This is a genomic window from Xylanibacter ruminicola 23, from assembly GCF_000025925.1.
Classification (GTDB): Bacteria; Bacteroidota; Bacteroidia; order Bacteroidales; family Bacteroidaceae; genus Prevotella; species Prevotella ruminicola.
Genome location: NC_014033.1, coordinates 920,391 through 978,061 on the forward strand (window position 1 = coordinate 920,391; position 57,671 = coordinate 978,061).

At 49.9% G+C, this 57,671-nt stretch carries 50 protein-coding genes and 1 pseudogene (2 of these 51 cut by a window edge); 34 read left to right on the plus strand and 17 right to left on the minus strand.

The genetic code is table 11. The annotated features are described in order from the left end of the window. The 3 genes in view from PRU_RS04020 to PRU_RS04030 are tightly spaced (at most 12 nt apart) and all read right to left on the minus strand, a layout consistent with a single transcriptional unit that may run on beyond the window. A protein-coding gene (locus PRU_RS04020; RefSeq protein ID WP_013063662.1) for a golvesin C-terminal-like domain-containing protein crosses the window boundary here: on the minus strand, positions 1–2,944 show its 5' portion. 5 nt of this gene lie to the left of the window's left edge; the window shows 2,944 of its 2,949 coding nt (coding positions 1–2,944); it begins with the start codon at positions 2,942–2,944; the stop codon falls past the left edge of the window. Further along, positions 2,941–3,513, minus strand: coding sequence for a 1-acyl-sn-glycerol-3-phosphate acyltransferase (locus tag PRU_RS04025; protein WP_013065719.1), 573 nt, complete (start codon positions 3,511–3,513; stop codon positions 2,941–2,943). Before PRU_RS04025 ends, PRU_RS04020 begins: the two co-directional genes overlap by 4 nt. Before the next feature lie 12 nt (positions 3,514–3,525). Then, positions 3,526–3,792, minus strand: coding sequence for a hypothetical protein (locus tag PRU_RS04030; RefSeq protein WP_013064756.1), 267 nt, complete (start codon positions 3,790–3,792; stop codon positions 3,526–3,528). A 208-nt stretch (positions 3,793–4,000) separates the two neighbouring features. On the opposite strand from PRU_RS04030, the gene PRU_RS04035 reads away from it, so the two are divergent. Further along, positions 4,001–5,638 (plus strand): diphosphate--fructose-6-phosphate 1-phosphotransferase, encoded by a 1,638-nt coding sequence (locus PRU_RS04035; RefSeq protein ID WP_013064630.1) that lies wholly within the window; start codon positions 4,001–4,003, stop codon positions 5,636–5,638. A gap of 92 nt (positions 5,639–5,730) precedes the next feature. Continuing rightward, positions 5,731–6,627 carry a glycoside hydrolase family 25 protein gene (locus tag PRU_RS04040; protein ID WP_033149316.1) on the plus strand — a complete coding sequence of 299 codons (897 nt, stop codon included), beginning with the start codon at positions 5,731–5,733 and terminating at the stop codon, positions 6,625–6,627. A gap of 12 nt (positions 6,628–6,639) precedes the next feature. Here the strand turns inward: PRU_RS04040 and PRU_RS04045 are convergent, their stop codons facing one another. Continuing rightward, positions 6,640–7,380: an RNA methyltransferase gene (locus tag PRU_RS04045; protein ID WP_013063295.1), complete on the minus strand. Its 741-nt coding sequence runs from the start codon at positions 7,378–7,380 to the stop codon at positions 6,640–6,642. A 132-nt stretch (positions 7,381–7,512) separates the two neighbouring features. On the opposite strand from PRU_RS04045, the gene tamL reads away from it, so the two are divergent. From tamL to PRU_RS04080, 7 genes are all read left to right on the plus strand, one after another. Next, positions 7,513–9,702 (plus strand): translocation and assembly module lipoprotein TamL, encoded by a 2,190-nt coding sequence (tamL, locus tag PRU_RS04050; protein WP_049769073.1) that lies wholly within the window; start codon positions 7,513–7,515, stop codon positions 9,700–9,702. Between the two features lie 96 nt (positions 9,703–9,798). Continuing rightward, positions 9,799–10,611 carry an MBL fold metallo-hydrolase gene (locus tag PRU_RS04055; RefSeq protein ID WP_013064885.1) on the plus strand — a complete coding sequence of 271 codons (813 nt, stop codon included), beginning with the start codon at positions 9,799–9,801 and terminating at the stop codon, positions 10,609–10,611. A gap of 12 nt (positions 10,612–10,623) precedes the next feature. Further along, a complete protein-coding gene (locus PRU_RS04060) occupies positions 10,624–11,127 on the plus strand; it encodes a DMP19 family protein (protein WP_013065468.1) in 504 nt (167 codons plus the stop codon). A 9-nt stretch (positions 11,128–11,136) separates the two neighbouring features. Beyond that, entirely contained in the window at positions 11,137–11,619 is a 483-nt protein-coding gene (gene smpB / locus PRU_RS04065) for an SsrA-binding protein SmpB (protein WP_013063647.1), read from the plus strand. An 81-nt stretch (positions 11,620–11,700) separates the two neighbouring features. Beyond that, positions 11,701–14,355, plus strand: a complete 2,655-nt coding sequence (gene metH, locus PRU_RS04070) for a methionine synthase (protein ID WP_233427366.1) — start codon at positions 11,701–11,703, stop codon at positions 14,353–14,355. Continuing rightward, positions 14,345–15,829, plus strand: a complete 1,485-nt coding sequence (locus PRU_RS04075) for a glycoside hydrolase family 10 protein (RefSeq protein ID WP_041385657.1) — start codon at positions 14,345–14,347, stop codon at positions 15,827–15,829. Before metH ends, PRU_RS04075 begins: the two co-directional genes overlap by 11 nt. Before the next feature lie 5 nt (positions 15,830–15,834). Next, a complete protein-coding gene (locus tag PRU_RS04080) occupies positions 15,835–16,470 on the plus strand; it encodes a hypothetical protein (protein WP_143010851.1) in 636 nt (211 codons plus the stop codon). Here PRU_RS04080 and PRU_RS04085 read toward each other — a convergent pair. Further along, positions 16,467–16,907 carry a hypothetical protein gene (locus tag PRU_RS04085; protein ID WP_013064705.1) on the minus strand — a complete coding sequence of 147 codons (441 nt, stop codon included), beginning with the start codon at positions 16,905–16,907 and terminating at the stop codon, positions 16,467–16,469. The genes PRU_RS04080 and PRU_RS04085 overlap by 4 nt on opposite strands. A 154-nt stretch (positions 16,908–17,061) precedes the next feature. Here PRU_RS04085 and PRU_RS04090 point away from each other — a divergent pair, with 154 nt between their 5' ends. From PRU_RS04090 to PRU_RS04130, 9 genes are all read left to right on the plus strand, one after another. Further along, positions 17,062–17,475 carry a SoxR reducing system RseC family protein gene (locus PRU_RS04090; protein ID WP_013064821.1) on the plus strand — a complete coding sequence of 138 codons (414 nt, stop codon included), beginning with the start codon at positions 17,062–17,064 and terminating at the stop codon, positions 17,473–17,475. Positions 17,476–17,500: 25 nt separating this feature from the next. Next, positions 17,501–18,382 carry a Fe-S cluster domain-containing protein gene (locus PRU_RS04095; protein ID WP_013063846.1) on the plus strand — a complete coding sequence of 294 codons (882 nt, stop codon included), beginning with the start codon at positions 17,501–17,503 and terminating at the stop codon, positions 18,380–18,382. Further along, complete coding sequence (rsxC, locus tag PRU_RS04100) at positions 18,379–19,749, plus strand: electron transport complex subunit RsxC (RefSeq protein WP_013065736.1); 1,371 nt, start codon at positions 18,379–18,381, stop codon at positions 19,747–19,749. The genes PRU_RS04095 and rsxC overlap by 4 nt, the downstream gene beginning before the upstream one ends. 29 nt (positions 19,750–19,778) lie before the next feature. Further along, complete coding sequence (locus tag PRU_RS04105; protein WP_013064459.1) at positions 19,779–20,771, plus strand: RnfABCDGE type electron transport complex subunit D; 993 nt, start codon at positions 19,779–19,781, stop codon at positions 20,769–20,771. A 26-nt stretch (positions 20,772–20,797) separates the two neighbouring features. Next, complete coding sequence (locus PRU_RS04110; RefSeq protein ID WP_033149326.1) at positions 20,798–21,418, plus strand: RnfABCDGE type electron transport complex subunit G; 621 nt, start codon at positions 20,798–20,800, stop codon at positions 21,416–21,418. Between the two features lie 3 nt (positions 21,419–21,421). Continuing rightward, complete coding sequence (rsxE, locus tag PRU_RS04115; RefSeq protein ID WP_013063517.1) at positions 21,422–22,009, plus strand: electron transport complex subunit RsxE; 588 nt, start codon at positions 21,422–21,424, stop codon at positions 22,007–22,009. Between the two features lie 115 nt (positions 22,010–22,124). Next, positions 22,125–22,727, plus strand: a complete 603-nt coding sequence (gene rsxA / locus PRU_RS04120; RefSeq protein ID WP_013065610.1) for an electron transport complex subunit RsxA — start codon at positions 22,125–22,127, stop codon at positions 22,725–22,727. 89 nt (positions 22,728–22,816) lie between these two features. Beyond that, complete coding sequence (locus PRU_RS04125; RefSeq protein WP_013065031.1) at positions 22,817–23,515, plus strand: DUF2027 domain-containing protein; 699 nt, start codon at positions 22,817–22,819, stop codon at positions 23,513–23,515. After that, entirely contained in the window at positions 23,512–25,452 is a 1,941-nt protein-coding gene (locus tag PRU_RS04130) for an NAD(+) synthase (protein WP_013062995.1), read from the plus strand. Before PRU_RS04125 ends, PRU_RS04130 begins: the two co-directional genes overlap by 4 nt. Positions 25,453–25,483: 31 nt before the next feature. On the opposite strand, the gene PRU_RS04135 is transcribed toward PRU_RS04130, so the two are convergent. Then, a complete protein-coding gene (locus PRU_RS04135) occupies positions 25,484–28,018 on the minus strand; it encodes an ATP-dependent Clp protease ATP-binding subunit (protein WP_013063754.1) in 2,535 nt (844 codons plus the stop codon). 243 nt (positions 28,019–28,261) lie between these two features. Between PRU_RS04135 and gyrA the strand changes: the two genes are divergently transcribed. The 3 genes from gyrA to PRU_RS04150 all read left to right on the plus strand — a co-directional run bounded on the left by gyrA (position 28,262) and on the right by PRU_RS04150 (position 32,701). Then, a complete protein-coding gene (gene gyrA, locus PRU_RS04140; RefSeq protein WP_013064631.1) occupies positions 28,262–30,793 on the plus strand; it encodes a DNA gyrase subunit A in 2,532 nt (843 codons plus the stop codon). Between the two features lie 70 nt (positions 30,794–30,863). Beyond that, positions 30,864–32,078 (plus strand): tetratricopeptide repeat protein, encoded by a 1,215-nt coding sequence (locus PRU_RS04145; protein WP_013065111.1) that lies wholly within the window; start codon positions 30,864–30,866, stop codon positions 32,076–32,078. Between the two features lie 152 nt (positions 32,079–32,230). Beyond that, a complete protein-coding gene (locus PRU_RS04150; RefSeq protein WP_013063452.1) occupies positions 32,231–32,701 on the plus strand; it encodes a hypothetical protein in 471 nt (156 codons plus the stop codon). A gap of 133 nt (positions 32,702–32,834) precedes the next feature. Here the strand turns inward: PRU_RS04150 and PRU_RS16015 are convergent, their stop codons facing one another. Beyond that, positions 32,835–32,936, minus strand: coding sequence for a smalltalk protein (locus PRU_RS16015; protein WP_013065470.1), 102 nt, complete (start codon positions 32,934–32,936; stop codon positions 32,835–32,837). 96 nt (positions 32,937–33,032) lie between these two features. Beyond that, complete coding sequence (locus PRU_RS04155; protein WP_013063910.1) at positions 33,033–33,632, minus strand: HU family DNA-binding protein; 600 nt, start codon at positions 33,630–33,632, stop codon at positions 33,033–33,035. Positions 33,633–34,429: 797 nt separating this feature from the next. Between PRU_RS04155 and PRU_RS16415 the strand changes: the two are divergent. Together PRU_RS16415 and PRU_RS16420 are read left to right on the plus strand one after the other, a co-directional pair. Beyond that, a pseudogene (locus PRU_RS16415) lies at positions 34,430–34,714 on the plus strand (YcbK family protein); the annotation flags it as partial. Further along, positions 34,715–34,882, plus strand: coding sequence for a hypothetical protein (locus tag PRU_RS16420; protein ID WP_233427368.1), 168 nt, complete (start codon positions 34,715–34,717; stop codon positions 34,880–34,882). A 13-nt stretch (positions 34,883–34,895) separates the two neighbouring features. Here the strand turns inward: PRU_RS16420 and PRU_RS04165 are convergent, their stop codons facing one another. Next, positions 34,896–36,086, minus strand: a complete 1,191-nt coding sequence (locus PRU_RS04165) for a phosphotransferase (protein WP_013065716.1) — start codon at positions 36,084–36,086, stop codon at positions 34,896–34,898. 106 nt (positions 36,087–36,192) lie between these two features. Here PRU_RS04165 and PRU_RS04170 point away from each other — a divergent pair, with 106 nt between their 5' ends. The 5 genes from PRU_RS04170 to PRU_RS04190 all read left to right on the plus strand — a co-directional run bounded on the left by PRU_RS04170 (position 36,193) and on the right by PRU_RS04190 (position 42,311). Then, a complete protein-coding gene (locus tag PRU_RS04170; protein ID WP_013063226.1) occupies positions 36,193–37,812 on the plus strand; it encodes an NAD(P)/FAD-dependent oxidoreductase in 1,620 nt (539 codons plus the stop codon). A 148-nt stretch (positions 37,813–37,960) separates the two neighbouring features. Beyond that, a complete protein-coding gene (locus tag PRU_RS04175) occupies positions 37,961–38,581 on the plus strand; it encodes a cytidylate kinase-like family protein (RefSeq protein WP_041385660.1) in 621 nt (206 codons plus the stop codon). Between the two features lie 91 nt (positions 38,582–38,672). After that, positions 38,673–41,135, plus strand: a complete 2,463-nt coding sequence (gene pheT / locus PRU_RS04180) for a phenylalanine--tRNA ligase subunit beta (protein WP_013064139.1) — start codon at positions 38,673–38,675, stop codon at positions 41,133–41,135. A gap of 36 nt (positions 41,136–41,171) precedes the next feature. Continuing rightward, positions 41,172–41,537 carry a four helix bundle protein gene (locus PRU_RS04185; RefSeq protein WP_013063777.1) on the plus strand — a complete coding sequence of 122 codons (366 nt, stop codon included), beginning with the start codon at positions 41,172–41,174 and terminating at the stop codon, positions 41,535–41,537. A gap of 36 nt (positions 41,538–41,573) precedes the next feature. Further along, positions 41,574–42,311, plus strand: a complete 738-nt coding sequence (locus PRU_RS04190) for a YebC/PmpR family DNA-binding transcriptional regulator (protein ID WP_013065643.1) — start codon at positions 41,574–41,576, stop codon at positions 42,309–42,311. A 40-nt stretch (positions 42,312–42,351) separates the two neighbouring features. Here the strand turns inward: PRU_RS04190 and PRU_RS04195 are convergent, their stop codons facing one another. Next, positions 42,352–42,738, minus strand: a complete 387-nt coding sequence (locus tag PRU_RS04195; RefSeq protein WP_033150832.1) for a hypothetical protein — start codon at positions 42,736–42,738, stop codon at positions 42,352–42,354. A gap of 102 nt (positions 42,739–42,840) precedes the next feature. Here PRU_RS04195 and lepA point away from each other — a divergent pair, with 102 nt between their 5' ends. After that, entirely contained in the window at positions 42,841–44,622 is a 1,782-nt protein-coding gene (gene lepA / locus PRU_RS04200) for a translation elongation factor 4 (RefSeq protein ID WP_013064625.1), read from the plus strand. 16 nt (positions 44,623–44,638) lie between these two features. After that, positions 44,639–45,238, plus strand: a complete 600-nt coding sequence (locus PRU_RS04205; protein ID WP_033150833.1) for a Crp/Fnr family transcriptional regulator — start codon at positions 44,639–44,641, stop codon at positions 45,236–45,238. 12 nt (positions 45,239–45,250) lie between these two features. Here the strand turns inward: PRU_RS04205 and PRU_RS04210 are convergent, their stop codons facing one another. Both PRU_RS04210 and ruvC read right to left on the minus strand, forming a co-directional pair. Then, entirely contained in the window at positions 45,251–46,687 is a 1,437-nt protein-coding gene (locus PRU_RS04210) for an ATP-binding cassette domain-containing protein (protein ID WP_041385661.1), read from the minus strand. After that, positions 46,684–47,253: a crossover junction endodeoxyribonuclease RuvC gene (gene ruvC / locus PRU_RS04215; protein ID WP_013064900.1), complete on the minus strand. Its 570-nt coding sequence runs from the start codon at positions 47,251–47,253 to the stop codon at positions 46,684–46,686. The genes PRU_RS04210 and ruvC overlap by 4 nt, the downstream gene beginning before the upstream one ends. Positions 47,254–47,356: 103 nt before the next feature. Between ruvC and PRU_RS04220 the strand changes: the two genes are divergently transcribed. Further along, complete coding sequence (locus tag PRU_RS04220; RefSeq protein WP_049769075.1) at positions 47,357–48,301, plus strand: D-alanyl-D-alanine carboxypeptidase family protein; 945 nt, start codon at positions 47,357–47,359, stop codon at positions 48,299–48,301. On the opposite strand, the gene PRU_RS04225 is transcribed toward PRU_RS04220, so the two are convergent. Genes PRU_RS04225 through PRU_RS04235 form a run of 3 tightly spaced genes read right to left on the minus strand, consistent with a single transcriptional unit; the run spans position 48,288 to position 52,004 of the window. Next, positions 48,288–48,935, minus strand: coding sequence for a M15 family metallopeptidase (locus tag PRU_RS04225; RefSeq protein WP_013065384.1), 648 nt, complete (start codon positions 48,933–48,935; stop codon positions 48,288–48,290). The two genes, PRU_RS04220 and PRU_RS04225, sit on opposite strands and share 14 nt — an antisense overlap. Positions 48,936–48,944: 9 nt before the next feature. Next, positions 48,945–51,134: a sodium-translocating pyrophosphatase gene (locus PRU_RS04230; RefSeq protein ID WP_091858200.1), complete on the minus strand. Its 2,190-nt coding sequence runs from the start codon at positions 51,132–51,134 to the stop codon at positions 48,945–48,947. Between the two features lie 45 nt (positions 51,135–51,179). Beyond that, positions 51,180–52,004, minus strand: a complete 825-nt coding sequence (locus PRU_RS04235; protein WP_049769076.1) for a hypothetical protein — start codon at positions 52,002–52,004, stop codon at positions 51,180–51,182. A 109-nt stretch (positions 52,005–52,113) separates the two neighbouring features. Here PRU_RS04235 and PRU_RS04240 point away from each other — a divergent pair, with 109 nt between their 5' ends. Genes PRU_RS04240 through dnaB form a run of 3 tightly spaced genes read left to right on the plus strand, consistent with a single transcriptional unit; the run spans position 52,114 to position 55,555 of the window. Continuing rightward, a complete protein-coding gene (locus tag PRU_RS04240; RefSeq protein ID WP_013064723.1) occupies positions 52,114–53,388 on the plus strand; it encodes a replication-associated recombination protein A in 1,275 nt (424 codons plus the stop codon). Between the two features lie 7 nt (positions 53,389–53,395). After that, positions 53,396–54,010, plus strand: coding sequence for a trimeric intracellular cation channel family protein (locus PRU_RS04245; protein ID WP_013063344.1), 615 nt, complete (start codon positions 53,396–53,398; stop codon positions 54,008–54,010). A 36-nt stretch (positions 54,011–54,046) separates the two neighbouring features. Continuing rightward, positions 54,047–55,555, plus strand: a complete 1,509-nt coding sequence (dnaB, locus tag PRU_RS04250) for a replicative DNA helicase (protein WP_013065678.1) — start codon at positions 54,047–54,049, stop codon at positions 55,553–55,555. Positions 55,556–55,558: 3 nt separating this feature from the next. Here dnaB and PRU_RS04255 read toward each other — a convergent pair whose 3' ends face one another. Continuing rightward, the gene (locus PRU_RS04255; protein WP_013064960.1) at positions 55,559–57,220 is read right to left on the minus strand and encodes a serine protease; all 1,662 of its coding nucleotides are present in this window, start codon (positions 57,218–57,220) and stop codon (positions 55,559–55,561) included. A 58-nt stretch (positions 57,221–57,278) separates the two neighbouring features. After that, a protein-coding gene (gene recN / locus PRU_RS04260; RefSeq protein WP_013064507.1) for a DNA repair protein RecN crosses the window boundary here: on the minus strand, positions 57,279–57,671 show its end. It continues 1,266 nt past the right edge of the window; only the last 393 of its 1,659 coding nucleotides appear in the window; its start codon lies off the right edge, out of view; the stop codon is at positions 57,279–57,281.

Below are 57,671 nucleotides of genomic sequence, written 5' to 3' on the forward strand. Positions count from 1 at the left end.
GGTTATTTGATTGTAATAGGAATTGCAAAATGCCCCGCATAATGCTGTTGCGCTTGGGCTCGTCCTTGATGCACTCGAAGGGGAATCCCATGGCGAACGACTTGTAATCGGTGCCGTTATAGGCTACCGAAGCGCTGTAATCGTCGGCATACTTCATGGCCGAGAATGCGGGATAAACAGGCTCGATGATTTCGGGATGCTGATCGGCATAGTGCTGCTCGTTCAGCTGGCGATGGAAGGTGAACTGCAGACCGAGACCGTTGATAGAGTCGCGCTGCAGCGAGTCGGCATTCTGGCCCTGATAGGTTAGCTTGAGTATGTCGGCCAGATATGTGCGATCCACGGGATCCTGCATGTCGCTGCCCAGGTAGGCGCCGCTAACCAGGAGCGAACCGCCGCGCTTGGCAAACAGGCGGATATGTTCGCGCAGCATGGGCGACATGAGCTGATAAGGTACCAGCGAGTAGCCATCCTTGCGTTGCAAACCAAGGATCACATCCATCATTTCATAATTCTGAGGGTGTACCTCGTTATTGTCGAGTGCAGCCACCGAGCAGCTGGCCACGCGGTATTTGTGGGCGGTGGCGATGGCTGCAGCATGGGTGCGGATATAATCAAAATCGTTGCCGGCGATAAACTGGCCTTGCAGCGAGTCGTTGGTGTAGCCAAGGCCATCGCGGCGCTCGCTACCTATCTTGCTCTTGTCCCAACCTATCTGATAGCCTAGCCATCCTGCTGTGCGACCATAGGTAACGCCGGCATCGGTGTCAAGGTCGAAGCCTTGCGAGGCGGTGTTATCTACCACCTGTGGGGCTGCCAAACGGGTAAAGCCGTTGACGATGAGTACCGACTTCTGGGCCTCGGGTACATCGAATACCGATACCACCTCGCTGGGGAAACTCTCGCCGCCATCGTTAACAGCTGTGACGCGGAACGAGTACAACTTTTCGGGATCTACGGGGATGGTAACAGATGTTTCGGTGCCACCTTTGATATAGGTACCGTTATCGAATCCGCTGCGACCTGTGGCTGTGTAAACCACATAGCCGGTAGGTTTGGCGGTGGGCTCATATTCGTCGTAAACGGGGTGCCAGCTGATTTTGGCCTCGCCACGACCGGTAAGTTCGGCCGAGAGACGGTTAGGTGCCAAGGGCTGAACCACGTATTTCTTGTTGTGCATGGCGCTGATGTAGCGCAGCAGGGTTTTATAGATGCTGCGTGCCAGGTCGAAACGGAAGTTAGGATCCTGACCCATGCGCATGTCGGCAAAGTTCTGGTGCGACATGGTTTCGAGAATGGCGCTGGGCACCATGGGGCAACGGGTTTCGCTGTAGTTGCGATCGTAGAGTTCGCGTGTGGGCCAGTTGCCGTATTTCTTTTTGATATCTGCGGGGATTGAGTAGAGCAACTCGTCGGCCAAGTCGCGTGATACCAGGCGGGTAAGACCTGAGTTGAGAATGCTGTCGTTAAGATAGGTGGTGCACACGCTCAGGGTGCCTGTGTGGCTCTTGCCATCGCGGGTGTAACCGGCATCGCTGTGAATGGCTAACGAGAGTTCGATGGGCACATTCAAACCGGTGGTGTCGGGTACAAACACAGAACCGCCAGCCAGGTGGTTGGTCATATAGCTGCGCACGTTGATGTCGTCGCCGTAATCGTCCTCGCCATCCTTGGTGCTATACACCTCGTAAGGCATGCCTGCCCACTGGGCGTAGTAGCGTGCGGCTTCGAGGCAGCGGGGCAGTCCGCTCACACCGCGACCACGATCGATGTTGCCCATACCGCCGCCAAAACGTACGGCATCGGCTGTTACCACACCGTGGTGGTGGCGACTAAGGTTGCTGAGCGTTACGCAGTTGCGTGTGCTCTGTCTTTGGTCGAAATAAAAAGTGCCCAGGTAAACCCATGTTTTCTCGCCCATCGTCTGATTCACACGGAACTCGGTGGGGATGCCTTGGTGCCATACGGTATAGTGGGCATCGTCGATGCTCTTATCGGTGGTGTGATAGCTCACATATACGGCGTAATTACCACTCTCGGTAATGGCGGGTTTCCAGATAATTTCGCTCTGGCGCTTGACGTTGTCGGTAGTGGCTGACTGGCGACAAGTACCAGCGGTGAACGGATTTTCGAAGTCTTCATAACTACCTGAATGCCAGGCGAAACCATTAGTATTGCTCTTGCTCCACTGATGGGCGCCGTTGTGCTCGGTGTAGCCTGTTTCGGGGGTATCGTTATCCACTATAAACTCATTGCGCTGCCAGTCGCGTTCGCGTGGTGAGAACACAATGGCGCCTGCATTCTGCAGCATGGGTATGAGGTAGGGGGTAACGATGGTTTGTGTAAACAGGTCCTCGCGTGTACCAAACAGTGCGGGGCGCTGCCATTTCCATGTGCTATCCTTGACGTTGAAATAGCGACCATGACTGGCCCAGAGCGAGATATGACGGTTTTGCAAACCCTCGGTGATGGTGTAGGGGAGTGAGGCGTTGCGAACCCATGGACGACCGTGGTAATCGATGTCGCCCCAGGTGCGGCTTTTGTCCTTGTGCTGGCGCAAACGGTTTGGCACCAGCTGGCGCAGATCCCAGCCACCGGTAGTGATAGTGAGATTGTAATCCTGAACCGAATCGGGCAGCAGCAGCTGCACTTCCTGATAGATGGTTTCGGCCAGGTCGTCGGTAAACAGCTGTTCGCCAAGATTATTGTTGGCGCTGATATCGACAGTGCGCAACGAGTCGTTAACCACCAGAGTCTTCAGGTGGAAAGTAGAGCGTATGCGTTGCTCATCGCTCTTAAAGTTCACAAAGTATCGGTCTATTTTATCCTTAAGCGATTTATAGGGGTCGGGCGGTGTTTTAACCTTAGCTTTCCGAGCCGCATCGGCGGGCATGGCAGTAAGCAAGGCAAACACAGCCGCGAGTATGATACTTGTACGTTTCATTGTTTGGTAATATCTCCTATCTCTCCTATCGAGAAGTTCTCGGGCTTCTTGCCCTTGAAATCCTTAAAATATAATTTTATTTCCCGCATGTCGGCCTCCAGGTCGCCTGTGGGAATGATGGTTTTTGTACACTGAATCAGTTTGCGTTCATAATCCACCCCATATAATAAAATAGGTATGCCGGCCTTGAGTGCGATGAAGTAGAAACCTTTTTTCCACTCGTCAACGCGGCTGCGGGTGCCCTCGGGGGTGATACAAAGTTTGAACTGAGAAACCGACTTGGCTGTATCGGCCATCGCGTCGGTCATGCTCATCTTTTTCTGTCGGAATACGGGTATGCCGCCCATACTACGGAAGATAGGGCCAAGCGGCCAGAAGAACCATTCCTTCTTCATCAGGAAGTTAATCTTCATACCCTCGGCTCTACTGTAAAGCTGCCCAAGCAAAAAGTCCCAGTTACTGGTGTGGGGCGCTAAACAGATAATGAACTTTTCGGGGTGGTTTTCGGAAATCTCCTTCTGCCACCCCATGCGTTTGTACAGAATCCATCTGCAAAGTGATTTTAGCATTGCAGCAAGGGATTACGCGTTAAGCTGATCAACAATCTGCTGTGCTTCAGCGGTAAACTTATCGCGCAGGTCCTTATAATATGCCTGTACATCCATTCCTGGCTCTGGGTGTGAAATACGACTGATGTAGTTAGCACGGAGCATGATTACAGAGCGAATCAAGGCATCGTCGTTTTCCATGTTTCTGTCGTTATCATACAAAGAGAGCGCTACAGCCTCAGCAAAAATCTCATCACAGATTGCATTAATGCTTTTCTTAAGTGTTCTTTTGTTCATCATAATTATTTCGTTTAAATCCCCTCCTTTTGGGGTGTTTTGTTATATTCATAAAGCAAAGTTAGAAAAAAAATCTGAGATTACAAGTGTTTTACACCAAAAAAATATTAAAATGCCAAAAATACATCGATTTCTTTCGTATTTCTTACAAAAATTCACTAATTTTGCGGCTCAGAAAACAATTACTCATTAATTTATAAGGAATAATAATATGGAAAAAAGTGCATTGCAGATGGCGAGAGCCGCTTATCAGCCTAAGTTGCCTAAGGCACTTCAGGGTGCAGTAAAAGTTAAGGAGGGTGCCGCTACACAGAGTGTAGGCGACCAGGAGGAGATCAAGAAGCTCTTCCCTAACACTTACGGTATGCCTATCGTAGAGTTTGAGCCCGCTACCGAGGCTAACAACACTAAGATGAACGTAGGTATCATCCTCTCAGGCGGTCAGGCTCCTGGCGGTCACAATGTGATTACTGGTCTCTTCGATCAGATTAAGAAGCTGAACCCTGAGAACCGTCTGTTCGGTTTCATCCTGGGTCCTGGCGGTCTGGTAGATCATAACTACATGGAGCTCACAGCTGATATCATCGACGAGTATCGTAACACTGGTGGTTTCGATATGATCGGTTCTGGTCGTACAAAGCTGGAGAAGGTTGACCAGTTCGAGAAGGGTCTCGAGATTATCCGCGAGCTGAACATCAAGGCTATCGTTATCATCGGTGGTGACGACTCTAACACTAACGCTTGTGTACTGGCTGAGTACTATGCTGCCAAGAACTACGGCGTGCAGGTAATCGGTTGTCCTAAGACTATCGACGGTGACCTGAAGAACGATCAGATTGAGACTTCGTTCGGTTTCGATACAGCTTGTAAGACATACTCTGAGCTGATTGGTAACATCGAGCGTGACTGTAACTCAGCACGTAAGTACTGGCACTTCATTAAGGTAATGGGTCGCTCAGCATCTCACATCGCCCTGGAGTGCGCTCTGCAGACTCAGCCAAACATCTGCCTCGTATCTGAGGAGATCGAGCAGAAGGGTATGAGCCTCGACGATATCGTTACATACATCGCTAACGCTGTTTGCCAGCGTGCTGCTGATGGTAACAACTTCGGTACTGTTATCATCCCTGAGGGTGTTATCGAGTTCATTCCTGCTATCAAGAAGCTGATTGCTCAGCTGAACGACGTTCTGGCTATGCCAGAGGCTAAGGAGCTGGATCGTCACGAGTCGATCGACTTCGTTAAGGCTCACCTGACCGACGAGAACCTCGCTGTATTCAACAGCCTGCCTACAGGTGTTGCTCGTCAGCTGGCTCTCGACCGCGACCCACACGGAAACGTACAGGTATCACTGATCGAGACCGAGAAGCTGCTCTCTACTATGGTAGCTCAGAAGCTCGAGAAGATGAAGAAGGAAGGTAAGTACTCTGGTAAGTTCTCAGCTCAGCACCACTTCTTCGGTTACGAGGGACGTTGCGCTGCTCCTTCTAACTTTGATGCTGACTACTGCTACGCTCTTGGTACATCAGCTGCCCAGCTGATTGCTAACGGCAAGACCGGTTACATGGCTATCGTTAAGAACACAACAGCTCCTGCTGAGCAGTGGATTGCTGGTGGTGTGCCCATCACAATGATGATGAACATGGAGAAGCGTGCTGGTGAGATGAAGCCAGTTATCCGTAAGGCTCTCGTTGAGCTCGACGGTGCTCCTTTCAAGACCTTCGCTGCACAGCGTGATCGTTGGGCTCGCGAAACCGCTTATGTATATCCTGGTCCAATCCAGTACTGGGGTCCAACAGAGGTTTGCGATCAGCCAACCCGTACACTTGCTCTTGAGCAGGGTAAGTAATTAATTTATTAGGCGCGAATTACGCGAATTATCACGAATTATTTTATTTATTCGCGCAAATTCGTGTAATTCGTGCCTTTTCTTTTTCGTTGATGCCAAAGCGCCGAGTTGTTCGTAGAAAAGGGGTAGGTACTACCCGCACTTACCATGGTCCACGTGGCCATCGTAAGCCCGGATTCTTTGTCCGTATTCTACAACATATGCCCGGGTGGGCGTATTGGGTAGGCGGCGGTGCTGTTGTGGCGGTATACGTTTACTTTTTCTATTATTTCTTTGTAGGTCCGTTCGGATTCCGCTGGCGTGCCCTTTATGGCGACGTGAGCTATCCCGAGGGCTACGAGATTCATGGTATCGACATCAGTCATCATCAGGGACGCATCAACTGGGATGAGCTCAAGGACAACGGACAGATAGACCACTGTCCTATCCGCTTTGTGATGATTAAAGCTACTGAAGGGGCTACACGTACTGACGAGAACTTCCGTGAGAATTTCTATCAGGCACGTGAGAATGGTTTTACCCGCGGGGCTTATCACTTCTATAGTGTGCATACGCCCGCTGAAGAGCAGGCTTATCATTTTATCAATACCGTTAAGCTGGAGAATGGCGACTTGCCTCCTGTGCTTGACGTGGAGCATAAACCTAAGAACCAGAGTGATGAAGACTTCAAATACTCTGTGCTACGCTGGTTGCACTTGGTGGAGAATCACTACCAGGTGAAACCTATTATCTATACCTATTTTAAATTCAAGACACGCTATCTCTCTGATCCTGTGTTCGATCAGTATCCTTATTGGATAGCGCATTATTATGTTGACTCGCTGGAATACCAAGGACCTTGGAAATTCTGGCAGCATACCGATGTGGGTCGATTGCCGGGTATTAAAGGTAATGTTGACTTTAATATCTACAACGGTTCGTATTACGACCTGCGCCAAATGACTCTTGGTTCGCAAGAGACGATTGGCGAAAAAGCATACCGCGAATAAGTTTTTGGGTTGTTATCCCCTGCGGCGGAATTCGGAGCAGGTGATAGCGGTGGCGATGGCTACATTCAGGCTATCGGCAGTTGGACCTTTATGGAAATCAGGAATCAGCAGCTTGTGGGTAACACGTGCGCGCACGGCATCGCTGATACCATTACCCTCGTTGCCCATTACAATCAGGCCCTGTTGCGATAGCTCCTGTGTGTAGATATTCTCGCCGTCCAGGAAGGTGCCGTAAACGGGGAAATCCTTGGGCAGTGAATCAAGCAGTTGCATGGTGTCTATATATATAAGGTGTACGCGGGCAATCGAACCCATCGTAGCCTGAACCACTTTGGGGTTCCAGGCATCTACCGTGCCTTCGCTACAGAAAATGGTGTCGATACCAAACCAATCGGCAATGCGGATGATGGTTCCCAGGTTGCCGGGATCCTGGACGTTGTCGAGCAGGATAGAGAGTTGTTGGGTGCTTGGTGTTTGGTGTTGGGGGGTAGGTATGGGGAAGAGGGCGAGCACCTGCTGGGGGTGTTGCTGCAGAGAGAGTTTGGTAAGCTCGTCGTTGGTAACCTCGATGGCACCGGCAACAGGGTTGGCAGCTATCCATTCGGCAGTAGCAAACAGCTGCTTGGGGGTATAGCCGGCTTTCAGTAAATCGCCCACAACCTTATGACCTTCGGCAATGAAAAGGCCCTCTTGTTTGCGAAACTTCTTCAACTCAAGTTGGTGTACGAATTTAATCTGATTCTTGCTTATCATACTCTGTCTGTCTGATTTTTGTGCAAAGTTACAGGTTTTTAGGCATGAATTACGCGAATTAGCCGAATTTTTTTAATATTTCGTGTTAATTCGTGCCATTCGTGCCGTTTTTTTTATTAATTTTGCGCCAAAATGGATCCGAAGGCAACTCATAATAGGTTTTTACCCCCCATATGTCTGGCTGCAGCACTCGTTCTGAGTAGCTGTTCGGTGAGTCGTGATATTCCGGAAGACAGCTACCTGCTGAACAAAGTAAAGGTGGTCGCCGATGGTAAGTATCACGATATTAATCCGGGTAGTTTGAAGGGCTATGTGCGACAGAAACCTAACTCGCGCTGGTTCTCGGCTGTAAAATTGCCTTTGGGTGTTTATGCGATGGCGGGCAAGGACAGCTCGTGGGTGAACCGTATGCTGCGACAGATGGGCGAGGCGCCTGTTATCTACGATACGCTTCAGGCACAGCTTACTTGTAAGGATCTGCAGCAGGCCCTGCAGAACAAAGGTTATCTGGATGCTCAGGTTGAACTGTTTATCGATAAGAACAAGCATAAACTTGATGCCGTGTATGTGCTGCATCCAGGCAAGCCTTATTTTGTACGCGAACTGGATTTTGTGATCGAGGATACCACGGTGGCGCGCTTGCTGCGTGGACGTTCGTCGTTGTTGCATCAGGATATGCAGTTCAGCGTTGAGACATTGTCGGCCGAGCGTAATGCCATCACCCAGTATCTGCAGAATCGCGGTTACTTCCGTTTCCATAAGGAGTATATTACCTATGGTGCCCGTAAAGACGAGGAGCGGCAGGGTGTTAACCTGAGGTTGTTGTTGCAACAGCAGCACAAGGCCTATACCATCGATAGTATCAAGTACGAGGGTGGTGCCGACGATCATCTGCATCTGCGCCCTAAAGTGCTGAGCGAGAATACGTTCCTGGAATCAGGAAAGCCTTATTCGGCAGAAAAGCTGCAGAATACCTATAACCACTTCGGACGATTGGGTGCTGTAAAATATACCAATATTGCCTTTGAGCAGCAGCCCGATACCACGTTGCTGGATGCTACGATTCAGGTGCAGACCAACAAGCCATCTACCATCAGTTTCCAGCCCGAAGGTACTAATACCGCTGGCGACTTTGGTGCGGCTGCCTCGCTCACTTATCAGAACCGTAACCTGTTCCGTGGGTCGGAAACATTCAGTTTGCAGTTGCGTGGCGCCTACGAGGCCATCAAAGGTTTGGAGGGTTACAGCAATCAGGACTTTACCGAGTATAGTGCCGAAACCAAACTCTCGTTCCCACGATTCATCATGCCGTTCCTGAGTAGCAGTTTCCGTCGCCGTACGATTGCCACCAGCGAATTGTCGCTGTTGTACGATGTGCAGGACCGTCCTGAGTTCCATCGTCGAGTCTTGTCAGCTGGTTGGTCGTATCTCTGGAAACCCCAGAATCATCATGATAGTTATCGTTTCGACCTGGTGAATCTGAACTATGTGTTCATGCCTTGGATTAGTGAAACTTTTAAGACAGAATATCTTGATAACACCTCGAACCAGAATGTGATTCTGCGCTACAATTACGAAGACCTGTTTATTATGAAAATGGGTTTTGGTTACGTATATAACAACGGTGTAGTAGCGCTGAAAACCAATGTTGAAACAGCTGGTAATCTGTTAGGCGCCTGCTCTAAGATTTTTGGTGGTTCGAAGAACGATTTAGGTCAGTATAAACTCTTTAATATCGCCTATGCACAGTACGTAAAGGGCGATTTCGACTATACCCAGCAAATCTTCAAGGGTACTAACGATCAGTTGGTGTTCCACATCGGTCTGGGAGTAGCTTATCCGTATGGTAACTCTAAGGTGTTGCCATTCGAGAAACGTTACTTCTCGGGTGGAGCCAACAGCGTTCGTGGATGGTCGGTTCGTAGTCTCGGTCCCGGTCGTTACAAGGACAAGGATGGACGTATAAACTTTATTACAATGACGGGCGATCTGAAGCTGGATTTGAACGTGGAATATCGCATGAAGTTGTTCTGGAAATTCAACGGCGCTATTTTTGCCGATGCCGGTAACATCTGGACGCTGCGCGATTATCCCGATCAGCCTGGCGGACAGTTTAAGTTTAATACCTTCCTGAGCGACTTGGCTGTGAGCTATGGTGCCGGTTTGCGACTGAACTTCGACTATTTTATTCTGCGCTTCGATTTGGGTATGAAAGCCATCAATCCTGCTTTCGAGATTGAGTCGGAAGCTCACTACCCAATTCTCCATCCCAAGTTGAGTCGCGACCTTGCCTTCCACTTTGCAGTAGGTATGCCATTCTAATTACTGTTAAAAAAGTAAAATAGTACGGCATCTCTAAATTTTAAATTCTCATTTCTCGATTATTTGTGCTACCTTTGCACGAAAATTATATTTGAGATGTTGAAGTTTATATCCTTTGGAAGCGGTAGCAGCGGTAATTGCTATTATCTGGGCACAGCGACCGACGGGCTGATTATAGATATTGGTATAGGAATACGCACACTGAAGAAGTATTGTAGAGAGTATGGTATTCAGCTTAATTCCGTGAAGCGTATCTTGATAACGCACGATCATGCCGACCACATTAAAAGTGTGGGTGCCCTGAGTCACGACTGCAACCTGCCTGTTTATGCCACACATAAAGTACACCAGGGCATAGACCAGAATTATTGTGTAACGAAGAAAGTATCGCAAGATCATAAACACGAGTTGGTAATTGGCGAGCAAGTACAGCTTGGCGACTTTAAGGTGCGCCCTTTTGCTGTGCCTCACGATGCCAGCGAGAATGTGGGCTACGAGCTGGAGGTTGAAGGTATTGTGTTTGTGGTGCTTACCGATGTGGGTAGCATTACCGACGATATCAAGCAGGCCATTAATCGTGCCAACTACCTGGTGATCGAGGCCAACCACGATGTGGAGATGCTGAAGAATGGTCCTTATCCCGCTTATCTGCAGCAGCGCATTCTGAGTGGTAGCGGACACCTGTCGAACGTATCGTGTGGTGAGGCGCTGGTTGAGAATATGAGCGAGGGCCTGAAGCACGTTTGGCTGTGCCACCTGAGCGAGGAGAACAATCATCCTGAGTTGGCACGTAAGACGGTAGAGACCATCCTGCGCAGTCATGGTGTGATTCCTGGCAAGGATGTGGAGCTGGAAGTGCTGAAGCGCAAGACACCAACAGGAGTCTACGAGATTAAAGATAAACATTAAACATTAACGTTTATGGTGGAGGTAATTGTAAAAGACGAGGATTTGCAGCAGGCTGCACTCGAGGGAATGGATGAGTTCCTGGATGTGTTTGTAAAGGCTATCTACGATGCTATCGGTGGCGAACTGACTGCCGAGAGCATGGCCAAGTTGAATGCCGACCAGCTGACATTGCTGGCCTGGAACATTCTGCACGAAGAGGTGATGGATGGCGGATTTGTACAGCTGATTTACAACGGCTACGGTCCCTTCATCTTTAAGAATCCCCTGGCCAAAGCACTGCGCCAGTGGGATATGCGTGCCCCCTCAAAGTTGATTTACGATGCCCACACCCTGTGGCTGAAATATCGCGAAGAGATTGAAACCGAGAAGAGCGACGAGGATTTCATGGCTATGTTCGAGCAGTATCCGGAGTTCGAGAATCTGGATGATATCTTTATCGAGAACGAGGAAGAGTGGACCGAGGATATCGCCCATTATGTGGACGATCACCTGGACAACTTCGCGAAGATCATTTAATAGTAAGAGATGAACAAGACAGAAGAACAGTTACGCAAAAAGAGTCCTGTACAGATTCGCAACAAGAAGGCCTCGTTCGAGTACTTCTTTGTTGAAACCTATACTGCAGGCATCGTGCTTACCGGTACGGAGATTAAGAGCATCCGACTGGGTAAGGCGAGCTTGGTGGATACCTATTGCGTGGTGCTTAACGGCGAACTGTGGGTGAAGGGCATGAACGTAAGTCCTTACTTCTACGGTTCGTACAACAACCACGAAGCCAAACGCGACAGAAAGCTGTTGCTAACCAAGAAAGAAATACGCGCCCTTGAGAGTGCCACCAAACAAACGGGGTTTACCATCGTGCCCACCTTGGTGTTTATCGATGACAAAGGCCGGGCCAAGGTAGATGTGGCGCTGTGTAAGGGTAAGAAGGAATTCGACAAGCGCCAGACGCTGAAGGAAAAGGAGGATCGCCGTGAGATGGACCGTGCGATGAAAGTCTGGAAATGATCGAAGATTAAACATTAAACATTAAGGGTGAAGAAACTAAACGAGATCATAAAACAGCGTATTCTCATACTCGATGGCGGTATGGGAACCATGATAGGTGCCGTGATGGGTAAGGTGGGTAACAGCGACGAGCTGAACCTGACACACCCCGAGATAGTTTCGGATATTTATCGCAAATACCTCGAAGCCGGTGCCGATATCATCACCACCAACACGTTCAGCAGTCAGCGCATTTCGCAGGCTGAATATCATCTTGAAGACCGTGCGCATGAGATGGCCTGCGAGTCGGCACGCTTAGCCCGACAGTTGGCCAATGAGTATAGTACCGACGACAAACCCCGCTTTGTGGCAGGCTCGATCGGTCCTACCAACAAAACCCTTTCGATGTCGCCCGATGTAAGCAATCCAGCTTTCCGCGATGTGACTTACGACGAGATGCTGGAGGCTTATCAGGAACAGGCCGACGGACTGATTGAGGGTGGGGTAGATACGCTGCTGATAGAGACCATTTTCGACTCGCTGAATGCCAAATGTGCCATCGATGCCTGTATGCGCGCGATGGAAGCACGCGGGGTAGAATTGCCCATTATGGTGTCGGTAACGGTGAGCGATCTGGCTGGTCGTACGTTATCGGGTCAGACGCTTGAGGCGTTCCTGGCCAGCGTCAGCACTTATCCTATTTTCTCTATCGGACTGAACTGCTCGTTTGGTGCCACGCAGATGAAACCTTTTATCCGCGAGTTGGCCCAGAAAGCACCTTATTATATCAGCTGTCACCCCAATGCCGGATTGCCCAACGCCCTTGGACTTTACGATGAGACCGCAGAGAGTATGGCTCCCAAGATGGGCGAGTTGGTGGATGAGGGCATCGTAAATATCATCGGTGGCTGCTGCGGTACTACCGATGAGTTTATCCGTTTATACGGTCCGCTGGTGGTTGGCAAGAAACCCCATGTGCCCGCTCCTAAGCCACACTCAATGTGGCTTTCTGGACTAGAACTACTAGAAGTTCTAGAAAATCTAGAAGCTAGATTTACCAATGTGGGTGAGCGATGCAATGTGGCGGGTTCGCGAAAGTTCCTGCGACTGATTAAGGAAAAGAAATACAACGAGGCTATCTCTATCGCCCGCAAACAGGTGGCCGATGGAGCCTTGGTAATTGATATCAATATGGACGATGGCTTGCTGGATGCCAAGCAGGAGATGACAACCTTCCTGAATATGATTGCAGCCGAGCCTGATATCGCTAAAGTGCCCGTGATGATCGACTCGTCGAACTGGGAGGTGATCAAAGCCGGACTGAAGTGCGTGCAGGGCAAGAGCATCGTCAACTCAATCTCGCTCAAAGAGGGCGAGCAGAAGTTTATCGAGCACGCTCAGGATGTGATGCGTTATGGTGCTGCTGTGGTGGTGATGTGTTTCGACGAAGAGGGACAGGCCACTACCTACGAGCGTCGTATCGAGATAGCCTCACGTGCCTATAAGATTCTTACCGAGCAGGTGGGTATGAACCCGCTCGACATCATCTTCGACCCCAATATCCTGGCCATTGCTACGGGTATGGAGGAGCATGATGCCTATGCTATCGACTTTATCCGCGCTACCGAATGGATTAAGCAGAATCTGCCCGGTGCACACGTCAGCGGTGGTGTGAGTAACCTGAGTTTTTCGTTCCGCGGTAACAACTATATCCGCGAGGCCATGCATGCCGTATTCCTGTATCACGCCATTCAAGTAGGAATGGATTTTGGTATCGTAAATCCTTCAACCAAAGTTACTTATGCTGATATTCCTCAGGATCAGCTTGAAGTAATCGAGGATGTGGTGCTGAACCGCAAGAAGGGTGCATCGGAGGTTCTGATTGAGTTGGCCGGTAAGATACTCGAGGAAGAATTAGCCAAGAAAGAAGCGGGTGGCGCCACGAGCGAAAACACCCCTTTTCAGGACCGCGCCCAGACGCCAGTTGAAGAGCGATTAGCCCAGGCGTTGATTAAGGGCGACGGCACATTCTTGGAGGAAGATTTGAAAGAGGCCCTGCCTAAGTTTACCCATGCGGTACAGATTATCGAGGGGCCGCTGATGGCAGGTATGAATACCGTAGGTACGCTGTTTGGTGAAGGAAAAATGTTCCTGCCGCAGGTGGTGAAAACAGCCCGCACCATGAAGCAGGCCGTTGATATCCTGCAGCCCTACATCGAAGCTGAGAAAAACGAGAGCACCACTTCGGCAGGTAAAGTGCTGTTGGCTACCGTTAAGGGCGACGTGCACGATATCGGTAAGAACATTGTGAATGTGGTGATGGCCTGCAACGGCTACGAGGTATTGGATATGGGTGTGATGGTGCCTGCCGAGCAGATTGTGAAAAAGGCTCAGGAGGAGCACGTGGATATGATTGGTTTGAGCGGCTTGATAACCCCCAGCTTAGAGGAGATGGTGAACGTGGCCGAAGAGCTGAAGAAAGCTGGTTTGGATATCCCCATTATGATTGGTGGCGCTACCACCAGCGAGCTGCATGTCGCTTTAAAAATTGCCCCCGTTTATGGCGGTCCGGTAGTATGGATGAAGGATGCCTCGCAGAATGCACTGGTTGCCCAGAAGCTGTTGACCGACAAGCAGGCGGTGGAGCATGAACTCGACCAGAAGTACGAAACCCTGCGCGAGGAATATCACCAGGAGCAGGCTCAGATTGTGTCACTCGAAGAAGCAAGAAAGAACAAATACAAATATGAAGAATAAATACCTATTGATGGCTCTCGCCCTGATGCTGGCGATGACAACTTGGGCTCAGAAGCGCGAAATGCGCGGAGCCTGGATACAGTGTGTAAACGGACAGTTCCAGAATCTTGGTACCAAGAAGATGCAGCAAACGCTTACCTATCAGCTGGACGAGTTGAAGAAGGATGGCGTAAACGTGATTATCTTCCAGGTGCGCCCCGAGTGCGATGCGCTCTACGAGAGTAAGATTGAGCCTTGGAGCCGATTCCTGACCGGCACACAGGGTAAGGCCCCCAATCCTTATTGGGACCCCCTGCAGTGGATGATCGACGAGTGCCACAAGCGCGGTATGGAGTTGCACGCATGGATTAACCCCTTCCGTGCAAAGACCAAGACCACCCATCAGTTGGCCAATAACCATATTGCCGTTCGCAAGCCCTATAGCTGTTTTGCTTACGACGATTTGTTTATCCTGAATCCTGGTATGCAGGAAAACCGCGATTATATCTGTATGGTTGCCAAGGATATCGTAGCCCGTTACGATGTGGATGGTATCCATATGGACGATTATTTCTATCCTTACCCCGTGAAGGGACTGAGCATTCCCGACGATGAGCTGTTCCACGATCACTCTAATGGTATCAAGGACCAGAACGACTGGCGCCGTTATAACGTAAACCTGTTTATCGAGCAGTTCTATCAGGCCATCCACGAGGTTAAGCCATGGGTAAAGGTGGGCATCTCGCCATTCGGTATCTATCGTAACAAAAAGAGCTCGCCTGTTGGCAGTAACACCAACGGCACCCAGAATTACGATGATTTGTATGCCGACATTCTGTTGTGGGTAAACAATGGTTGGTTGGATTATTGCGTGCCCCAGTTGTACTGGGAGATTGGCAATAAGGCTGCCGATTATGCAACCCTGATTAAGTGGTGGAATCAGCATGCCGCCAACCGACCGCTGGTGATTGGTGAGGATGTTGAGCGCACCGTGAAATATCCCGATTTGCAGAACCCCAACAAGCACCAGATGGATGCCAAGATGAATCTGCACCGTGCTAACCCAGCTGTGAAGGGTACCGTACTGTGGTATGCCAAGGCTGCTGTTGATAATGTAGGTAATTACGGCACCTTGCTGCGCACCAAGTACTGGCAGAATCCTGCCTTGCAGCCCGAGATGCCTTTCCTTAGCGATAAGGCTCCTAAGAAGGTAAAGAAGCTGGCACCCGTTTGGACCGAGGATGGTTACATCCTGTTCTGGACGCCCACCCACAGCAAGCACTGGGATCAGCACCCCAACAAGTTTGTGGTGTATCGTTTTGCCAAGGGCGAGAAGGTGAATGTAAATGATGCCTCGAAGATTGTGGCCATCACCGATAATCCCTTCTACAAGCTGCCTTACGATGAGGGTAAGGAGAAGTTTACTTACGTGGTAACTGCTCTGAACCGTATTCAGAACGAGAGCAAACCTGCTTCGAAGAAGATAAAATTATAAGAACAATGAAAGGGTTGATAGGAGGAATTTTTGCTGTGATGCTGATGGCTGCCTGTGGCGGCAGGAGCATGAGTGCTGAGGAGATGCAGCACAAGTTAGACAGTATTCAGAAGATAGAAGCTGCCGAGCGATTGGCGGCTCAGGGTATCAACTTGGCTGATGCCGATAACCCGCTGAAGCAGTTCTACGACAGCTTGAACCTCCTGCCATTACCCATTACCTATAGCGATGAGCTGGTGCGTTACCTGCCCGATTTCAAACCCGTGCCTCAGGATATTGCCAAGGCATTGGAGCTGGAGGGTAACAACAAGCAGAAAGCCATCTCGCTATCCGAGTCATTAGGTGCACGCCTGATGATTCTGGCTGCCGATGAGGAAGACGACAGATACTCTTTGTGGCTGTATTCTTTAGACAACGATTATATGCCTGTAGATAAACTCTGTTTGTACGCGATTGATGAGGAGGCCGATCTCGACGATTTCGGTGCCGAAGACATCCTGCAGTACTTCACCATCACGAGTGATTACGAAATTCATTTGATGGACTACTCGAAGGATGCCCACAAAACACGCACAGAGGAAGTGTTTACGCTAGATGCCCAGCGTAATTTCCAGTTGCAAAAAAGTGAGGAGTTAGATTAGTCGGCCAGCAGCTGCTTCAGGAACGCATCCAGATCTTCGTCCAAACCCTTCATCAGTTCGGGATCGAAAATCACGGTCTCGTCGTCAACCAGATACAACTCGGCTACCGACTCCTTGTCTTCATTCTCCAGTACAAACGAGAATGGTTTCAGAATCGACATATTCTCGATGGTATCCTTCATCTTATCCAGACACTTGCGGAACACGGCAGGTATCTCTTCAAAGAAATTGTCGGATGTATCGCCAATCCAGTCTTCGATGATGCAACGGTTAATCTCTTCGTCGTTATCGTCGAACGCCATCAGCTCGCCGGTATCCTGCGTTACGCGGAAGTGGATATCGGTCATTACATTAGCCTCCTGTGTAGGAGGAAACTTGTCGGCTATCTTACGGATAGCACGCTCAATCTGCTGCTGAGCTAGTTCGGTTGCTTTCATCTTTCTTTTTGTATTAATTCTGCGACAAAAGTATAAAAAAACTTTTGTAATTGCAAACGATTACGATTATTTTTGCTAAAAAACCGCATTTTCGCTTGTTTTATTCAGCAGATTGTCGTACCTTTGCAAAATGTAATGTCTACTTAGCAAATTAATGAGTAATAAGATAACACATTCGGGAACCGTTAAAAGTATTATGGATGGATGCATCAAGGTGCAGATTGTCCAGACCTCGGCGTGTGCTGCCTGTAAGGTAGCTTCGCACTGTAACGCTGCCGAATCGAAAATAAAGATTGTGGATGTGTTTACCACCGATACCGCAAGCTACCAAGTAGGGCAGGAGGTTACCGTGTGGGCATCGAATGATGTGGCCAACCGCGCCCTGCTGTTGGGCTTTGGCGCACCTTTCTTATTATTAATATGTGTACTGATGATAGCCCTGAAGCTTACAAGCGATGAGGGGCTTGCTGCGTTGGTGGCTTTAGCGTCGTTGGTACCTTACTATCTGGCGCTGTGGGCGATGAAGAACCGCATCCAGCAGCAGATAGCCTTCAATATCGAGAAATAATTATAGTAACTAAAACAAATAGATTATGAATTTCATCTTGATTGCAGTAATTGTACTTGGAGCTATCGCCTTGATAGCTGCTATTGTGCTTTTTGCAGCCTCCAAGAAGTTCGCTGTCTATGAGGATCCCCGTATTGCGCAGGTGGGCGAGTTGTTGCCCGGAGCCAATTGCGGTGGATGCGGATTCCCTGGTTGTAGCGGTATGGCCGATGCCCTTGTGAAGGGTGCCGATGCCGGAAGCCTCGACGGACTGATGTGTCCTGTTGGTGGCGCTGAGACCATGGGAAAGGTAGCCGACTTGTTGGGGATGGCCATCGCCAATTCCGAGCCGATGGTTGCCGTAGTGCGTTGTAACGGTACTTGCGAGCATCGTGCCAAGATTGCCGAGTATTCGGGTTTGCGTACCTGTGCCGCTATGCATGCTTGTGGTGCAGGCGAAACAGCTTGCGGTTTTGGCTGTCTGGGTTGTGGCGATTGTGTGGCTGCCTGCCAGTTTGGCGCTATCAGTCTGAATCCTGAGACAGGAATCCCCGAGGTCGACGACGAGAAGTGTACCTCGTGTGGTGCTTGTGTAAAGGCTTGTCCGCGTAACATCATCGAGCTGCGCAAAAAAGGTCCAAAGAACCGTCGCGTGTTCGTTTCGTGTGTGAACAAGGACAAGGGCCCTGTTGCCATGAAGGCTTGTGCCGTTAGCTGTATTGGTTGCGGCAAGTGCGAGAAGGAGTGTAACTTTGGTGCTATCACCGTCGAGAACAATCTGGCTTACATCGACCACACCAAGTGCCGTTTGTGCCGCAAGTGTGTCACCGTTTGTCCTAAGCATGCTATCGTGGATGTTAACTTCCCAACGCCTGCACCTGCACCAAAGCCCAAAGAACCTAAAAAAGAAGAGGAGGCAAAAGCATGAAGATAAAAACATTTAGTATGGGTGGTATCCACCCTGCAGAGAATAAGCTTACCCACGAGGTGGCCACCAAGGTAGCAGCACTGCCTAAGCAGGCCATTTTCCCATTGGGGCAGCATATCGGTGCGCCTGCCAAACCCGTGGTCCAGAAGGGCGACAAGGTAAAGGTAGGAACCATGATTGCCGAAGCTGGCGGTTTTGTGTCGGCACCTATTTTCTCGTCGGTCAGCGGTACCGTATTCAAGATTGATACGGCTATCGATGCTACCGGTTATCGCAAGCCCGTGATTATCATCAATGTCGAGGGCGATGAGTGGGAAGAGAGTATCGACCGTTCAGATAAACTTGAACTGGTGGCTGCTCATCCCGAGCTCACTCCCGAGGAGATTGTAAAGCGTGTACAGAACGCCGGTGTAGTAGGTATGGGTGGTGCTTGTTTCCCCACCTTTATCAAGTTGACACCTCCACCAACAGCTAAGGCCGAGTGCGTGATTATCAACGCTGTAGAGTGCGAGCCTTACATCACAGCCGACTATCGCCTGATGATGGAGCATGCCGATGAGATCTTGGTTGGACTTGAGCTCCTGATGATGGGCGCCAAGGTAACCAAGGGTTATATCGGTATCGAGACCAACAAGCCTGCTGCTATCGAACTGCTCACTGCAAAGTGCAATGAAAAGTTCAATGGCACCCAGTATCAGGTTGAGGTTGTGCCTTTGAAGCTGCGCTACCCACAGGGTGGTGAGAAGCAGTTGGTTGATGCCGTGATTAATCGTCAGGTACCCGCACCTCCTGCCATCCCTGTAAATGTGGGTGCTATCGTGCAGAATGTGGGTACAGCCTTTGCCGTTTACGAGGCTGTGATGAAGAACAAACCCCTGTTTGAGCGTTATACTACTGTTACCGGTAAGAAACTGCAGAACCCAGGCAACTTCCTGGTGCGTATGGGTACACCGATGAAGGATTTGATCGACGCTTGTGGCGGTATGCCCGAGGGCGATAACAAACTGCTGGCTGGCGGACCTATGATGGGTAAGGCCCTTACTTCGGTAGAGGTGCCCATCTGCAAGGGAACCAACTCGGTAACCATTATCTCTGATGATGAGGCTCGCCGTAAGGATGCCCAGCCTTGTATCCGTTGCGCCAAGTGCGTAGGTGTTTGTCCGATGGGCTTGGAGCCTTACCTGCTGGCAAAACTCTCAGAGGTAAAGAACTGGGAGCGTGCCGAGAGCGAGGATATCACCAGTTGTATCGAGTGCGGCTCGTGTCAGTACACTTGTCCGGCTTATCGTCCGCTGTTGGATAACATCCGCTTGGGTAAGAGCACGGTGATGGGTATTATCCGTGCCCGTGCTGCTGCAAAAAAATAAAATGTTTAATCTTTAATGTTTAACGTTTAATGTCTAAGTTAATAGTTTCATTATCGCCACACGCTCACAGCCGCGATTCGATCGAGCGCAACATGTACGGTGTTATCATCGCCATGATGCCTGCGCTGCTCGCTTCATTCTATTTCTTTGGCTTGGGTGCGGTTATCGTTACCGCCACCAGTGTGGCTGCCTGCTGCTTCTTTGAGTGGGCTATCTGCAAATATATTCTGAAGAGACAACAGAACACCTTGGTCGACGGATCGGCTGTGATCACCGGTCTGCTGCTGGCGTTCAACGTGCCTTCGAACCTGCCCATCTGGATTATCCTGATTGGTGCGCTGTTTGCCATCGGCGTAGCTAAGTTTACGTTCGGTGGTTTAGGTAACAATATCTTTAACCCTGCGTTGGTGGGTCGTGCTGCCTTGCTGGTAGCTTTCCCTGCCCAGATGACCACTTGGCCTAAGATTGGACAGTGGGATACCTATCTCGATGCCGAGACAGGTGCCACACCGCTGTCGATTATCAATTCGGCCATCCGTACTGGCGATGCCTCGTTGCTCGAGCAGTTACCCTCATCATTCGACCTGTTCTTAGGTTCAAGTTCGGGTGGTGCTGGTGCCATGGGCGAGATTTGTGCCTTGGCCCTGCTGCTGGGTCTGGCCTTTATGCTCTATAACCGCATTATCACTTGGCACATTCCTGTATCCATCCTTGGTACTGCGTTTGTGTTCTCAGGTTTGTTGCATCTGGCTAATCCTGTTTATCCTGATCCATTTACCGTGCTGCTTACCGGTGGTATGATGCTGGGTGCCATCTTTATGGCAACCGATTATGTTACCAGTCCTATGACACCAAAGGGTCAGTTGATTTATGGTGTTGCCATCGGATTCCTTACTGTGGTTATCCGTAACTGGGGTGCTTATCCCGAGGGTATGTCGTTCGCCATTCTTATTATGAATGCGTTCACACCGCTCATCAACAATTATGTTAAACCAAAACGTTTCGGGGAAGTTTCGAAATAATGTAAAAATTTAAAAATGAAAAGATTATGAAGAAACTCGAATCGTCATTATTAAATATGGTGCTGGTGCTCACCGGAGTAGCAGTTATCATGGGTGGTATCCTGGCTTTTGTGAACCACCTTACCGAGGGTCCTATTGCCGATCAGAAAGCCAAGGCGCTGGCCGATGGTATCAAGTCGGTGATGTGTGTCGACGACCTGCAGGTAGCTAACACCGATACCGTAAAGCAGACCGATGCCAAGGGCAAGGAGCTGGTTTATGTGATTTACGAAACTAAGGATGCCCAGGGCAAAGATTTGGGTGCTGCTGTTGAATCTACCACTGGTGGATTTGGTGGCAACCTGAAGGTGCTGGTAGGTTTTAATACCGAGGGCCAGATTCTGGGTTACACGCTGTTGGAACATGCCGAAACACCAGGTCTTGGTGCTAAGGCCGATAAGTGGTTCCAGAAGGGCGAGAAGGGCGATATTATCGGTCTTACTCCCGCTCAGCCTCTCACCGTATCGAAGGATGGCGGTAAGGTAGATGCCATTACTGCATCAACTATTACCAGTCGTGCTTTCCTGTTGGCTGTAAACAATGCTTATAACGCTTATAAGGCTGCCCCCATGGATGCAGCTACAGGCGCAACTAAAAAAAGTGAATAGTTTATGAATGCAATACAGATTATAAAAAACGGCATTGTTAAGGAGAACCCCACGTTCGTCCTCATGCTGGGTATGTGTCCTACACTGGCCACTACCACCTCTGCTGCCAACGGTATGTCGATGGGTCTCGCCACAATGGCGGTACTCATCTGTACCAATGTGGTTATCTCGTGCTTAAAATCGGTTACTCCCGATAAGGTACGTATTCCTGTGTTCATTGTAGTGATTGCTGCGTTTGTTACGCTGCTGCAGATGGTTATCAAGGCTTATCTGCCCGATGTCGATGCCTCGTTAGGTTTGTTTATCCCACTGATTGTGGTTAACTGTATCATCCTGGGTCGTGCTGAGGCTTTTGCCGCAAAGAACTCACCCGTAGCTTCGCTGTTCGATGGTATCGGTATTGGTCTTGGTTTTACACTCGGTCTTACCCTGCTGGGTATGTGTCGCGAGCTGTTAGGCTCAGGTTCAATCTTCGGATTCACCCTGATTCCCGAGACTTATAACATCCTGCTCTTTGTGTTGCCTCCAGGTGCATTTATCACCCTCGGCTTCCTCATCGCGATTGTTAACAAACTCAGAAGCAATGATTAATTATTAGGCACGGATTAACACGGCTTTATAAATAAAGACACGGCCTGCTTCATACAAAAGCTGTGTTTCTCTAAAAGAGAGCCGTGTAATCCGTGCCAAGAAAAAAAATAAGATTATGGAGTATTTGTTGATTTTCATTAGCGCCATCTTTGTCAACAACATCGTGTTGTCGCAGTTCCTGGGCATCTGTCCGTTCCTTGGCGTTTCAAAAAAGATTGATACCTCGCTGGGTATGTCAGCAGCTGTAGCCTTTGTGCTTACGCTGGCCACCATCGTTACCTGGTTGGTTCAGAAATATGTGCTCGATGCCTTTGGCCTGCAGTATCTGCAGACGATTGCCTTTATCCTGGTGATTGCCTCGCTGGTGCAGATGGTAGAGATTGTGCTCAAAAAGGTGTCGCCAGCCCTATATCAGGCATTAGGTATTTTCCTGCCCCTGATTACCACCAACTGTGCTGTGCTGGGTGTGGCCATTCTGGTTATCCAGAAGGATTACAACCTGCTGCAGTCGGTAGTCTACGCCTTCTCAACAGCCATCGGCTTTGGTGTAGCTCTTACCGTGTTTGCTGGTATGCGCGAGCAGCTTGAGTTGGTAAAGATTCCTAAGGGCATGCAGGGTATGGCCATCGTCATGCTCTCGGCAGGTTTGCTTAGCCTGGCCTTTATGGGCTTCTCGGGTGTGGATGGCGGACTGAAGATTCTCTTTGGTCTCGACTAAATAGCCGCCTATTGGTAAAAAGAGTCCGAACTATTTTGTAGTTCGGGCTTTTTTTTTTAACTTTGCCCCAAATTTACAGTATTTTAAAGATGAAGATTGGAGATAAAGTAAGATTCCTGAGCGAAGTTGGCGGCGGAAAGGTGGCTGGCTTCCAGGGCAAGAATATAGTGCTTGTTGAGGATGAGGACGGCTTCCAGATGCCGATGCTCATCAACGAGGTGGTAGTGGTAGGCGAGGAGAGCTACGAAACTACCCGTATGGTTGAACAGAAGGCCAAGGCCCGTATGGCTGCCGACGATGACGAGGAGCCCGAGATTGAGCCTGCCGACCGTCCCATTACCTTTAAGCCAAAACCCGAGGAGCGCAAGGGTGGCGACAAGCTGAGTGCATTCCTGGCCTTTGTGCCTATGGATGTAAAGGAACTCTCGCAAACCCGTTTTGAGAGCTATCTGGTTAACGACTCGAACTATTATCTGCGCTATGTGCTGATGACTGCCGAGGGTACAGCCTGGAAGCTGAGAGCCGAGGGCGAGATTGAACCTAACTGCAAGGAGTTTATCGAGGAGTTCGGTCGTGAGGACCTGAACGATCTTGAGCATCTGTGTGTACAGCTGGTGGCTTACAAGCGCGAAAAACATTTCCTGCTTAAGTCGCCCGTTAATGCCCAGGTGCGTGTAGATACCGTTAAGTTCTACAAGCTGCATGCCTTCCGCGAGAACGACTTCTTCGAGCAGCCCGCACTTATTTACACACTCATTGAGAACGACGTACAAAAAGTAAAACTATGAAATACGGATTTGTAAACGTAGCAGCTGCTGTGCCCACCGTAAAAGTGGCCGATGTAGAGTATAACGTGCAGCAGATTGAGAGCCTGATAGCTCAGGCCGAGGATCGTGGTGTCGAGGTGATGGTGTTCCCCGAGCTTTGCATCACGGGCTATTCGTGTCAGGATCTGTTTAAAGAGCAACTCCTGTTGGATCATGCCGAGGATGGTGTGGTAAAACTGCTTGATTTCACCCGCAAGCTCAACGTCATCGTGATTGTTGGTTTGCCAGTGGTAGTCAACGGTTTGCTGTACAACTGTGCAGCAGTGCTGCAGGGTGGACAGCTGTTGGGCATTGTGCCAAAGGTTTACCTGCCCAACTACGGCGAGTTTTACGAGAAGCGCTGGTTTGCATCGGCTCAGGACCTGAATGCTACCGATATTTATTTTGCAGGCAGTCCTGTTCATGTTTCAGCCGAGCCGCAGGTGTTTGTTACTGCCGATGGCGTGAAGTTCGGTGTCGAGATCTGCGAGGACGTATGGGCACCCACACCACCCAGCAACAACTTGGCTTTGGCTGGTGCCGATGTGATCTTCAACCTCTCGGCCAGCGACGAACTGATTGGTAAGCATGCTTATCTTAAGTCGCTGCTTGCCCAGCAGAGTGCCCGTATGATTAGCGGTTACGTTTATGCCAGCTGCGGTTTTGGCGAGTCTACCCAGGATGTGGTTTATGGCGGTAATGCTATTATTTTTGAGAATGGCCGACTGCTCGAAGAGGGCGACCGATTCTCGTTGCTGCCACAAATCAAGATGTGTCAGATTGATGTGCAGGCGCTGCATGTTGAGCGTCGCACCAATACCACTTTCATTAATGCACAGCGTAATGCCCACGCTCGCGAAATCGCTTGCAAGGCTACCTGCCAGCGTCCGTTCGAGCTCTTCCGCAATATCGATCCGTATCCCTTCATCCCCAAGAGTGAGGATATGCAGGCATCGTGCGAGGAGATTCTCAATATCCAGGTGATGGGTTTGGTAAAGCGTCTGCACCATATCAATGGTAAAAAGGCTGTTATCGGTATCAGCGGTGGTCTGGATTCTACCTTGGCACTGCTCGTAACCGTCAAGGCTTTCGATAAGTTAGGTCTCGACCGTCAGGGCATCGTGGGTATCACCATGCCTGGTTTCGGTACCACCGACCGTACCTATAACAATGCCCTGAAGCTGATGGAAACCTTGGGTGTTACCATTCGCGAAATCAGTATTGCCGCAGCTGTAACCCAGCACTTCAGTGATATCAATCACGATGCTTCGGTTCACGATATCACCTACGAGAACTCGCAGGCCCGCGAGCGCACACAGATTCTGATGGATGTGGCCAACAAGGAGAACGCCATCGTGGTAGGTACAGGCGACCTGTCGGAGCTGGCACTTGGTTGGGCTACCTATAATGGCGACCACATGTCGATGTATGGTGTGAATGCCGGTGTGCCCAAGACTTTGATTCGTTACTTGGTAGGCTACGTAGCAGGAGAGATGGCTACGGATACATTAATGGATATCATCGATACCCCCATTTCGCCCGAGCTGATTCCAGCCGACGAAAACGGCAATATCAAGCAGAAGACCGAGGATCTGGTTGGTCCTTACGAGCTGCACGATTTCTTTATCTATTACTTCCTGCGTTACGGCTTCAGTCCTAAGAAGATTTTCCTGTTGGCCAAGCGTGCCTTCTGCACCGCTACCAGCGAGAAACCAGCCCTTTACGACGAGGAGACCATCAAGAAATGGCTTACCACCTTCTGCCGCCGATTCTTTAATCAGCAGTTCAAGCGTTCGTGCTTGCCCGATGGTCCAAAGGTGGGTAGTGTCAGCTTGTCGCCTCGAGGCGATTGGCGTATGCCAAGCGATGCATCATCCGCCCTTTGGTTGAAAGAATGCGAGGCACTGGCGTGCAATTGATAATTGACAATTGATAATTAAGAAAAATGAGTTAGCTAAACGCTAACTCATTTTCTTTAAGTGTGATATGGATGGTGGCTCCCGGTTCAAGGTCGCCATTCACTATCAGGTCGCTAATGCCATCCTCCAGATAGTTCTGTATAGCGCGCTTTAGCGGACGGGCACCAAACTGCACATCGTAACCTTTGGTGGCCACAAACTCCTTGGCCTCGTCGCTCAGGTCGATGTGATAGCCTATCTGCTCAATACGGTTGTACAGGCTCTTCAGCTCTACATCGATAATGCGCTTGATGGCATCCAGATCCAGCTGGTCGAAGGTGATAATCTCATCCAGTCGGTTCAGGAACTCAGGCGAGAACTGCTTCGACAGTGCCTTCTGTACAATGTCGCGTGCATACTGCTTGTCCTTGTCGCTCTTCATCAGTCCCGTCTGTGCCGATGCACCGAAACCTACGCCACGGCCAAAGTCCTTCAGCTGGCGAGTACCTGCATTCGATGTCATGATAATCACCGTGTTGCGGAAATCCACCAGTCGTCCGTTACCGTCTGTCATGCGTCCCTCGTCAAGCACCTGCAGCAACAGGTTGAACACGTTGCTGTGAGCTTTCTCAATCTCGTCCAACAGAACAATCGAGTAGGGGTGACGGCGCACGCGCTCTGTCAGCTGTCCGCCCTCGCCGTAACCTACGTATCCCGGAGGTGCACCAATCAGTCGCGAGGTGTTAAAGCTCTCGGTATATTCACTCATGTCGATACGAATCAGCGCCTCGCTGCTGCCAAACATAAACTCTGCCAGCTTCTTGGCCAGGTAGGTTTTTCCCACACCTGTAGGACCTAAGAACATAAACACGCCGATAGGGTGGTTGGGCTCCTTCAGTCCTACACGGTTGCGCTGGATGGCCTTTACCATCTTGTCGATAGCGGCATCCTGGGCTATCACGGCGTTCTTCAGCTCTACGGCCATACCCTTCAGGCGTACACCCTCCTGTTCGGCCATGCGCTGTACGGGCACACCCGTCATCATCGAAACCACCTCGGCCACCTGGTCGGCATCTACCACCAGTCGCTCTTCGCCCTCGCCGTTGCTCCAGCGGTCGTTCAGCTCCTTCAACTCCTTGGTAAGGGTTGTCTCGCGGTCGCGATAACCGGCTGCCAGCTCGTAGTTCTGGTTCTTTACCGCCTTCTGCTTCTTTTCGCGGGCATCGGCCAGCTCCTTCTCCTTCTCAATAATCTCGGGTGGAATCTGTGCGTTGCCTAAGTGTACCTTCGAACCAGTCTCGTCCAGCGCGTCGATGGCCTTATCTGGCATAAAGCGGTCGGTAATGTATCGGTCTGTCAATTTGACACAGGCCTCGAGTGCCGCGTCGGTATATGTCACGTGGTGGTGCTGCTCGTAGCGATCCTTGATGTTACGCAGAATCTGCAGCGTCTCCTCGTTGGTGGTAGCCTCTACCTGCACCTTCTGGAATCGACGCTCCAAGGCACCATCCTTCTCAATGCTCTCGCGATACTCATCCAGCGTGGTAGCACCAATGCACTGTATGGTGCCGCGTGCCAAGGCAGGTTTCATAATGTTGGCAGCATCCATACTGCCAGGGGTAGAACCTGCACCGATGATGGTGTGTATCTCGTCGATGAATACAATCACGTCGGGGTTAGCCTCCAGCTCCTTCATCAGGGCTTTCAGGCGCTCCTCAAACTGTCCGCGATACTTGGTGCCTGCCACAACGCCTGTCATATCCAGCGTAAAAATGCGCTTTCCAAACAGCATTGGACTGCAGTGGTGGGCCTCAATCATCTGGGCCAGTCCCTCTACAATGGCGCTCTTACCTACACCAGGCTCGCCAATCAGTATGGGGTTGTTCTTCTTGCGGCGACCCAGAATCTCTACAATACGCTGTATCTCGCGCTCGCGACCCACACAGGGATCCAGCTTACCATCAGCAGCGGCCTTTGTCAGGTCGGTACCAAAGCTGTCGAGTACAGGTGTCTTCGAGGCGGGCTTCTTCTGGGCGGTGTTATTAATCTTGCTCACCGGAATGCCCTTGTCGCCATTCATCTCAAACTCCTCTTCCTCCTCGTCGGGCAGTCCTATGCCGTTGCTCACGTTATTACTTACGTTTGTGTTCTTCGGCGCAAACAGTATGGCTGCAGCGTCGTCGTATGTCACATCGTTCATTTCTAAAACTTGTTTTGCCCCGTTGTTAGCCAAGTCGTGCAGTATGGCCAGCAGCAGGTGTTGCTCGTCTATCTTATTGGCTCTCTGTATGCGTGCCTCCAGTACAGCCAGTCGCAGTACGTTGCTGGCCTTCTCGTTCAGCACCAGGTCGGTAGTGTGTATAGGCTGACCGATTTCGTCCTCCCTTACGCGCATTTCCAGTTCAGTCTTTACCGCCTGCATATTCAGGTTCAGCCTGTTAAACAGGTCGATAACCGGACCCTCGTTACTGCGCAGAATGCCAAGCAGTAGGTGTTCGGGACCCACCGATCGGCTAGCCAGTCGAGCTGCCTCTTCACGCGAGAAAGCCAGTATTTCTGATAGTTTTGGCGAAAATTGTGTCGTCATCTATGTCTGTTTCTAATTGTTATTAATATACCTTATATTATATATCTTCTGCAAAGATACAACAAATCTTGCAAACATCGTGCCATAAAAAGCTAATTTTTTACCATAAAATAGCTTAAAAGGTTTGGTGGGTCGCAAAAAAATAATTACCTTTGCACGGTTAAAAACGCGTCAGAGGGCTTAAAAATGCCCTTAAACGCAAAAATGGTAAAATTGTATATAGTCAAATAGTAAAATAAAAAGATGGATCAAACATTCGACAACGACAGAATTATTAAGATCAACATCGAAGAAGAGATGAAATCGAGCTATATCGATTACTCTATGTCAGTAATCGTGGCCCGTGCCCTTCCCGATGTTCGTGATGGCTTCAAGCCTGTTCATCGTCGTATCCTTTACGGTATGATGAACATTAATAACGTTTCTACCCAGCCTTATAAGAAGTGTGCCCGCGTAGTAGGTGAGGTGCTTGGTAAGTACCACCCACACGGCGACTCTTCAGTATATGGTGCCCTGGTACGTATGGCCCAGGATTGGAACATGCGTTACACCTTGGTTGATGGTCAGGGTAACTTCGGTTCGGTGGATGGCGACTCACCTGCTGCCATGCGTTACACCGAGTGCCGCCTCTCAAAGATGGGTGAGCACATTATGGACGACCTGGATAAGGAAACCGTAGATATGGCGCCTAACTTCGACGACTCGCTCGAGGAGCCAACCGTTATGCCTACCAAGATTCCTAATCTGCTGGTTAACGGTGGTAACGGTATTGCCGTAGGTATGGCTACCAATATGCCTACCCACAACCTGGGCGAGGTAATCGATGGTTGCTGCGCTTATATCGACAATCCTGATATCGATACCGAAGGCCTGATGCAGTATATCCCAGGTCCCGACTTCCCAACAGGTGCTTATATCTATGGCCTGCAGGGCGTGAAGGATGCCTACGAAACAGGTCGCGGACGTATCGTAATGCGTGCCAAGGCCGAGATTGAGAGCGGCGACACTCACGATAAGATTGTGGTAACCGAGATTCCTTACGGTGTAAACAAGGCCGACCTGGTAGCTTATATCGCCGATCTGGCTAACCAGCACAAGATCGAGGGTGTAGCTAATGTTAACGATGAGTCGGGCCGTCAGGGTATGCGTATCGTTGTGGATTGCAAGCGCGATGCCAACGCCAATGTGCTGCTCAACAAGCTGTTTAAGATGACAGCCCTTCAGAGCTCATTCTCAGTTAATAACATCGCTCTGGTAAAGGGTCGCCCACGCCTGCTTTCGCTCAAGGAGTGTGTGAAGTATTTCGTTGAGCATCGTCACGACGTAACCATCCGTCGTACCAAGTACGATCTGCGCAAGGCACAGGAGCGTGCCCACATCTTGGAGGGCTTGATTATTGCCGTTAACAATATCGACGAGGTTGTACATATTATCCGTAACAGTAAGACTCCTACCGATGCTCAGCGTAACTTGGAGGCCCGTTTCGAACTCGACGAGCTGCAGAGTAAGGCTATCGTCGACATGCGTCTGGCTCAGCTCACTGGTCTGCGTGTTGATCAGCTCCACCAGGAGTTCGACGACTTGCAGAAGCTTATTGCCGAGTTGCAGGAGATTCTGGATAACCCCGAGCGTTGTAAGGAGGTGATGAAGGCCGACCTGCAGGAGGTGAAGGAGAAGTATGGCGACGAGCGTCGTACCGAGATTATTCCTTTCGACCACGAGTTCAATGCCGAGGACTTCTATCCCGACGATCCAGTGGTTATCACTATCTCGCACATGGGTTACATCAAGCGCACCCCACTGTCAGAGTTCCACGAGCAGGGTCGTGGCGGTATGGGATCAAAGGCTGCCCGTCATCGCGACAACGACTTTACCGAGTATATCTATCCTGCCACCATGCACAACACGCTGCTGTTCTTCACACAGAAGGGTCGTTGCTACTGGCAGAAGTGTTACGAGATTCCTGAGGGCGATAAGAACTCAAAGGGTCGCGCTATCCAGAATATGCTGAATATCGAGCCCGATGATGCCATCAACGCCGTTCTGCGTATCAAGAACTTCAACGATACCGAGTTCCTCAACTCACACTACGTGGTATTCGCTACCAAGCAGGGTATCATCAAGAAGACCTGTCTCGAGGCTTACTCACGTCCACGTGCCAACGGTGTGATTGCTATCAACATCAACGAGGGCGACCAGGTAGTAGGCGTTCGCCTCACCAACGGTCACAACGAGCTGTTGCTGGCTAACCGTAACGGTCGTGCCGTACGTTTCGACGAGAACGATGTACGCGTCATGGGTCGTGTATCTACCGGTGTAATCGGTATGCGTCTCGACGGTGGCGACGACGAGGTTGTAGGTATGGTTTGCGTCAACGATCCTAACACCGAGACTATCATGGTAGTTTCTGAGAACGGTTATGGTAAGCGTTCTGAGGTTGAGGATTACCGTAAGACCTCACGTGGTGCCAAGGGTGTTAAGACCCTCTCAATCACCGAGAAGACCGGTCGCCTGGTAGCCATCAAGGTGGTAACCGACGAGAACGACCTGATGATTATTAATAAGAGTGGTGTACTGATTCGCCTGAAGGTGGCCGATGTTCGTGTCATGGGCCGTGCCACACAGGGTGTTCGTCTCATCAACCTCACCAAGAAGAACGATAGCATCGCTTCGGTATGTAAGGTAATGCACTCGCAGGCCGAGGACGAGGATATCGAGGAGGCAGAGATCGACGCTGAGGCAGCTCAGGCTCCTGAAGCTGAGAATAAGGATTAAACTATCCGCTCAAGTAAACGTCAAAAAATAAATTTTAAGTAACAATAAGTTCAACCAATTTTAAAAGCTTATGAAAAAATTAATCATGATGGCATGTGTGCTGGTAGCTAGCTCTACCGCATTTGCCGGCGACAGTGACGCTTTGAAGGCTATCCTCAAGGCAAAGACTTATGCAGAAGCTGAGACACTCGTAAAGAGCAGCCTTGGTTCTCTGGCTAACGATGCCGAGAAGGCAAAGGCCTACAACAAGCTTGTTGACCTTGCCCTGAACGACTTTAATGCTCAGAGCGCTATCCAGACCGAGAATCAGGTAAACAAGCAGATGGGTAAGGAAGAGAAGCCCGTTGATATGAAACTGATGAACGAGATGGCCTTTGCCGCTCTCGTAGCAGGTATCGAGTGCGACAAGTTCGACCAGATGCCTAACGAGAAGGGTAAGGTAGCTCCTAAGTTTGCTGCTAAGAATGCTCAGCGCCTGTGGACTGCTCCACGTAACACTCTGGTTAACGCTGGTCAGGACGCTCTTACCGCTAAGGATAACGCCTCAGCTCGTAAGTACTGGCAGCTGTTCACCGAGAGCGACGCCGCTCCTATGTTCAAGGATTGCGACCGCGAGCAGCAGAAGCCTTTCTTCGGTCAGGTAGCCCGTTTCGCTTCAATCTTCGCTTATCAGGACAAGGATATGGCTAAGGCTCTTGAGTTGGCTGATGTAGCTATGAAGGATCCCGAGGAGTACGAGAATGCTCTCAACCTCAAGCTCGAGATTCTGGGCGACGGTCTGAAGACTAAGGACGACTCTGTTAAGTATGCTGCCAACCTGAAGGGCATCTATGCCGAGCACAAGGTCGACGGTGTAATGGAGAAGCTGTACAACACCCTGCTGGGTCTCGGTCAGACCGACGAGGCTAACAAGATCCTCGACGACGCTCTTGCCGCTAATCCTAACAACTTTGTAGCCCTCGCCGATAAGGGTCTGGCTCTGCTCCAGGCTAACAAGGCCGAGGAGGCTGTTCCTTACCTCCAGAAGGCATTCGAGGTTAAGCCCGACAACGCTATCATCGCTACCTACGCAGGTACAGGTTACAGCGTACAGGCTCAGAACATCGAGGATCCTGCTAAGAAGAAGGAGCTGTACAAGAAGGCTATCGAGCTGTTCGACAAGGCTAAGGAGCTCGACCCCGACATGCTGCAGGCTAAGTGGGGTTACAACCGCTACAACGCATACTACAACTACTATGGTGCTGACGCTCCTGAGACCAAGAAGGCCGAGGAAGAGTCACGCTAATCTGCAATCAAGTATATAAACCCAATCAGCCGAGGAAAAACTCCTCGGCTGATTTCTTTTTATATATGCAATCTTTTCCAATATAATTTGGATAATAACAAATTGTGTTGTACCTTTGCAACAGAAACAATTTATAAGCAGAAAAAGAGTTTATGGAGAACGAGAAAGGTACCAGAGATTTGTTTTTAGAGACGCTCACAAATATTGGGTGTCAGTATGAGCTTGCAGACGAAGAGGGCGATGATCGCATCTTCTTTGCCTATCAGGGCGAGCATTTCTTTGTGGAAGCCCGAAACAATTTGCGTTTTATCCAGATATACGATACGCATTGGGGACATGTAGAACTATACGATGTTGAAGAGTTTGCACGATTAAAGAAAGCTATCAATGGTGCAAACCTTAACAATACCGTTACAACGGTTTATACCATCGACGAGGAGGCCAAGACCGTGGATGTGCATAGCAAATCTACCATTCTCTTCATTCCCCAGATTCCCGATATCGGCGACTATTTGCGCTTGGAGTTAAACGAGTTTTTTGGCGCCCATCGCTTTGTGGGTAACGAGATGGCTAAGCTGAGAGAACAAGAAGGTACCGAAAAAATCCCTCAGGCTTCGTGTTGAAACCTGAGGGTAATTGAGCCTGCTGCAGTATGCGTGGCGGGCCGCGCAAGTGCAGGTCCTTGGCTATCTACATGGCGCCCATGCCGCTCGGCTATGCCGCTTGGCTTGTCCAAGAACTTGTGGCGCTTCGGGGCTAAGCCCCGATGCACGATGTCGCGCCAAGGGCAGTTACAATCGCAGTTGCGATACTGGCAATCATCTGTACGATAAACTTTAATGTCTCTTTCTTTGTCATAATTGTTAATGGTTATAGGTTAATGTTTCATGTTTAATGTTTCATGTTTAATGTTTCATGTTTAATAGGATAGGGTGGGGCTTGCGCCCCCAACCCTTAGTCTCCGATAGGCTCGTGGCTTCCACCACCGCTATTGCCACCGCCGCTATTACCGCCGCCTCCGGTGTTTCCACCGCTATTGCCACCGCCGCTATTACCGCCGCCTCCGGTGTTTCCACCGGTATTGCCGCCCTGGCTGCTACCACCGCCGTTGGTGGTCTTCTCACCATCGCCGCTCAGCAGACTCTCGGCATTCACAAACTCGGCCTTCTTCAGGAACTCACGGCTCGAAATATTCATCTCCTGCTCCTGCTCAGGCATGAATCGGATGTGGAGAGCCTTCAGGTTCTTACCCACATTAAACTCCTCCTTCTTGGGAGCACCGCCGGGCTCATTTTCCAGGGTAGTGAAGAAGGTACCCAGACCGTCGATCTTCACTCGCTTGCTCTCCAGCAGCATCTCCACCAGGCAGCTACGGAACTTCTCCAGCACACCAAATACTACATCCTGCGTATAAACGCTACCGTGCTCGCTGATGTGCTTTGCCAGCTTGCGGGTGTTCAGGGTTTCAATACTCTTGCTGTGGGCGAACCACTTGCCAAATACCTGCGACTTGTTGTTCTTGTTCTGTCGCAACTCATAAAAAATCTTTGCCATACTCTAATACTTTTAATTTTAATGGTTAATACTAATGTTACTTAATCTCTTGTGTGTCTCAATCCACGTGTGCACTTTGTTTCTTTTTGACGATGCAAAGGTACAAAAAAAATCGATGCAAAAAGAGTTTTTTCTCGTCTATTCTCTGATTTTTCTTGAAATGTTAAAATGTAAAGAAATAATACAAGTGGTGAGAGGCCTTATATATACTATTAAAATAATACAGCCTTACTATCTAAGAGAAAGTTCGGCAGGATTTACAGAAATCTCGTAAACTATCCACCAGATTCTGACGTACCACTCAAAATGCCCAGTTGGCGAGTAGGAATGGTACATTAGTTCATTAGTTCATTTTGTAAAGTTTAGTAGAGCATCCTTGGTCGCTTATTACCTTATATAATTTATATATATTATAATATATATAAATTTAATATATAATATAGAATTAATAAAATCTCTACATCTTAACTTTTCTCTCGCCCTCCTGCTTATATTTCTTCGAATTGGAAATGAACTAATGAACTAATGTACCATTGTGGAGAGATATGTACTTTGTACTTCCCTAAAATAAGTTGAATGGTTTTTAACTTAACCCTGCCATTGGTTGAATGCCTATTGGGTACCTAAATTCTTATCCCTGACAGAAGTTGAACAATTCTCTTTTAACCCTTGTTTTTGTTGAATAGGCTCCACGGAAAGCCGTGCTTGTATTCTAAGAGTGGTACATTAGTTCATTAGTTCATTTGCTCAAATGAACAATGTAAAAATGAGAAAATGTAATAATTAAAAATTAGAGTATGGAACAGATAGTACAGTTGAACAGTAAAGCAAACCTCTCCGAGCATTTTGTGCTCGGGGAGTTCACCAGGAGCAAGTATCCTGAAGTGTATAACATTCCTAGTCATGAGGCGATTGCGATCCTTGCCAACCTCTGTACTTGGTTGGAGGTTTTGAGGGAAAGGGCTTCGCAACCTATCATCATTAACTCGGGTTATCGATCACCGCAGTTAAATCGTAAGGTTGGGGGAGCACCCACCAGTAATCACTTAACGGGCTGTGCCGTAGATATACGCACCAATGGTATGGAACAGTCAATAGAATATGCAGCCATATTGATAGCCTATGCCAATGAATCGGCACAGGACTATGACGAGCTGCTGATAGAGAAGAACCGATATGGTGCGGTGTGGGTACACTTTGCTGTGCGACCTAAAGATAACAGAAGAAAGGTAGCATTTATACAAGCGTAGATAAGTAACGTTATCAGCACCATTCTTTTAGGGTGCTGATGACGTTGAGGATGTGATCGCGGTGGGGGATGACGCGCTCGTTGAAGAGCTGCTGGCACTGCTGGATAACAGCCTCGGGGAAGGAGTCGCTGAGGGCAAGCCAACTGTAGTTGCGGACGTTTGCCACAGCGGCTATCTGCTGCTTGCGAAGGGCAATGATGTCAGCAGACTGGCCCTCGAAATAATAGTCGATAGTCAGATCGAACAACTGTTCGCCTAACTTGCGTGGCATGCCGATGACGGCCTCGTAATCGCCAACAAACAGAATCAGCGACGAATAGGCGTGTGCCAGGTCGAGCACAGGATGGCCGTAGCCTACTTCGCCCATATCGATGAGCATAAGTTCGTCGCCCTGTACCATGGCATTCTTGGCCTGCAGGTCGAGATGCAGCAAGCGATTGCCAGCGGGAACGGCGTCGAGAATCTGGAGTAACAGGTCGATGTTTTCTTGTGAAAAATACCGACGGATATGTAAAACTTGTTTGCGTTCGTGCTCGAGGGCATTGGGCACACAGCTATCGGCTGGCATCTGGATGGCGTGCAGTTGGCGGAACAGGTTGGCATACATGCGGGCATACTCGTGGATACGCTCGGGATGGTGCATAATGAGCGAACTGAGGGTGTCGGCATGGAGCAGCTCGTAAACCAGACCGTACTGCGCGCCCACCTTGACAATATCGAACGAAATGGCGGTAGGCATACCCATCACAAAGGCCTCTTTCGACATGGTAATCTCGTTGCGCACCTCGTCGATGGTGGTGCCATCGCGGAACACCTTGATGATGGTGTCGTCGTTGTAACGATAAACGGTGCCTACACCGCCCACACCGAGGATCTCACAACCCTCGATACTCATCTGGCGCAGGGCGCGTTCTACGCACATTATCTTTACAAAACCAGTCATGTTAAGCACGTCGTAAACGTCGGCATTAACCTCAACGAGTTTGAAATTCTTATATTGTTTGGTTAGCGAAAGCAGGATGCGCAAGCCCGAACTCGACACGTATTCGAGCTCTGCGGCATTAACTGTAACACTAAGGATGGGGCTTTGGGCTGATAAAAACTGATTGATTTCGGCTTGTGTCTGCATGGCACTCGAGGTGTCGAGTCGTTCACAAAGTGTAATGATGGCGTGACCTTCGTTATTGGTAAATTGTAGCGTCATATTGCTTGTGTTTTTAGTTATCACTTTGCAAAGATAGAAAAAAAAGTATAAACATCCAAGCATTTTCGAAAAAAGTGAGTACCTTTGCACCCAAATACATTATATAATGATTAACGAATATCAGATTAGAGTAAAGCCGGAGGTAGCGGCGCAGGAGGATAGACTGAAAGCGTATCTGGGCGATGAGTATGGACTGAACCCAGGCGATATTAAGGGTGTACGCATACTGAAACGCAGCATTGATGCGCGCCAGCGACAGATATACGTGAACCTGAAGGTGCGCACATATGTGAACGAACTGCCTACCGACGACGAATACCAGCACACGGAATATCCAAACGTTGAGGGTAAGCCACAGGTAATAGTGGTTGGAGCAGGTCCTGGAGGACTGTTTGCTGCCCTGCGCCTGATAGAGTTGGGTTTGCGCCCGATTGTATTGGAGCGCGGTAAGAACGTGCACGACCGTAAGAAGGATTTGGCCAACATCAGCCGCACGCAGCAGGTTGACGGTGAGAGTAACTACTGCTTTGGTGAGGGTGGCGCCGGTGCCTATAGCGACGGTAAACTGTACACACGCAGCAAAAAGCGTGGTAATATCGAGAAAATTCTGAATGTGTTCTGTCAGCATGGTGCCTCGACGGCTATCCTGGCCGATGCGCATCCGCATATTGGTACCGACCGCTTGCCAAAGGTGATTGAGGCGATGCGAAATACCATCATTAACTGCGGTGGCGAAGTGCACTTTCAGACCAAGATGACGCGACTGATTCTAGGTGACGACAATCAGGTGATAGGTGTTGAAGCTATTAGCCAACACCCAACACCCAACACCCAACACCAATACAACGGTCCTGTCATACTTGCTACGGGACACTCGGCACGTGATGTTTACCGCTATCTGGCTGAAGCTAAGATTGAGATTGAGGCCAAGGGTATTGCGGTAGGCGTGCGACTGGAGCACCCCAGTCAGCTGATTGACCAGATACAGTATCATAATAAACAAGGTAGGGGCCGATGGTTGCCTGCTGCCGAGTACTCGATGGTGACACAGGTGGATGGGCGAGGTGTTTACTCGTTCTGCATGTGTCCCGGTGGATTCGTGATTCCTGCGGCTACCGATAAGGAGCAGATTGTGGTGAACGGTATGAGTCCTGCCAACCGAGGAACAGCCTGGAGTAACTCTGGTATGGTAGTGGAAGTGCGTCCGGAAGATCTGGAAAATGTAAAAATGGAAGAATTTAACAATGTAAAAATTGAAAATAAGGCATTACAGGTGATGGCGTTTCAGGAGCAGCTGGAGAAGATGTGCTGGCAGCAGGGCAATATGAAGCAGACGGCACCGGCACAGCGTATGGCCGACTTTGTGAACGGCAAGCTGAGCTACGATCTGCCAAAATCGTCGTACGCGCCAGGATTGATATCGAGTCCGCTGCACTTCTGGTTGCCTAAGATGATTTCGCACCGACTGCAGCAGGGCTTTAAGGCATTCGGAAAGAGTGCGCACGGATTCCTGACCAACGAGGCGGTGATGATTGCTGTTGAGACACGTACATCGAGTCCGGTGCGAATTGTTCGCGATAAGGAAACGCTGCAACATGTTCAGATTCAGGGACTTTTCCCATGTGGCGAAGGTGCCGGTTATGCAGGCGGTATTGTGAGCGCCGGTGTGGATGGCGAGCGCTGCGCCGAAGCTGCTGCTCAATATATTTCTAGCAACGGACAATAGGACTGAAGGAGATGATTGAGGGAAAACATCCTTAAGTCGTGTAATCCGTTGCAAAAAAAACGTAAAAAGGTTTGGAACTTCCAAATCTTTTTTTTATATTTGCAGCATAAAATAAGAATGAATCTATTAACTAAAAATTTGGAACGATATGAATAAGGATGAGAAATTTGTGATTACGATCAGTCGCCAGTTTGGTACCGGCGGACACGAGATCGGAGCTGAGATTGCCCGTAGGTTAGGTGTTAAGCTGCTCGATAAGCAGATTTTGAACGAGGTGGCTAAACGCATACCTGTAGTAGAGGATGCCATGGAAAAGATTGAGGCACGCAATCCCTTGTGGCGCGACGATTTTACCAATTTTTATCGCAACTACATGGCTAAGGCCGAGTACGACGGAGCTGAGCAGGATCAGACCAGTCATGAGCTGTTTGATGCCCAGTGCGCCGCCATTAAGCAGATAGCCCAGAAAGAGAGTTGTGTGATTGTGGGTCGCTGCGGATTCTACATCTTCAAGGATCACCCCAATGCACTCAAGATTTTTGTGCACAGCTCGGAGGATTGTCGTAAGCGCCGCATAGCCGAAAAATACGGACTTGACCTGCGCGATGCTGCCGCCATGGTGGTGGATAACGACTATAGTCGTGAGTTATATACTAAGACATATACAGGCTGCGAATGGTTCGACGCGCGCAACTACGACATCAGCCTGGATGTGCGAAAATTCGGTATAAACGGCGCTGTAGATTTTTTAATGAAGTGTATTGAGTAGATTTTGCAGGAAAAATTTGTGTAAATACCAATTTTTTACTACCTTTGCACCTTGAAATTTCGAAGATAGTAATTACTAAAGAATTGGTATAATGAATATTTCCTACAAATGGTTGAAGGAATACGTTGATTTCGACCTGACTGCACAGCAGGTGGCCGATGCTCTGACATCGACAGGTTTGGAAGTCGACGCATTGGAAGAAGTACAGAGTATTAAAGGCGGTCTGAAGGGCCTGTACGTGGGTAAGGTGCTTACCTGCGAGGCTCATCCTAACTCAGACCATCTGCATGTAACAACGGTTGACCTGGGCAAGGGTGAGCCATCGCAGATTGTGTGCGGTGCGCCTAACGTAGCCGCTGGTCAGAAGGTGATTGTGGCCGATTTGGGCTGCGTGCTTTACGATGGCGACAAGGAGTTTGTGATTAAGAAGAGCAAGCTGCGCGGCGTAGAGAGCAACGGTATGATCTGTGCCGAGGACGAGATTGGCGTAGGTACCAGTCACGACGGTATTATCGTATTGCCCGAGGATGCTGTAGTGGGCACACCTGCTGCAGAGTACTACAACCTGGAGAGCGACTGGCTGATTGAGGTTGATATCACCGCCAACCGCGCTGATGGACTGAGCCACTGGGGTGTGGCACGCGACTTGTATGCCTGGCTGAAGAGCAATGGCTACGAGACCAAGATGCACCGTCCCGACTGCTCGAAGTTTACTGTTGACAATCACGACCTGCCCATCGAGGTAAAAATTGAGAACACTGAGGCCTGCAAGCGCTATGCCTGCGTAAGCATCAGCGACTGTGAGGTAAAGGAGAGCCCCGACTGGCTGAAGAACAAGCTGAACACCATCGGACTGCGCCCCATCAACAATATCGTGGATATCACCAACTACGTGATGATGGCTTACGGACAGCCTCTGCACACCTTTGATGCCGACATGGTAAAGGGTCATCAGATAGTAGTAAAGACCATGCCCGAGGGCACTCCATTCCAGACACTGGATGGCGAGGAGCACAAGCTGAGCGACCGCGATCTGGCTATCTGCAATGCCGAGGACCCCATGTGTATTGCCGGTGTATTCGGCGGTAAGGGTAGCGGTACTTACGAGACCACCAAGAACGTAGTGCTTGAGAGTGCCTACTTCCACCCAACATGGATCCGTAAGAGCGCACGCCGCCACGGACTGAGCACCGATGCCAGCTTCCGTTTTGAGCGTGGTGTTGATCCCAATGGTACCATCTACGCCCTGCAGCAGGCTGCTATCCTGTGTAAGGAGCTGGCTGGCGGTAAGGTGAGCATGGAGATTGTGGACGTATATCCCGAGAAGATGGAGAACGCCGTAGTAGATCTCTCATATCAGTATGTTCACGGCCTGGTTGGTAAGGAGATTCCTACCGATAAGATCAAGGCTATCTGTGAGAGTCTGGAGATGAAGGTGCTCGAGGAGACTGCCGAGGGCCTGAAGCTGGAGATTCCTGCTTACCGTGTGGACGTTACCCGTCCTTGCGATGTAGTAGAGGATATCCTGCGTATCTACGGATATAATAATGTAGAGATTCCAACCCAGCTGAAGGGAAGCCTCGTGATTAAGGGCGATGAGGACCAGAAGCATAAGCTGGCTAACATCGTAAGCGAGCAGCTGGTAGGCGAGGGATTCAACGAAATCCTGAACAACTCGCTCACCAAGGGTGCTTACTACGAGGGGCATAATGCCTACGCTGCCGAGAACTGCGTAAAGATTATGAATCCACTGAGTACCGACCTGAACGTGATGCGCCAGACACTGCTGTTCGGTGGACTTGAGAGCGTACAGCACAATGTGAACCGCAAGCGTGCTAACCTGCGTTTCTTCGAGTTCGGTAACGTATATACATTTGATCCCGAGAAGGCTAACCTCGACGATCCTATGCAGGCTTACAAGGAGCAGTATCATGCTGCACTGTGGATTACAGGTAAGCGCGTAGAGGGCAGCTGGGCTCACGCTAACGAGGAGAGCAGCTTCTACGAGTTGAGCGCCTACGTTGAGAATATTCTGCGCCGTATCGGTGTTAAGCCCGGTATGATTGTTCGCAAGAAGAGCGAGAACGATATCTTCTCTGCCGGTCTCACCATCGAGAACCGTGGTGGTAAGAAGCTCATCGAGATGGGTATCATTACCAAGAAGCTGCTGAAGCAGTTCGGACTGGATGCACCTGTATTCTATGCCGAGCTGAACTGGACCGCGCTGATGAAGGTGATTAAGAAGAACGAGGTACTTTACACTGAGGTGCCCAAGTTCCCAGCCGTTAGTCGCGACCTGGCCCTGTTGGTTGACAACAGCGTAGAGTTTGCCCAGATTGAGCAGATTGCCCGCGCAACAGAGAAGAAGCTGCTGAAGAAGGTTGAGTTGTTTGACGTTTACGAGGGCGACAAGCTGCCTGCTGGCAAGAAGAGCTACGCCGTGAACTTTATCCTTCAGGATGAGGAGAAGACCATGGGCGACAAACAGATCGAGGCCATCATGAACAAGCTCATCGCACAGCTGAAAAAGCAGCTGAATGCAGAACTGCGCTAATTTGACTATTTGACCATTTACTATTTGACTATTGGTATGACAGAGCTCGAGTTGAAAGAAAGATTCAAGAAATTCTCGATAAGGATTATCAAAATGGTCGATAGTATGCCCGATACAATTTCAGGAAGGGCAATTGGTTCGCAAGTGGTCAGATCAGGCACTTCGCCTGCAGCAAATTATCGTGCTGCATGTTTGGGAAAGTCTGAGAAAGACTTCCTGAATAAGTTGAAGATGGTTGAGGAAGAACTTGACGAGACGAGTCATTGGTTAGAGGTGATCATGGAAACTGGAATGCTACCAGAGAATAGGGTGAAACCTCTATATACAGAATGCCTGGAACTGCTTAAGATAATTATCAGTTCAATTGTGAGTACTCGCAAGCATCTTGATTGTATTAAATAGTAAAATTGTGAAATAGTAAAATAGTAAAATTAAACAATGGGAAGAGCATTTGAATATCGTAAAGCTACAAAGCTGAAGCGATGGGGCCACATGGCCAAGACATTTACAAAGATTGGTAAGCAGATTGCTATTGCCGTGAAGGCAGGCGGTCCAGAGCCAGAGAACAACCCCGCGCTGCGTGCTATCATTGCCAACGCTAAGCGCGAGAACATGCCAAAGGACAACATTGAGCGTGCTATCAAGAACGCTATGGGTAAGGACCAGAGCGATTACAAGGAAGTAACTTACGAGGGATACGGACCTCACGGAATCGCTATCTTTGTTGAGACACTGACCGACAACACCACACGTACTGTAGGTGACGTTCGTTCGGTATTCAACAAGTTCAACGGTAACCTGGGTACACAGGGTTCGCTCTCATTCCTGTTCGACCACAAGAGCGTATTTACCTTTAAGAAGAAGGACGGTCTGGATATGGACGAGATGATCCTGGACCTGATCGACTACGGCGTAGAGGATGAGTACGACGAGGACGAGGAGGAGAACAGCATCACTATCTATGCCGATCCTTCAAGCTTCAGCGCTGTGCAGAAGCACCTTGAGGAGAACGGTTTCGAGGTTACTGGTGCTGAGTTCACCCGCATTCCTAACGACCTGAAGGACGTTACAGCCGAGCAGCGTGAGACTATCGACAAGATGGTTGAGAAGCTGGAGGACTTTGACGACGTTCAGACCGTTTACACAAACATGAAACCTGAAGAGGTTGCTGAATAAAAAAAAGAATTCCCTCGCCAACCGGCGGGGGAATTTTATTTTAATAATCCTTTTCTGTGAAAACCACATCAAGTAGAATCTTCTTAGGATCCTTGCTGGAGCGGTAGGTGTAAGCAAAGCGGTACTTGGCATCTTTATACACCTTAACGGCTGTAGCGTTCTTAAGGCCCTGCTTAAGCACGTTAACGGCATCAACATCCTTCAATGCCTGCTCCTCGTCGGCCACGCCCGTAAGCTTATAATAATAATGTATGGTGTGCGTAGCGCGTTCGAAAACCAGACTGTCGATCACTGTGTTCTCATCGATGGCTGTGGGGCAATGCTTGCGCGTGTACTCCTTGGCATCGCGCTCGCAGCGGTCCTCCAAACTCTCCTGACAAGCGCTAAATAACAGGGCTATCATACCCAATATCCAAAACTTTTTCATAACGAATGCTATTTTTTGCCTGCAAAGATACAAAAAAAAGCAAAATTATGTGATTTCTGAGAGTTTTTTTGTAATTTTGCAGTCTAAAGCATAGAATCTACAATGAATCATATAAGAAATTTCTGCATCATCGCCCACATCGATCACGGCAAATCTACTCTGGCTGACAGACTGCTGGAGTACACTAAGACTATACAGGTGACCGAGGGACAGATGCTCGACGATATGGACTTGGAGCGTGAACGTGGTATTACGATTAAGAGTCACGCTATCCAGATGGAATACACTTACAAGGGAGAGAAATACATACTGAACCTGATTGACACTCCGGGACACGTCGACTTTTCGTACGAGGTGAGCCGTTCTATCGCTGCCTGCGAGGGTGCGCTGCTGGTGGTGGATGCCACACAGGGTGTACAGGCACAGACCATCTCGAATCTCTATATGGCCATCGACCATAACTTGGAGATTATCCCTGTAATCAATAAGATTGATATGCCCAGCGCCATGCCCGATGAGGTGGAAGATGAGATTATCGACCTGATTGGCTGCGATCGCGAGGATATTATCCGTGCTTCGGGTAAGACCGGCGAAGGCGTTGAAGAGATACTGAACGCTGTTGTTGAGAAGATTCCGCACCCAGTGGGCGACGAGAAGGCTCCGCTGCAGGCGCTCATTTTCGACTCGGTATTCAACTCGTTCCGCGGTATCATCGCTTACTTCAAGATTGTGAACGGCTCTATCAAGAGCGGCGACCACGTGAAGTTCTTTAATACCGGTATGGAGTACGATGCCGACGAGATTGGTGTGCTGAAGATGGATATGATTCCCCGCAAAGAGCTGAAGACAGGCGATGTGGGTTACATCATCAGCGGTATCAAGAACTCGAGAGAGGTAAAGGTGGGTGATACCATCACACACGTGGCTACCCCTTGCGACAAGGCCATCGAGGGCTTCCAGGAGGTTAAACCTATGGTGTTTGCTGGTGTTTATCCTATCGATCCTACCGATTACGAGAACCTGCGTGCATCGCTCGAAAAGCTGCAGCTTAACGATGCATCGCTCACATTCATGCCCGAGAGCTCGGTAGCCTTGGGATTCGGTTTCCGTTGCGGATTCCTCGGACTGTTGCACATGGAGATTATCCAGGAGCGACTGGACCGCGAGTTTGATATGGACGTGATTACCACCGTGCCCAACGTAAGCTATATGTGCTACACCAAGCAGGGTGAGGTGAAAGAGGTTCACAACCCAAGTGGACTGCCCGATCAGACGATGATCGACCATATTGAGGAGCCTTATATCCGTGCATCGATCATTACCGCTGCCGATTATATCGGTCCGATCATGACGCTGTGTCTGGATAAGCGCGGCGAGCTGCTGGATCAGCAGTACGTGAGCGGTAACCGCATTGAGCTGCACTTTATGCTGCCTCTGGGCGAAATCGTGATCGACTTCTATGATAAACTTAAGTCGGTATCAAAGGGATACGCTTCGTTCGATTACCACATCGACGGTTTCCGTCCCTCGAAACTGGCTAAGCTCGATATTCTGTTGAATGGTGAGCCTGTGGATGCCCTGAGCACCCTGACACACCAGGACAACGCTGTGACCTTTGGTCGCCGTATGTGTGAGAAACTGAAAGAGCTGATTCCACGTCAGCAGTTCGACATCGCCATCCAGGCTGCCATCGGTGCTAAGATTATTGCCCGCGAAACCGTTAAGCAGGTGCGTAAGGATGTTACCGCCAAGTGTTATGGTGGCGACGTGAGTCGTAAGCGTAAACTGCTGGAGAAACAGAAGCGAGGCAAGAAGCGTATGAAGCAGATTGGTAACGTGGAGGTGCCACAGAAGGCCTTCCTCGCAGTATTGAAATTGGACTAAAAACAAACAATAATCTATGGCAAATGTTAGCTTGACAACCCGAGACGTGGCACGAGAACTGGCCCGTCGATACAGTACAATGACGCACGAAGAGCTCGACCTGCTGGAGAGCATTCTCGTACCGATGAAGTTCGCTAAGAACGAACTCATCCTGAAGGAGGGCGAGGTATGTACCAATATCTACTGGGTGGTACGTGGACTGGTGCGCCAGTTTTATTTCAAGAATGACAAGGAACTGACCGAATATATGGCCACCGAGAACTCGATCGTGATGTGTATCGAGAGCTTGTTCCGCGAGCAGCCTTCGCAGTTGCAGATCAAGGCCCTGGAGCCTACTATCCTGATTGCGCTGCCTAAGGCTGACCTGGAGGCTGTGGCTATGAAGAGCGTGAACATCCAGATTCTGTATCGTAAGATTCTGGAGGAGAGCCTTATCCTGAGTCAGCACCACGCCGATATGCTGCGCTTTGAGAGTGCACAGGACCGCTACCAGAAGCTGGTAAAGAATCAGCCACAGCTGGTACTGCGTGCACCGCTGGTATATATCGCTAGCTACCTGCAGATGACACCAGAGACACTGTCGCGTGTGCGTACAGCGGCTCTGATGGAAAAATAAGTAAGTTATAAATTAATGCTTAGTTAAATACAATGAGTTATCAATACATTTTGGTAACTCATTTTCGTAATGTGTTACGTAGATGAGCGTGCGCTCGGGATCCTCGAACATATAACGGTCCACAATCGTCTTAACCAGATTGCGGTTGCACAGATCCAAACCGTGTAGGGGCTCGTCGAGAATCAACAGGTCGGGACTCTTTACAAAGGCACGTGCCAGCAGTACCAGGCGCTGTTCGCCGCTCGACATCTCAAGGAACTTGCGGTCGGCCAGGTGCTTAATGCCAAACAGGTTCATCCACTCAATACACAAATCCTTTTCCTGCTTGGTGGGGCGGGCATACAGGCCTACGGTATCTTTCAGGCCGCTGGCCACAATCTGTATGGCGGGGATGTTCTGCTTATAGCTGCGGTGCATCTCGGGCGAAATGTAACCGATATGTTTCTTGATATCCCAGATACTCTCGCCGCTGCCACGCCTGTGGCCAAACAGTGAGATATCATTGGCATAAGCCTGAGGATTATCGGCACAAACCAGCGAGAGTAGGGTAGATTTACCGGCACCGTTCTGACCCGACAGCGACCAGTGCTCGCCTTTGAGCACCACCCAGTTCAAATCCTTCAGGATGGTACGCTCGCCGTATTGGATGGTAACGTTGTTGAACTTGATAATTTCCTGTGGCATTGGGGGAATTACCTCAGGCTTTTTCAGGAGAATGGCGTGCGGACAGTGCTCGATGGGGAAGCTGGTCTTTACCTGGATGTCCTGCACAAAGCGCAGATCAACCATTTTAATTACACGGGTTACAAACTCGGGTATCTCGTCCATCTTCGAGAGCACTAAAATCATCTGCATGTTCTGTTCGGCAGCCAGCGTGGTGAGCAGCTGTTTTACCTGGTCGCGGGTCTCGGCATCAAGACCGATAAACGGGTTCTCGATAATCAGCACCTTGGGTTTGGTAAACAGGTTTGATGCCAACTTGTATTTGCGCAGTTCGCCGCTACTCAGCAGGATAATATATTTGTCGAGCAGTTCGTTAAGGTGGAACAACTCGTACAGATGCTTCTGGAAGTCACGACGCTCTGGGGTGTCGGGGCCCGACAGCAGGAAAGCCTCTTCGAGCTTGCTGCCAACGGTAGGTGTTTCCTCGTCGATCTCCATCTGGTTCCAACGCTGCTGCAGAAAGTATGTACGATCGTTGTCACCACCGTAGGTATCACGGAACGTGATGTGTTTCAAGTTGTTATATGGTTCGGTGAACGAATAGCTTATCTGGTCGGGGTATACGGGATGCTTGCCGGTAATCATATCTACCAACATACTCTTACCGCCGCCGTTACGGCCCACAATAGCCACGTGCTCGCCCTTGTCGAGGTGGAAGTTTACAGGCTCGGCCAAACGCCATTCTGGCTTACGTGCGGTTGCATTCTTTAGTTCAATCGTCTTCATGCTTTCTCTTTTCTCTTAGATACTTTATCCTGGTTCTTGTTGATGAAATCCTTCCAGCCACGGTATTTTACGTCGCTTTCGGGGCGCCCCATCTGCAGGAAATGACAATAGGCAGCAGCAAGCGCATCAGTAGCGTCCATATACTTACCCATCTCGTCGTTGGGAATCTTCAGCAGGCGCTGTAACATACCAGCCACCTGTTCTTTCGAGGCACCACCATTACCGGTAAGCGCCATCTTGATTTTCATGGGGGCATACTCGTGTATGGGAACGCCGTGGTGCACAGCAGCAGCTATCGCAGTGCCCTGAGCACGTCCCAGCTTCAGCATCGACTGCACGTTCTTACCAAAGAACGGGGCCTCGATAGCCATCTCGTCGGGTAGGAACCCATCGATGATGCCGGTAACACGTTCGAAGATATGACCCAGCTTGAGATAGGCATCAGGAAACTTGCGCAAATCGATAACACCCATCGTCATCATCTGCGCCTTTCCATCCACCACCTTTAGCAGTCCGTAACCCATTAAATTGGTTCCGGGGTCAATCCCAAGTATGATCTTTTCCATTTCCGAGTGCAAAGTTAACTAAAATTGTTCGGAAAATGGCTATTTTATCGAAAAAATGTGTACCTTTGCGGGCAAAAATAGTAAAAACTGTAAGAATATACCAATGAAAAAGAGATATATCACTATAACAATGATGCTGGCAGTGGTGCTGGCATCGTGTCGTTTTGGTAGGGGCGACGAGAAAATAGAGCTCACACCAGAGCAGATGCGACTGGAAAAAATAAGCAGAATCGATACCACTTCGCTGCGTGCGGTACTGAATCCCGACTCGATTGAGGGTAGCACCAAGCTGGATTCGCTCACCGCTGATGCGTGGATGCTGGTAGATGACTCTACGGGCATTGTGATTAGCGAGAAATGTGGTTTTGAGCGTCGCTATATGGCCTCGATCACCAAGATGATGACCGCCCTGATTGCGCTTGAGAAGGGTAATCTGAGCGACAGTATCGATATCACCGAGGATGTGTTTATCAACCGCGATTCGCGTGTACGATTGGGACAGGGCTACGTGATGTTAGACCTGATTTACGAGATGATGATGATAAGCGATAACGATGCAGCCTACGCGCTGGCCAAGCATGTGGGTGGCGACACGCTGCGATTCTACGACCTGATGAACCAGAAGGCGCAGTATTTAGGGATGGACAGCACGCACTTTGCCAACCCTAACGGTATGCCTAACGATAATAACTTCAGTAGCGCTGCCGACTTGGTAAAGCTGGCCCGTTACGCCATGCGCGACACCATGTTTGCCAGCATTGTGGGCACCGCCGAGAAAGCCGTCCCGCTGACCGATGGGCGCCATATGGACTGTAGAAACTCAAATGCCCTGCTGCACACTTACGAGGGTTGTATCGGCATTAAAACGGGTTATACGCGTCAGGCTGGTTACTGTCTGGCCTCATCGGCTACCCGCAACGGACACACGCTGTATCTGGTGTTGCTGAACAGCAGACGACATGCGACACGATTCACCGAATCGGCCGCATTACTGGATTATGGGTTCCGTGTGATGGATGCTTACACCCAGCGCATCAACGCCCAATAAACTCAAAGTGCTGGTAATCCTTTTTGTTTTTCCATGCACCGCCCCAGCTAAAGCCGTATTTTGTGAATAGTTTGTAGCACAAATCGTTACGGGTAATCTTGTACGGGAAATCAGCCGCGCGGTTAACATACTTCTTGGCAGTTGCAGGTTCTACAATCTGGCTGCCATCTTTTTTGCTATAGCGTACGTAGGGGTTGTATAGCGTATTGATATCTACGGCCAAGCCACGGGCATGTTTCGACAGGTTCTTGGAACCTGAGATGTTGCGATAACAGAAACAGCTGGTGTTGTTGGCACGCATCTGGCGCTCGTCGTCGGCATCGTACACATCGGGCAGGCGCATCTGCTGGATGGGGTAGTGGGCCTTGTACAGCTCGCGGAATATGGTCAACAGCTTATCGGCTATCAACTTGTTACAAATCATCTCGCCCACATGGGTGCGTCCTTCCAAATCTACATGCGAAATCCTCAGGTAGCGCAAGTCGCTACGCTTGATGTAAGGATTATCGTGCCAGGTTTTGCCCTGCATGGTTTGCCATACGCTATCGGGAATAGCTGTAGAGGTAAAAATCTGGCTTTGCGCACCTAAAGTGCAGCAAAGCCAGAGTACGAATGTTGTGAGTAGTTGCTTCATTTTTACGTGTTACATAAATGCTACGGTGAGTCCCGCCATCACAATGCTGACCATCGACATAAGCTTGATCAGGATGTTGAGCGACGGACCACTGGTATCCTTGAAGGGATCGCCAACGGTATCGCCTACGATACAGGCCTTATGGGCAAACGAGCCCTTACCGCCAAAGGCACCCTCTTCGATATTCTTCTTAGCATTATCCCATGCGCCACCGGCATTAGCCATGAATACGGCCAAGGTAAAGCCGCCAGCCAGTCCGCCTACCAGCAGTCCGAGCACGCCGGCAACACCCAGCACGCAGCCTACGATGATAGGGATAAGGATGGCCAGAACGGATGGGATAACCATCTCGTGCTGAGCAGCACGGGTAGAGATTTCAACACAACGACCGTAATCGGGCGTGCCTGTACCTTCGAGGATACCTGCTATCTCGCGGAACTGACGACGAACTTCCTGCACCATTTTCTCGGCAGCACGACCCACAGCCTCCATCGTCATACCGCAGAACAGAAAGGCGGCCATCGCACCAACAAAGGCGCCCACAATCACCTTGGGGTTCATCAGGTTTACCTGGAAGAAGTTCATGAAGTCGGGGATATTGGCATCGGCAGCCGAAATCAGCTCGCCCTTTACGTTCTCCATCATCACGCCAGCGCGGGTCATCGCAATCTTTATTTCTTCGATATAAGATGCCAGCAGCGCCAAAGCGGTGAGTGCAGCCGAACCGATGGCAAAGCCCTTACCGGTGGCAGCAGTGGTGTTACCCAGTGCATCGAGCGCGTCGGTACGGTGACGAACCTCTTCGCCTAAGCTCGACATCTCTGCGTTTCCGCCTGCGTTATCGGCAATAGGTCCGTAAGCGTCGGTAGCCAGGGTGATGCCCAGTGTAGAGAGCATACCCACGGCAGCGATACCGATACCGTAAAGACCATGAGCCAGTGATTCTGACGACATAGAGAGGTCGAATCCGTTAGCGCACAGATAGCTGAGCATGATGGCTACACCAATGGTGATAACGGGGATGCAGGTAGAAATCATACCTGTACCGATACCCTTGATGATAACCGTTGCGGCACCTGTCTGTCCGGCTTCCGAAATCTTCTGGGTAGGCTTGTAGCTGTGCGAGGTGTAATACTCGGTAGCCTGACCGATGATAACGCCTGCTGCCAAACCTGCGATAACCGAGAACGAAAGGCCCAGCCAGTTCTGGATATCCAGCAGATACAGGATGCAGAAGGTAGCGGCGGCAATCAGGATGGCACTTACGTTGGTGCCCACCGAGAGCGAACGTAACAGATCCTTCATGGTAGCGCCCTCCTTGGTACGAACCAGGAAGATGCCCAGCAGCGAGAGGAACACGCCTACGGCAGCAATCAGCATAGGAGCGATAACCGCCTTGAGCTGAATCTCCAAGCCAGCCACACCAAAGGCAGCTGCACCCAGTGCGGCAGTAGAGAGTACCGAGCCGCAGTAGCTCTCGTACAGGTCGGCACCCATACCAGCCACGTCGCCCACGTTGTCGCCTACGTTATCGGCAATGGTAGCGGGGTTGCGCGGATCGTCCTCAGGGATATCGGCCTCAACCTTACCTACGATATCGGCACCTACGTCGGCAGCCTTGGTGTAGATACCACCGCCCACACGCGCAAACAGCGCCTGGGTTGAAGCACCCATACCAAAGGTAAGCATCGTTGTGGTGATAGAAATTAAGCCATCGGCATCGAAGTGGTTAAGCACTACGAACCAGATGGCTATATCAAGCAAACCAAGACCAACTACAGTGAGTCCCATAACAGCTCCCGAACGGAAGGCAATCTTTAAACCAGCATCCAGACTCTCGCGGGCGGCATTTGCGGTGCGCGCCGAAGCATAGGTTGCTGTCTTCATGCCAAAGAAACCAGCCAGACCCGAGAAGAAGCCGCCTGTAAGGAAGGCAAACGGTACCCAGGGGTTCTGAACATTCAGTCCGTAGGCCATAAAGGCAAACAGCACGCAGAGCACCGCAAACACAATGCCTACTACCTTGTACTGCTGCTTTAGATAGGCCATAGCACCTTTGCGCACATAGAGCGCAATTTCTTTCATTCGTGGCGTACCCTCATCGGCTTTCATCATCTGAGTGAAGAAATAGTACGCCATGCCTAATGCCACGATCGATGCGATGGGCACCAGCCAGAATACTTGAGGAATCATCATAATTAGGTTTCAGTTTTATTGGGTTGTTGTTAAGTGAACGCGCACTTATTATTCCTCAGAGAAATCGATGAGCTCAGAGCTCTCCTCGTCAGAGTCGTCGCCAAGGTCCATCATTGTTGAGTAGTTGTCCTCGGTGATATCCTCGTCGTTTGGTCCATCTACCTCCTCATCTTCCTCGTCATGTGAGCTGTAGTTGTCCTCAACGATTACGTCAGAGTCGTCGTCCTCATCAAAGTCGTCGTCCTCGCCGTTACGCAACTGCATGCGCAGCTTGATCTCCTCGGGCTTCAACTTAGCAAAGATAGCCTCAACCCAGCCACCTTTGGGCACCTCGAGTACCTCGTAGCCATCCTCAACCTTCTTGTCGTACATGCCGCCTTTCTTGTGCAAGCGGTCCTTAGGCAGGGTAGTTGTAGAGATATCGAAACCGCTCTGGATAATGTCCTGAATCGACTGTGAGAGCGAATCCCAACCGCCACCAAAGTTGCGGTCGATAACCTCGAGCAACTGGGTTGCTGAGATGTGACGGATATTCTCGTAAGTTAAATCGGTGACACGACTGATGGGGCGCTTCTTGATGGCCCAGATGAATTTCATGTTATCGTCGAACTTAATAGTGGCCACTTTATAACCACGACCTTCGTAGCTCTTGCGGATAGGGGCAGAATCGTCGCGAAGATCCTCGATAAAGAAGGCACTCTTAAAGATCTGGATGTAGTGCTTTACGTTTTCCTTTACTTCGGCATCCTTGCAAGCGGCCTCCCACATACGGAAGACATCATTCTCCTGGATGTCCCAAACACTACTCTTGGTTACACTCTTAATTGATAATGACGGATTACTTTCCGGTTGTTGTTGTTTTGTTCTTGCCATATTATTCTACTAATTTTTGTGCAAATGTAACCACTTTATTTTTTATTCGCAAGTTTTTGGCCATAATTTTTTGTAATTATCGCAATTTAGCGTAACTTTGTGCCCGAATATGGCACAACCATTAGCTGAAAGACTGCGTCCACGCACTTTAGATGAGTATATCGGACAAGAACATCTGGTGGGTGAGGGAGCTGTTCTGCGTAAAATGATCGACGCAGGACGCATACCTTCGTTTATCCTTTGGGGCCCTCCTGGAGTGGGTAAAACCACCCTGGCCCAGATTATCGCCCACAAGTTAGAAACACCCTTCTACACGCTCTCGGCTGTAACGAGTGGTGTGAAGGATGTGCGCGAGGTGATTGAGCGCGCTCAGAAGGGCAGGTTCTTCAACGAGGCATCACCTATATTATTTATAGACGAGATACACCGTTTCTCAAAGTCGCAGCAGGACTCGCTGCTGGGGGCTGTAGAGAAGGGTATCGTAACCCTGATTGGTGCCACCACCGAGAACCCGTCGTTCGAGGTGATACGTCCGTTGCTGTCGCGTTGTCAGCTCTATGTGCTCAAGTCGTTACAGAAGGACGATTTGCAGAAACTGCTGGAGCGCGCCATCCATACCGATGCGATTCTGAAGGAGCGAAATATCGTACTACAGGAAACCAGCGCGATGCTGAGATATAGCGGAGGTGATGCTCGTAAGTTGTTGAATATCTTAGAGTTGGTGGTTGAAGCTGAAGCAGGGGATGAAGTGGTGATTACCGACGAGAAGGTGGTGAACCGACTGCAGCAGAATCCGTTGGCTTACGATAAGGATGGCGAGATGCACTACGATATCATCTCGGCGTTTATCAAGAGTATCCGAGGCTCCGATCCTGATGCCGCCTTGTATTGGCTGGCACGTATGATTGAGGGCGGCGAGGACCCGCAGTTCATCGCCCGTCGACTGGTGATCAGCGCTTCTGAAGATATAGGTTTGGCCAATCCAAATGCCTTGTTGCTGGCTAATGCCGCGTTTGATGCTGTGATGAAGATTGGTTGGCCCGAGGGTAGGATTCCTTTAGCCGAGGCTACTGTTTATCTGGCCACATCACCAAAGAGCAACAGCGCCTACTTAGGCGTTGATGCAGCACTCGACCTGGTGCGCCGAACGGGTAATCAGCCAGTGCCGCTGCCCATCCGTAATGCGCCCACACAGTTGATGAAGGATCTGGGCTATCACGACGGCTATAAGTATCCGCACGACTTTGCTGGGCATTTTACACCGCAGCAGTATATGCCCGATGCTCTGCAAGACGAACGCATCTGGCACGGGCAGCATAATCCTACCGAAGAGAAATTATACCAACGCATGGTGAACTATTGGGGAAAAAGATACGAAGACTAAAATGAATATGGATCAGGAATTGATTATCAAGTTAATAGAGTTATTAGGCACATTTGCCTTTGCAATATCCGGCATCAGGCATGCTGCTGCTAAGCGCTTCGACTGGTTTGGCGGTTATGTGTGTGGTGTGGCTGTGGCTATTGGCGGCGGTACCATCCGCGATGTCATGTTAGGCACCACACCATTCTGGATGACCAACGCTATCTATCTGATTTGTACGGCAGTAGCACTGCTTACGGTGGTGCTCTTCGGCAAATGGATGGAGCCCTTGAAGAACGCTTGGTTTGTGTTCGATACCTTGGGTTTGGCACTCTTTACGATTGCCGGAATCCAGAAGAGTTTAGCCTTCGATCAGCCTTTCTGGGTGGCTATCATCATGGGCTGTATCACCGGTTCGGCTGGTGGTGTGATTCGTGATGTGTTGCTGAACAACGAGCCCGTGATATTCCATAAGGAGATATATGCGATGGCGTGTGTGATAGGCGGTGTGGCCTATTGGGGACTTGCCGAACTGGGTGTAGCAGCCGAAATAAGCGCGGTGGTAAGCTTTATCGTTACCTGCCTGATTCGCTTCCTGGCTGTACGCTATCACCTTTCACTCCCCGTATTAAAGGAAAAATAGAAAAATAGTAAATAGTCAAATTGTCAAATAAATAAGATGGCAGAACAAACAAATAGACGAAGAAAGAGTAGTAACCAGCCCGTAGATCCTACCTACGGACACCTTCAGCCACAGGCTCTGGAGATTGAGAAGGCTGTGCTGGGTGCGCTGATGATTGATAAGGATGCCTACGCGGTAGTGTGCGAGATTCTGCGTCCTGAGAGCTTCTACGAGCCTCGTAACCAGATGGTTTATGCCGCCATACGCGACTTGAGTATGGAGGAGAAACCAGTTGATATTCTGACGGTTACCGATCAGTTGGCTAAGTCGGGAAATCTGGAGCAGGTGGGCGGTCCCGGTTATGTGGCCGAGCTGAGCTCTAATGTGGTATCATCGGCCAATATCGAGTATCACGCCAATATCATCGCCCAGAAGTCGCTGGCCCGTCAGCTCATCTCGTTCTCGAGCATGATTCAGACCAAGGCTTTCGACGAGACGATTGATGTTGAGGACCTGATGCAGGAGGCCGAGGGTTCGCTCTTCGAGTTGTCGCAGCACAACATGAAGAAGGACTATACCTCGATCGACCCCGTTATCTCGCTGGCTGTAAAGGGTATCCAGGATGCCGCTAAGAACACCGACGGTTTGACGGGTGTTTCAACCGGTTACTTTAAGCTCGACGACCTGACCAGTGGATGGCAGGCTTCCGACTTGGTGATTATCGCCGGACGTCCTGCGATGGGTAAGACATCGTTTGCCCTCTCGATGGCCAAGAATATTGCCGCCGATATCCGTACACCTATGGCTTTCTTCTCGTTAGAGATGTCGAACGTTCAGTTGGTAAACCGATTGATCTCGAATGCCTGTGAGATTCAGGGGTCGAAGATTCTGAACGGACAGCTGCAACGTGACGAGTGGGAGCGACTGGATAAGAACATCAACAAGCTGTTGGGCGCACCGCTGTATATCGACGATACCCCAGGTCTTTCGGTATTCGAGTTGCGTACCAAGGCCCGTCGACTGGTTCGTGAGCATGGTGTGAAGCTGATTATGATCGACTACCTGCAGCTGATGAATGCCAACGGTATGCGATTCAGCAGCCGACAGGAAGAGGTGTCAACCATCTCTCGTTCGCTCAAGGGTTTGGCTAAGGAGTTGAATATTCCCATCCTGGCACTGAGTCAGCTGAACCGTGGTGTTGAGAGCCGTGAGGGATTGGAAGGAAAGCGCCCACAGCTGAGCGACCTGCGTGAGTCGGGAGCCATCGAGCAGGATGCCGACATGGTACTGTTCGTACACCGTCCTGAGTACTATCATATCTATCAGGATGATAACGGACGCGACCTGCATGGTATGGCGCAGATTATTATTGCTAAACACCGTAAGGGTGCTACGGGCGACGTGCTGCTTACCTTCCGTGGTGAGTACACCCGTTTCGAGAATCCCGAGGATAAAGCTATCGAGAACCGTGCCCCAATGGGAGGCGGCGAGATATTGGGATCAAAAATAAACGGAGACAACCCACCGTTGCCTCCGTCAGATCCAAACGAACCGTTACCTTTCTAACGGTTATTTGTATTTCTCAATCAAGTTATCTGCCTGCAGATTGCCCATTTCCTTGGCTTTCTGCAGGTTTTGTATTCCCTCTTTCTTGTTGCCCTTCAGGCACTGGGCCACACCTAAGAACAGGTAACCGTCGCTGTCGTTAGCATCAACGCTCAGGCTCTCCTTGGCGGTGGCAATCGCATTGTCGTAAAGACCCACACGGATTTCGAGCGATGCCTTCTCGGCGTAATAAAGTGTCTCCTTAGGATTCATTACGATGGCGCGGGTGATATCGTTGAGTGCCTGCTGATACAAACGACCTTCGATTTCGGCCTGGTGACGGATGTAGTAGAAGTTATCGTTGACGTTGGCCTTCATCAGCTCCTCGTAATCGTTCATATCGGCGATAGCCTCGCGGAACTTCTTTGCCTGCAAACGGGCTTGGGCACGCGACCACAGATAAGGAGCGGCCTCTTTCAGATAGGGTTTGCTGTACATGTTCATAGCGCTATCCATCAGAGCCAGCATCGAGGTGGTATCCTTCAGCATCTCCTTGCAACGGGCAGCGCTGAAGTACAGCTCGGCACTCTTCATGTTGGTGCTCGAGAGCTCGTTGTAGATATCGTAGGCCTCGGCATATTTCTTCTGGGCAAACAGGATATTAGCCTCAGTCTGACGATACATCAGCTGTGGGTTAACGGCGTTGGCGGTACGAACCTCTTCGAGTGCCTTGTCCAGTGTCCACTTATCGTAAGGCACGTCAGTCTGGAAAATATTCTTGTTGTAGATCAGTCGGGCATAGTTGTAATGCGCATCATCCTTCTGCTGAGCGTTCTTGATGGCCATCTCCATATCGCGGTCGGCAGCGGCAAAATCGTTGGCACCAGCCTCAAGCTGCGCGCGATACATATATCCGTCGGCAGCGTTGGGGAACTTATGGATAAAGTCCTCGATCAGGGCTGCATAAGCGGCAGAATCCTGCTGTGTCTGGGCCATGTAGAGTGCCAGAACAGCCTCCTTGATGTTATCGGGCAGCTCCTTCTTAATCTTGGTCTCCTGCAGACTAGCCTCGTTCATACCAAAGCCCGAAATCTTCAGCGAATCGGCAAAGCGGGCGCTTACGGCATAGTTGAGAGTATCCTTATCGGTAGCGGGCTGCTGCATCATACCGATTACTTCGCCCATCTGGTTAATCAGCGGACAGCTAACGGTGTTGGCGGGCATGGTGAGTGCTACGGTATAGTAATCGTACTCGCCCTGGAAGGTTTCAGCCTTACGAACGGTACCTGCTGGCACGTTCTTTACCTCGTGATAAGGCAACAGCCAAGCCTGACTGCCTACAGTGGCCGAAGCGCTGCTGATGGCCAGAGGCTGGGTTTTACCGCTTACACGGAACTTTACTACATCGTACATATCGTTTACACCTACGATGCTTACTACGGGCATTTCTTTACCGGCAGCATCAATCACTACAGCTCTTGTGGCACCCTTGAATGGGGTGTAGTTACTGACTGCGTCGCCATTGGCGCTGGTAAAGAAACCGTTACTGCTGCCGATGAGCGAACCGTCAGCGGCAAAGGTTTTCAGGGTGAATACCGACTTGGTGGCTTTCTTTACCCAGCTAGGCTGAGCACCTGCCAGCAATGGCATCACCGCCAGTAATATCAATAAAACTTTCTTTTTCATATCTAATGTTTAATGTTTAATCTTTAATGTTTAATCTTTAATGTTTAATGTTTAATGTTTAATGTCCAAGCAGTGCTTTCGCATTCTGTATCGCTGCTTCCGATACGTCGCTACCACTCAGCATCTGAGCAATCTCGCGTATACGTTCGTCGGCATCAAGCTGGCGCATCTTACTGGTGGTACCATTGGCGGTCTCGTTCTTCTCAACCTTATAATGTACCGAACCTAAGGCTGCAATCTGTGGCAGGTGTGTAATGCTGATAACCTGGCGACCATGACCGCCCATCTCTTTCATAATCTGGGCCATCATCTCGGCAGTCTTTCCGCTCACACCGGTATCAATCTCGTCGAAGATGATTGTTGGCAGCTTCACGGCACCGCTGATCATCGCCTTGAGCGACAGCATCACACGGGCAATCTCACCACCCGAAGCCACCTGAGAGACAGGCTG

What these genes read in the sequence shown, in the direction of transcription:
- PRU_RS04040 (WP_033149316.1), top strand. Translation starts at nt 5,731, where the DNA reads ATGCCAAAGCGCCGAGTTGTTCGTAGAAAAGGGGTAGGTACTACCCGC.
- PRU_RS04190 (WP_013065643.1), top strand. Translation starts at nt 41,574, where the DNA reads ATGGGAAGAGCATTTGAATATCGTAAAGCTACAAAGCTGAAGCGATGG.
- PRU_RS04090 (WP_013064821.1), top strand. Translation starts at nt 17,062, where the DNA reads ATGAGTAATAAGATAACACATTCGGGAACCGTTAAAAGTATTATGGAT.
- PRU_RS04075 (WP_041385657.1), top strand. Translation starts at nt 14,345, where the DNA reads ATGAAGAATAAATACCTATTGATGGCTCTCGCCCTGATGCTGGCGATG.
- PRU_RS04035 (WP_013064630.1), top strand. Translation starts at nt 4,001, where the DNA reads ATGGAAAAAAGTGCATTGCAGATGGCGAGAGCCGCTTATCAGCCTAAG.
- PRU_RS04255 (WP_013064960.1), bottom strand. Translation starts at nt 57,220, where the DNA reads ATGAAAAAGAAAGTTTTATTGATATTACTGGCGGTGATGCCATTGCTG.
- PRU_RS04175 (WP_041385660.1), top strand. Translation starts at nt 37,961, where the DNA reads ATGAATAAGGATGAGAAATTTGTGATTACGATCAGTCGCCAGTTTGGT.
- PRU_RS04155 (WP_013063910.1), bottom strand. Translation starts at nt 33,632, where the DNA reads ATGGCAAAGATTTTTTATGAGTTGCGACAGAACAAGAACAACAAGTCG.
- ruvC (WP_013064900.1), bottom strand. Translation starts at nt 47,253, where the DNA reads ATGGAAAAGATCATACTTGGGATTGACCCCGGAACCAATTTAATGGGT.
- PRU_RS04225 (WP_013065384.1), bottom strand. Translation starts at nt 48,935, where the DNA reads ATGAAGCAACTACTCACAACATTCGTACTCTGGCTTTGCTGCACTTTA.
- PRU_RS04210 (WP_041385661.1), bottom strand. Translation starts at nt 46,687, where the DNA reads ATGAAGACGATTGAACTAAAGAATGCAACCGCACGTAAGCCAGAATGG.
- tamL (WP_049769073.1), top strand. Translation starts at nt 7,513, where the DNA reads ATGGATCCGAAGGCAACTCATAATAGGTTTTTACCCCCCATATGTCTG.
- metH (WP_233427366.1), top strand. Translation starts at nt 11,701, where the DNA reads ATGGGAACCATGATAGGTGCCGTGATGGGTAAGGTGGGTAACAGCGAC.
- rsxC (WP_013065736.1), top strand. Translation starts at nt 18,379, where the DNA reads ATGAAGATAAAAACATTTAGTATGGGTGGTATCCACCCTGCAGAGAAT.
- PRU_RS04125 (WP_013065031.1), top strand. Translation starts at nt 22,817, where the DNA reads ATGAAGATTGGAGATAAAGTAAGATTCCTGAGCGAAGTTGGCGGCGGA.
- PRU_RS04085 (WP_013064705.1), bottom strand. Translation starts at nt 16,907, where the DNA reads ATGAAAGCAACCGAACTAGCTCAGCAGCAGATTGAGCGTGCTATCCGT.
- PRU_RS04110 (WP_033149326.1), top strand. Translation starts at nt 20,798, where the DNA reads ATGAAGAAACTCGAATCGTCATTATTAAATATGGTGCTGGTGCTCACC.
- PRU_RS04095 (WP_013063846.1), top strand. Translation starts at nt 17,501, where the DNA reads ATGAATTTCATCTTGATTGCAGTAATTGTACTTGGAGCTATCGCCTTG.
- PRU_RS16420 (WP_233427368.1), top strand. Translation starts at nt 34,715, where the DNA reads ATGGAACAGTCAATAGAATATGCAGCCATATTGATAGCCTATGCCAAT.
- PRU_RS04135 (WP_013063754.1), bottom strand. Translation starts at nt 28,018, where the DNA reads ATGACGACACAATTTTCGCCAAAACTATCAGAAATACTGGCTTTCTCG.
- PRU_RS04130 (WP_013062995.1), top strand. Translation starts at nt 23,512, where the DNA reads ATGAAATACGGATTTGTAAACGTAGCAGCTGCTGTGCCCACCGTAAAA.
- PRU_RS04030 (WP_013064756.1), bottom strand. Translation starts at nt 3,792, where the DNA reads ATGATGAACAAAAGAACACTTAAGAAAAGCATTAATGCAATCTGTGAT.
- lepA (WP_013064625.1), top strand. Translation starts at nt 42,841, where the DNA reads ATGAATCATATAAGAAATTTCTGCATCATCGCCCACATCGATCACGGC.
- PRU_RS04150 (WP_013063452.1), top strand. Translation starts at nt 32,231, where the DNA reads ATGGAGAACGAGAAAGGTACCAGAGATTTGTTTTTAGAGACGCTCACA.
- PRU_RS04060 (WP_013065468.1), top strand. Translation starts at nt 10,624, where the DNA reads ATGGTGGAGGTAATTGTAAAAGACGAGGATTTGCAGCAGGCTGCACTC.
- gyrA (WP_013064631.1), top strand. Translation starts at nt 28,262, where the DNA reads ATGGATCAAACATTCGACAACGACAGAATTATTAAGATCAACATCGAA.
- PRU_RS04080 (WP_143010851.1), top strand. Translation starts at nt 15,835, where the DNA reads ATGAAAGGGTTGATAGGAGGAATTTTTGCTGTGATGCTGATGGCTGCC.
- PRU_RS04145 (WP_013065111.1), top strand. Translation starts at nt 30,864, where the DNA reads ATGAAAAAATTAATCATGATGGCATGTGTGCTGGTAGCTAGCTCTACC.
- rsxA (WP_013065610.1), top strand. Translation starts at nt 22,125, where the DNA reads ATGGAGTATTTGTTGATTTTCATTAGCGCCATCTTTGTCAACAACATC.
- PRU_RS04185 (WP_013063777.1), top strand. Translation starts at nt 41,172, where the DNA reads ATGACAGAGCTCGAGTTGAAAGAAAGATTCAAGAAATTCTCGATAAGG.
- PRU_RS04055 (WP_013064885.1), top strand. Translation starts at nt 9,799, where the DNA reads ATGTTGAAGTTTATATCCTTTGGAAGCGGTAGCAGCGGTAATTGCTAT.
- PRU_RS04170 (WP_013063226.1), top strand. Translation starts at nt 36,193, where the DNA reads ATGATTAACGAATATCAGATTAGAGTAAAGCCGGAGGTAGCGGCGCAG.
- PRU_RS04165 (WP_013065716.1), bottom strand. Translation starts at nt 36,086, where the DNA reads ATGACGCTACAATTTACCAATAACGAAGGTCACGCCATCATTACACTT.
- PRU_RS04245 (WP_013063344.1), top strand. Translation starts at nt 53,396, where the DNA reads ATGGATCAGGAATTGATTATCAAGTTAATAGAGTTATTAGGCACATTT.
- smpB (WP_013063647.1), top strand. Translation starts at nt 11,137, where the DNA reads ATGAACAAGACAGAAGAACAGTTACGCAAAAAGAGTCCTGTACAGATT.
- PRU_RS16015 (WP_013065470.1), bottom strand. Translation starts at nt 32,936, where the DNA reads ATGACAAAGAAAGAGACATTAAAGTTTATCGTACAGATGATTGCCAGT.
- dnaB (WP_013065678.1), top strand. Translation starts at nt 54,047, where the DNA reads ATGGCAGAACAAACAAATAGACGAAGAAAGAGTAGTAACCAGCCCGTA.
- rsxE (WP_013063517.1), top strand. Translation starts at nt 21,422, where the DNA reads ATGAATGCAATACAGATTATAAAAAACGGCATTGTTAAGGAGAACCCC.
- PRU_RS04045 (WP_013063295.1), bottom strand. Translation starts at nt 7,380, where the DNA reads ATGATAAGCAAGAATCAGATTAAATTCGTACACCAACTTGAGTTGAAG.
- PRU_RS04240 (WP_013064723.1), top strand. Translation starts at nt 52,114, where the DNA reads ATGGCACAACCATTAGCTGAAAGACTGCGTCCACGCACTTTAGATGAG.
- PRU_RS04195 (WP_033150832.1), bottom strand. Translation starts at nt 42,738, where the DNA reads ATGAAAAAGTTTTGGATATTGGGTATGATAGCCCTGTTATTTAGCGCT.
- PRU_RS04105 (WP_013064459.1), top strand. Translation starts at nt 19,779, where the DNA reads ATGTCTAAGTTAATAGTTTCATTATCGCCACACGCTCACAGCCGCGAT.
- PRU_RS04025 (WP_013065719.1), bottom strand. Translation starts at nt 3,513, where the DNA reads ATGCTAAAATCACTTTGCAGATGGATTCTGTACAAACGCATGGGGTGG.
- PRU_RS04205 (WP_033150833.1), top strand. Translation starts at nt 44,639, where the DNA reads ATGGCAAATGTTAGCTTGACAACCCGAGACGTGGCACGAGAACTGGCC.
- PRU_RS04220 (WP_049769075.1), top strand. Translation starts at nt 47,357, where the DNA reads ATGAAAAAGAGATATATCACTATAACAATGATGCTGGCAGTGGTGCTG.
- pheT (WP_013064139.1), top strand. Translation starts at nt 38,673, where the DNA reads ATGAATATTTCCTACAAATGGTTGAAGGAATACGTTGATTTCGACCTG.
- PRU_RS04235 (WP_049769076.1), bottom strand. Translation starts at nt 52,004, where the DNA reads ATGGCAAGAACAAAACAACAACAACCGGAAAGTAATCCGTCATTATCA.